Raw genomic sequence first — 56,394 nt, 5'->3', positions numbered from 1 at the left:
AGGCCGCAGCCCAGGTATCGTTGGGTGGTCCGGGATCAGCCAGCGCGCAGCAGGAGCAAGACAGGTTGCGCCGGCTGGAAGATTCGCGTTGGCCCGGTTTGGACCGTGCCATTGATCCAACCGAAACCGCTTTGGGTCGATTTCGGGAAAACACCGGATTGGCGCTCAGCTTTGATTACCAAGCGCTATACCAACGCAGTTCTCACAGCCTGACCGGGCAGGACGAATCTGCATCCGGTCAGCTCAGGATGATTGGGACGTGGGAATTGGCAAACCGGGGTGGTGAAAACCCGGGTAGCCTTGTCTTTATTCTGGAGAACCGACACCGGTTGGGCCAGTCCATTGCACCCTCAGCACTGCCTGCGCAAATTGGATATCAAGGGGCAACTGCGGTCACGTTTGGGGACACGAACACGACCTTGTCGGTAGCTTACTGGCAACAAGCCTTCGCAAACGGACGAGGAGGAGTGGTGGCGGGTCGGATCGATCCGGGCGACTACTCTGACATTCTGGGTTACGTGAACCCAAGGACGACCTTTTCGAACTATTCAATCCTGTTTAGCCCGGTGCTGCCAATCCCCGATCCCGGTTTTGGTGTCACGGTCGGCGGCTACCTGACGGATCAAATTTATGCGTTAGGGGTGGTCAGCGATGCCAATGGGTCTCTCACAGACATTGAGTGGTTTTCCGGGGGTAGCGAATTCTACAAATACGCCGAGATCGGCTGGACGCCCGAAAAATCAAAACGATTTCTGACAAACGTTCATCTGGGGATGTTTCACACGGATGCGCGCCAACAAGTTGGCGTACCGGAAACATATGGAGCCACACTTTCTGCCAACCATACATTCGACAACCAACTGATGATCTTCGGACGGCTGGGATGGTCCAATGGCGGCGGTGCGTTGGCCAAGCGTGCAGTCAACGCAGGCTTGATGTGGCGACCTGGCCCCTATGATGATCTCCTTGGCATAGCGGCCACTGTTGCCGACCTGACGACACCAGGATTGCCCAATCAAACGACACTTGAAGCTTTCTACCGTTTGGACTTGGCCGACAATCTGGCACTGACGGCAGACGTGCAATACCTGAAAAATCCCGGATCAAACTCGAACGACCCGCTGGTCTTGGGACTGAGACTGAGGGTCAATCTTTGATGAATGCCGGGTAGCAGTTTCCGTTCGGGCTTCATTTTGGCCGGAACGGGCGGGGGCGGCAAGTGAGTGGGTCGCCCCCAACTATTTTTAATGGCAGACCTTTTCGGTCTCCTTATGATCTCTTCAGTCTTTATGTGGGAGCTTTAGTGTCATGGCGCGATACATTTACGGTTTGGTTGTTTTGCTCTTTGCTGCGGCGGTTTCGACGTCAAACGCTGTTCCAGCGTATGCACAGAACGCGGCGAGTGAACAGGAACCTGCTGAGGTACAGCAAGAAGATCTCTTAACTCAGGTTGCCGACAAATCAATTTCTGCCGGTGACCTGGAGATACTGCTTGTTCCGCTGACGACTGATGAGCTTTCAGAAATTGCTGTTGCCTGGCAAGACCATGTTCGCAACCAACTTGAAGAAATTGCCCGTATCAATCTTAGCCTTCAGGACGGAAACGAAGCGCAAGAAGATGACCTGAGATCACAGCTTTCTTTGATAAACGACACTGGCACTGTAATTTTGGATAATTACACACTGGTCTTGAACGAATGGGCCCTAAAGGGTGCCGCCGAAGAAGACCTGAAACCGCATACCGATTATCTTTTAGCGCTCAAAACTGGCGTGCTTAAAACAACGGATTTACAGACTTTATTTCACAACGCTCTCCAATGGTTGGTTTCCTGGGAGGGAGGTGCTGGTCTTCTATTGGCTGGGTTGGGTGTTTTGGCTGCTGTTTGGGTTATGATGTTTGTAGCCAAAATGGTGCGTCGTTTAACTGAGCGCGGTCTTGAAAAGATACCAACAATATCGCGGATGCTTAAGAAATTCATTGCGACCGCAGTGTTTTGGGCGGTCTTTATTCTCGGCATTCTGGTTGTACTTGCCTTGTTCGGTGTGAACGTCACTCCTTTGTTTGCAATATTTGGTGGTTTGTCTTTCATTCTTGGCTTTGCGCTTCAGGAAACGCTAGGCAATCTCGCCAGCGGTCTGATGATCATGGTTTTGAAGCCATTCGATACCGGAGACTATATTCAGGTTGGCGGGTCATCTGGTTTTGTTGACGAGATGTCGGTCGTTTCGACAAAAATCCGAACCTTCGACAACCAGATCATCATTGTGCCGAATAGTAAGATCTGGGGTGACGTAATCACAAATGTCAGCGCATCTGATGAGCGTCGCGTCGATCTGGTTTTTGGGATCGCGTATTCAGACAACGCTGCTCACGCAATCGATGTTCTGAAGGAATTGGTCGCAAGACATGAACTATGCCTGAAGTCGCCTGATCCAGAAATATTTGTTGGTGAACTTGGCGACAATTCAGTCAATATCTTTTGTCGACCGTGGTCCAAGTCTGACGACTATTGGACTGTCTATTGGGACCTCACAGGACAAGCCAAGGAGCGGTTTGACCAAGAGGGAATATCAATACCGTTCCCGCAGCGCGATGTTCACCTGATCCCAGTGGAAGGAGTAAAGACATGAGAGCATTAGTAATATGGATGATGTCCTTTCTGCTTCTTTGCAGTGTAGCCTCGGCCCAGTCAGAAGAAATACTGCTGCCGCAGCAAGAGCGAGAAGATCCCGAATTCATAGCACCGGTCATTGTCGACGGGGATGAGCTTTTTGTCGTCCGCGGATCCAGCGCATTGCCCGCAACGGACAGGGCCGCAAAGATTGAAGAAAGAATTGCTCAAGTCGCGGATAGATCAGAGAGCAAAACGGTCGACATCCAAATCTCCCGGGCTGAATTTGGACAACTCGTACGCGTCGACGGCCATATGGTCACTATTACCACTCAGGCTGACGCCGACCACGAACAGATGGACATTGAAGTTCTGGCCGGGCTGCAAGCAGAGGCCATCGAAAATGCCATTTTAAAGTACCGGGAAGCGCGATCCAGCGAAGGCCGCGTTGACAGCGCCTTGGCCGCTGTCGCTTGGACGGCGTTGTTTGCACTGGTGTCATACTTCTTCTTTGCCAAACGGAAGAAGTTTCTGGGCTACGTCAGAAACAACTTGGAAAAGAGAGCGGAAAGCGTCGAGGAAGCTACAAAGTCAATCCTACGAAGCAGGGCAATCGCGTCTATCATCGTTTATTCAATTCATGCTTTGATGTGGGTGCTGTTTCTGTTTTTTCTTTATTACTACCTGTCCTTGGTTTTGCTGTCTTTCGCGGAAACTCAGGCCATCGCTCAAGTTCTTCTAAAGTACGTCAGTGAGCCATTGATAAACGTTGTGCTGGCTGTCGTTGGGTACATCCCAAACCTGATCATGCTGGTGATTATTGCAGCCTTATGTCGATTTGCGATCCGCGGCCTCGATCTGTTCTTTGACAACCTGGAGAACGGTGCATTCGAAATCAAAGATTTCGAGGCGCACTGGATCGCGCCAACGAACATGCTGTTCAGGGCTTTGATCATTGTGATCGCACTGGTGTTCGCCTACCCATACATTCCGGGCTCAGGTTCCCGGGCGTTTCAAGGCCTGACAATTCTTGCCGGTATCATGGTCTCGTTGGGATCTAACACAGTTGTATCGAACATGATGGCAGGTCTGTTTGTCATCTATCGGCGCAGCACGAATGTTGGTGATCGAATAATGGTTGGCGACAAGATAGGGGACGTAACCGAAATCAAGCTTATGGAAACACTTATCAAATCCATCAAAAACGAAATGATCAGTATTCCAAACGCTCAGTTGTTGAACTCAGAAGTCGTGAATTATTCGCGCAAAGTCGATGGTCGAGGCCTTCTCGTTCACACAACGGTCGGGATCGGGTACGAGGAGCCGCCAAAAAAAATCACGGCAATGTTGATAGAGGCGGCTCATCGCACACAGGGTTTGAAGAAAAACCCGGAGCCTTTTGTACTTTGGACACAGTTGGCTGACTATGCCATCAATTACGAAATCAACGCGTACACGTCTCGGGGATCGAGTTTGCCTAAGATTCTGTCTGATCTACACCAAAACATCGTGGAAGTGTTCAACGAGAACAGTACGCAAATTATGACACCGTCCTACATGGCTGACCCGCAAAGTCCTAAGATTCCCACTGAGGAATGGGATGGAAAGCTTGCTCATATAGCGGAGTAAAAGAATACCAAGCCCACTCTGGGTCCACAAAACCCCGCCCTTGCAGGTTGTCGGATTAGTTTGATTGATCCAGAGCTATGGGTAGGATTAATGCAATAGTTTTCAGAACGTTTTGGGGTTCCAGATGATCAATTGGACATTTACCGCAATAGTAACGCTTCTCGCGAGTGGCGCTGTTGCCGCTGGTATGGAGCCGTGGGGTGAGTCCGGCGACTGGAAAATTTTGATCGACCCCGAGAAAGGAAATGGCTGCCTCGCGTGGAAGCCCTTCGAAGACGACATGACAGTTGAAATTGGCGTCGCACCCAATCAGGCTGGCGGTTTCTTTGCCGCCTACAATCCGGCCTGGGTTCAGATTGAGGACGGATCAACCGGCATCGTGAACTTCGATTTTGGTGACGCAAAGTTTGAAGGCGAAGCCATAGGTGTTTTTAAAAATGGCGTCCCCGGGGGTTACGCCTTTTTCGACAACCCTGCGTTTGTAACCGAATTCGGCAAGCGCCAAAGCGTCACGATTATTGGTGAAAGTGGAGCCGAAGTAGAACTTGATCTAAGTGGGTCCTCAAAAGCCATCGAGGCCGTTTTGGCATGCCAGGCAGAACAGCCTGAACCACTAAAGAACTAGGTCGTGACCGACTATTGAAGCTGATTCATGTCTGGCACGCACGGTTGCCTGTCTGCTGGCATCGCATCAGCACCTTCCGGAGCCTTGTTTCTGGATCCACCTACATCCAACTTGAACTTCGGTGACGAAAGTTGGCCAGTCACGTCAAACGGCCACGCGCTACGGGATAGCGGTTTGCCAACTCGACGAGGTTCTGCCCTGATCGCAATAGTATCTTTGACCCAATCCACTTGGCCCTTGGCCACCAATTGAACAGAACCCGTTTCAACCACGATGGAGTCTGAGCTTACCCGGCCGGCTTCGATGCTAATTGGTGCCACAACGCATGTTATGTCCGTGTAACCTTGACGGAGTTCCTCTGAAAACAGCCATGGGAAAATACCAAGCCCTGCCAACTCCAGAAGGCTGGTGCTGACATAGCCTTGTGACATCGATAAAGAAGCAGTGCCGCGCATGGAATTCACAAACGCATTGCCAGACGCAGTGCTGCCTGAAACGTTGAACTCACCACTCAATCGCCCATATGCATCTATCCCGATACCCAGTTCATCGAGAATCTCTCCGAATTCCCATCCTGAGGTTGACCCCGACAAGGAGAGCCAATCAGGTGAGTCAATCAGATCCATCACTGCCCGTAGGCTGAAGTTTCCACCGCCATATGCCAATTGGAGCGGCCCAAAATCTACGGTCCCTTCTTTTGCAGACAATTGGCTGGAAACAGAAGTTACGCCTTGTTGGCCAACAATCTTCTTAAAGTCGATTTGTACCTCGACGTCAGCCTCTCTCAGTACGCGCTGCACATCCAGAAGATCGGCTGGCTTTCCTTTCTCCTTTGGTAAAACCAGGGGCTGTACGTTGGTTTCCTTCGGTAGAACCAAGGGCTGTACGTCGGCTTCAGGATCTTTTGAAGCGTCGCCTACCAAGCTTTTAAGCTGGTCCAAAGTGGTGGTCAGGTTTTTTAGATCGTTCAAATCGAGCCTTTTACTCGCAACGTTTCCGCGAATTACAGAAGCGCCCTCGGGAAATTTTGCATCCAAAGCGGCCAGAAGGTGTGACGAACCGGCTTCAAACTCGATTGAGGCGGTGAAGTCCTCGCCCTGCTTCGACGTCACTGCATCGACGGCAAGTGCGCCAATCTCGACAGGTTGCAATTTGAGCGCAGTCAGAAAACTAGCTCCGTCGCTGACATCCAGTTCCACGTCAAAATCAAGGCCTGACAGCCCTTTCAATTCGCTGACCGATAGCGCGAGGTCAAGCGCCCAAAGATCTGTGCCATAGGTGGTTGCATTAAACCTGTTGAGCGAAACAGGCCCTCCTTCATTGGACAAGCTGAAGTCGGCATTTATGCCACCGAGCTGATTGACAAAATCTTCATCCATATTTGGCAAAATCAACTTGGCCGGCCCGTTGAGTGTGCCATCGAAGGTCACGTCCTGAAGCTGAAGCAGGTCGAGAATTTCGCCGTCGGCCTTTAGAATTGGGTCCTCGACGGGTCCAGCCTGTAAGGCGATGCCCAGCATCGCAAGCCGACCATCAGGCATGCGGCGAATGCGTTCAATAGAGGCTGGCCCGATCACGTCCAGGCCTTGGTCAAATGCGTTAGTTTGGAACAGAAGCTTCTCGAACTCGAAAGACGCAAGGGATCCCACCATGTGCATTTCAAAGGCTGTGAACTTCAGCTCCTGGAAACTCTTTGCTGCGTTCGGCGGCTGCCCCTCAGGATATAGCCGCGCGTCGAATAACAGATCAACGCCCCGAGCTGTGTAGAGGTCTTCTATCGATCCTTCAGCAGTAAGTTGCTGTCCGTCCTCAAGGTTTACGGTGGTCGTAAAGGTCTCGATTTTCAGAGCATCCTGAGAAACAAGCTCTGCTTGCAACTGGCCATTCCCTTCCAGAACTCGCTCCAGCCCAATGACTTCAAGAAAGTCACCGAATTCACCAGTGTCCATCTGCAAGACAGCACGATAGCCGCCTCCCTCGTTTTCCGAAAACGGTTCGCCGTCATAGCTCACCGTCATTTCGCCAAAATTGGCGCGCGTCGTAAACGGTGCACTATGAGGATAGTCACCCTCGATTTCGAAACTTTGGCCGTTGACGGAGCCTGTCCCCGAGACTTTTGTTCTTTGCCCTTTGTCTACCTGTTCCAGAGCGAGAGACTGGAGGTCAAACACGAACGAAAAGCCAGAGGTTTGATCATCAATGTTCAACCCAATGGATGTGAAAGTTACATTCTTGTCGCTCAGGAATGAGAGGATCCCGCTACCTTCTGGGTCGCCCTCATTGGACCCGCCTGTCTCAGCTATAGCCTCTTGATTGTCCTCTTCCGTGGCGTTTACGGGTTCAGGTTTTGGCGTCGGTCGGCCTTTTCGCCAACTTGTAGTGCCGTCAGCAGCTGTAAGGAAATTCGCCTGGAGACCGTCAACGACGAGGTTGTCAAAGTGCAGACGTCGATTGGCCAAAGCGGCAACATCCAATTCCAGTTCCAGAAGGTTCAATTCTGCAAGAGATGTTTCCGGCATTGTTTGGCTCGGGATAATCACACCACCGACGTAAATGCGGGTAATGCGTCCAAGCGCGACACTTACATCGTCGTTGACTACAATCGGTTGTCCGATTTGTTCAGAAAGGACTTTTTCGACTAGGTCACGTCGCATCTCCGAGAATAGCGGCGCAGCAAGTAGCAACCAAACAAATCCGATTGTTGCAAACACAAGTAGTACGACAATCCCAATTGATCTAAACAGCCAAGTCCTCATGCATCCCCCTGTCGTCGCCTACGCCGTTTTGTCTATCTTCAATTCGGCGTTCGCCAATCTGCTGGACTAGATGGGCACATAATTCGGTTCGCGCGCGCCGCGCATTTCGTGCTCATCGGTCCAAAGCCGCCAGGATACGAGCATCCCGCTCGTATGGGTCCTCGCGGAAATGAACGACCCCGTCTTCGACCCACGCTGTCCAGTATGTCAAAAGAACCGGCATTGGCTCAGGTAGATCAACGCGCGTTGTCTTTCCGCTATCCAAAATAGACTGCATCTTCTGTCGGCTCCAATCTGGCTCTCCCTCCATCAGAAGGCTCGCGAACTCGAACGGATACTCAAGGCGAACGCAGCCGGAACTGAGATTTCTCTCGTTTCGGTCAAAAAGGGTTTTGTCGTTTGTGTCGTGCAAGTATACAGCGTATTTGTTTGGAAACATGAACTTAACCAAACCCAGCGCATTGTCTGGGCCCGGCTGCTGAACCAGGGTCACGCCGGGGTTCTTCGCCCCCCAGTTTACAGCGTTTGCTGGGATTGTCTGGCCATCCTTGTTCCGAACGACATAATTGTTGCGTGTCAGATAGGCTGGATCCTTGCGGATGCGCGAAAGTTTGTCTTTACGAAAAATCGAGGCGGGAACGGTCCAGGTGGGATTGAATTCAATGTACTTGATTTCGTCTCGGAACACTGGGGTCTTTCGATAGGCTGACCCTGTGATTGATCTAGTGGTCCAAAGCGTGCCATCCGATGTGACCAAATATGTGCGGGCTCCTGCAATGTTCACCAGCACGAATTCGTCGTCGACTTCCCGCATAAGCCAGCGGCCACGTTCCAAGCTGAGACGCAGCTTGTTAATGCGATCTTCCACCGGTTTGTTTAGCGATGCGAACGTCTTACCGCCAATGACCCCATCGGCTTCTAATCCATGCCGACTCTGAAAAGATTTGACTAATTTCAACAATTTATCGTCGTAAACCCAAGCTGGATTTATGCCGTTTTCGCCATCTTCAGAAGATCTGCTTGTTTCAACGTAGCCTTCTGTCGCCAGCCTTACACGCAGCTCAGCGACGGCAGGGTCCACCATCTCTGGTTTAAGAACGGTTTCATCCGAAACATTGGTCCAACCGCCCTGTAAAGCAATGGCCCTATACTTACTCAGTGCTTCGACAAGCATCATATACTGCGCATTGTCGATATCGATGCGCTCGATTAACGCGCTAAAACCTTCACCTTGAAGAAACTGATTTAGGACAACGGCTGGGTCTTGTTGAATTACCGGTTTTGAGAAGTTCCAATCGTCGTCCAGTGCATTTGGGTCGACTTTCCCAAACACCAAATGATGAACCAGTTTCACCGCAGCGTCCGTTGCCAGAATATCGAACAATGCTTGATTAGAAACATCGCCAGTTTGGGCGGCCTTAAATGCGGCTTGAAGCTCCGCTAAGTCAAAATCTTCCGGTCTGAAGCCCTGTTCTATAGCGCCATCCAACTCCTCCAAGAGTTCGTCTGCCAATGCATCGCGTGTCCACGCAGGAGTGAAGCCCCTCTCTTCGTAGAAACGCGGCACTAGGATTTCAGCATCCAAGCTCTTTCTGTCAGGTAGCGTGCTACTCACGTCCAACTTGGCACCGAGTAGAGAAGCAATCTGCTCTGATATCTCGTTTGCGACACTTGGGTTGGGGAATATTGTTACCAATGCAGTTAGCGAAATCGCGACTAACGACTTAACGTGACCCACCAATACCTCCTGCGGCTTCGCGCTATATGCTGTCTCTATGTGGGAGGATACTCATACATAATGTATAATCAAATCGTAATTTATGATTTTAGTATGGCCATTTGATTGGAGGGTTTGAGTGCTGTGTGTATATGCAGGGGATTGACGCTGAACGTCCAAACGATCCTGTGGACGAGGCGGCCCTGTTGAATCTACTGTCATTGCAGTATCGACGGAGTTGGGCGGGTTATGGCGACATTTGTATTGGTCCACGGAGCGTGGCAAGGGGGATGGTGTTGGGCTCGCGTAGCCGCCCTTCTGCGCAGGGACGGCCACGACGTTTTCACCCCGACACTGACAGGGTTGGGTGAACGTGCTCACCTCGTTAGTGACGAAACCGATCTGGCCATGCATATCGAGGATGTCCTAGGGGTAATCACGTGCGAAGAACTCTCTGACATTGTTTTGTGCGGTCATAGCTATGGCGGCATGGTTGTCACCGGAGTGGCGGATAGAGCGCCCGACCACATTCGCTCACTTGTGTACCTCGATGCGCTCGTACCGGGCGATGGGCAGGCGGCCTTGGATGTTTTGCCTGCGGATATCGCGGCAGGGCTTCGTGATAGTGCCGCCGATGGTAAAGTCGCGCCGGGCCCAGCGGAGGCTTTTTCGGTGAATGGAGCAGACTGTGCGTGGGTGGACCGCCGAAATGTCGCGCAACCACTCAAGACATTTGAGCAACCGATGCAACTGGTGAGCGGCGGAGCCGAGGTGGTAAAGCGGACCTACATCTATGCCACCGGCTGGGTCCCTGGGCTTGGCCAACCGTTTTTTGAGCGATACCAGTATCAGTCGGGGTGGACGGCGATTTCGGTGCCATTCGGGCACTACGTGATGATCGATAGGCCTGACGACTTGGCCCGAATGCTAATGTCTGCGATTTGAATTTGGCCGCCGGATCCTGCACGAGCGCGCGGACAGCGAAATCGCCCGCATAGGAATAGTTATTGCTTCTATCCCGATTGTCCTACTTCAATCAGCGCTTCGGGCGAGATGCGCCGTAGCTCTGCAAGTGAATCCGCGTCTCGACTGATCAGCTGGCATTGATCTCAAACCGAAGCTTCAGCTTCAATGGCAGGCAACCGATCTCGGCGCCGTCACTTTCGGATGCTCGATAATGAGTATGCGGTACTAGCTAGGAAAATAAGATCGGCTCAGACAAGGCGCTCGACGTTATCTTGGCCAACAAGTCTCTCACAATTGCCTTAGAACTGTTTCCCACTGACTAGGGTTGAATTTTTTCGACCAGAGTGCACTCTTGATTGTGGATGAGCGTCTAAAGTCGATTGAGCTGAGAGAGGACTACTATAAATTGAACGAATTCTACGCACCGCGCAAACTTATGGGCAAAAAATGCAAACTTATGCGCAAATCTCGCGCAAGGTTATGGGCGTAGAATCCGTAATTTTCTGAATGTAATCAGTGTTGGGCGCGCAGCGATATGCGCGCGCCTACAGATATTGTGGAAGTTCGATATCGGGTTCATCTGCCTTGGAATCGTTATGATCTAAGGTGGTAAAATCTGGTTTGTAGATCGAATGGTCTGGGTCTGGCGCGACTTCCAAAAAAGTGGCGGGTCGTTGAGTGATCTTGAAACTGAGCGCTGAGGAATTGCCCTCTTGGAACAGTTCGCGGCTGCCTGTTCCCGTTTGGGTCAGATCGCACCCATTTTCCGGCGTAGATACTGCGCGAACTCCGCCACTCGGCGAGGTTGGGCTCGGCCGGGTGGAAACATCATTTGTAGCGGCTTGGGTGGTGGGAGGAATTCGCCTAACAGGGCCACAAGCTTTCCGGCTCTGACATCATCGCCAACATCCAGTTCCGATTTCAACACGATGCCATGGCCTGCCAGAGCCCAACTGCGGATAAGCGAGCCATCATTTACAATTCGGTTTCCCTTGACTGGGACAAGCTGGCGCTCTCGGCCTGCGACAAACTCCCAAACGTTGTCGAGCGAACCACCGAAACGCATAACCAGGCAGTTATGATTTGCGAGGTCTTCGGGCAGTTCTGGTGCTCCATATGTCGCCAGATAGCTGGGTGCTGCGCAGACGAAACGCTGGTAGCTTCCAAGGTTGCGTATTCGGAGTGAGCTGTCGGTGATGTCCCCAAACCGAACAGCCAAGTCAAAACCCTGACCCACGAGATCGACATAGCCATCGGATAGCGACAGTTCTATTGACACAGCCGGGTTCTCTTCGGTGAATTCAGAGATCACGTCAGAGACAACACCACGACCTAAATCAATAGGCGCACTGACGCGGATCAGGCCAGAAAGGGTTTCGGCGCCGAGGCGAATGCGGGTGTCGAGGTCGGTGACTTCACTGAGAACGCTCTTGGCGCCATCGATCAGGACCCGACCCTCTTCGGTCAAACTGATTGAGCGTGTCGTTCGGTTGAACAATACCACACCGTAGTGTGATTCCAGCGCAGCGAGCCGTTCGGAGACAGTTGTGCTCGATAAACCTGTCTCTCGGGCCGCCGCGACAAGGCTGCCTTTCTCGGCGATGGTCAGGAAGAGGCGGAGGTTGTCGAGCAGCATTAGTCGATATTTCCGGATTATATTTCCGATGAATGACTGTTTATCCCGTTTTGGCGGCGGCGTAAATCTACGACACCAACGTAACAGCAAAGGAACGACCTGATGGCCAAGCTGACCATTGTCGCCAACATCAAAGCCAACCCCGGCAAGATCGACCTTGTCAAAGCAGAGCTCACCAAGCTCATCGACATAACGCGTGCCGAAGAGGGTTGCATTAACTATGACCTGCACCAGGACAACGACAACCCGGCACATTTTGTGTTCTACGAAAATTGGGAAAGCCGAGAGCTTTGGCAAAGCCACATGGGTGCTCAGCACCTTGCGGCTTACCTGGAGGCGACAGAGGGCGCCGTTGCAGAGTTCACGTTGAATGAGATGACAGTCATCGGTTGATACAGAACCGGACAAAGGAGCACGTTATGAAAGCCGTGGGATACCGTGAGGCAGGGTCGATTGATCGGGCGGATGCCTTAATCGACTTCGATACCGACAGACCGACGCCGAAGGGGCACGACTTGTTGGTCAAGGTGCAGGCCGTGTCAGTGAACCCAGTCGATACGAAAATTCGTCAAAAACGAGCTCCTGCAGGTGCAGCACCGGATATTCTGGGGTGGGACGCAGTAGGGATCGTCGAAGCAGTTGGCGAAACGGTTGAGACTTTCAGTCCGGGAGATACAGTTTGGTATGCCGGGGCGATAAACAGATTGGGAACCAATGCTGAGTTTCATCTGGTTGATGAACGTATTGTCGGAGCCGCGCCAAAATCCATACCTGCAAAAGCAGCTGCGGCGATGCCGCTAACGACGCTTACTGCCTTTGAGATGCTGTTCGACCGCTTGCGAGTCCAAGATGCCGTTCCCGGCGGGACAAAAACGTTGCTGGTTATAGGTGGCGCAGGCGGTGTCGGATCAATCACCATTCAATTGGCACGGGCTCTCACTGAATTGACAGTGATAGCGACAGCGTCCCGACCCGAGACACAAGACTGGGTTCGAGAGCTGGGCGCACACCATGTCATCAACCATGCGGAACCTTTTGGCGCACAACTCGGGGCTCTCGGTATCGAAAGCGTGGATTTCATCTATTCAACGAACCATTCCCAGCTTTATGCGTCTCAAGCCGGAGAGGTGATGACACCTCAAGGTCGCTTTGGGTTGATCGATGATCCTGAGACCTTTGACATCGCGCCATTCAAACCCAAATCGATCTCATTGCATTGGGAGTTCATGTACACTCGGTCGCTTTTTGGGACTGGAGATATGAACCGTCAAAGCGAAATCCTGAATCAGGTCGCCGGGTTGATAGACGATGGAAAGATCAGATCCACAGCAACCGATACACTTGGTACAATCAATGCTGCAAACTTAATGAAAGCGCATGCTATCCTCGAAAGTGGCAAGGCCAAAGGAAAGCTCGTGCTTGAGGGTTTTTAGATGAGAATTGAGCGGCTAGATCATGTGAACATCGTAACAACTAAGTTGTCTGAAATGGCTACTTGGTATGAAGAGGTCTTGGGTTTGAAACCTGGGGCCCGCCCTGATTTTCCGTTTCCCGGGGCTTGGTTGTATGCGGGTGATCACGCCGTGGTTCACCTTGTGGGTCACGAAGGCACGCCAAACGTTGGCTCCGAAGTGAAGTTAAAGCTCGAGCATTTTGCGCTCTCAGCCACTGGTTTGAGCGCATTCGAAGAAAAACTGACCTCATGTCAGATCCAGTACCGAAAAACTGACGTCCCGGGGGCTCGAATGGTCCAAATTCACGTGGCGGATCCTGATGGGAATCATATTCATATTGACTTCGAAGAATCCGAGTAAGCGGCTAACCCGTGAAATAGATGGAACGCAAAATCAAGCTCGTAACTTCTTGTCGATTAGGGATTGAGATCCTTGTCGGGGTTGCTTCCTAGAACTACGCAGGTCAACATTTTCGGGAGGTGCAAACGTCGACTTGGAGATTAGCATGCCGGACCTCGAAACAAACAAGAAAAACGTCATCGCTTTCTACGAAATGATGTTCAACGAGTGTCGACCTGCCGAGGCCATAGCGACCTTTGTTGGTGAAACCTATACGCAGCACAACCCGCATGTTGGCGACGGCAAGCAAGCCTTTGTCGAGTATTTTGAGCGCATGGCTGCCGAATACCCGGGAAAGCGCGTGGACATCGAACGCGCGTTTGCTGAAGACGACCACGTTATTCTGCATTGCCACCAAATCTGGCCCGATGGTCTCGAGTACGCAGGGATTGATATATTTCGCCTGGATGCTGAAGGTAAGGTTGTCGAGCACTGGGATGTTCTTCAGGAAATTCCAGCAAACAGCGAGAATGACAATGGCATGTTTTAACTTAACCGTTCTGACTACGGTGCATGGAACTTTGAAGACTCCTGTCGGCTGAACCACGATAGTCAAAGGGCGTAAGTCTGATCCAAGAATCCCGCCGAAGCGTATCTATCAAGAACCTTTTAGAAAGGAGATAAATATGCTCTCGAAGAGTATTCTTGCCGCGACCCTTGGATTGTTTGCAGCTACTTCGCCTCAAGCTGGTGTACAAATTCGGTTCATAGAGGGCGCACCCAAGGACCGTTTTGTTCTGACAAATGTCGGAGCGTGCGAAGTAAATGCCTCGACTCTCAAAATCGACTTGTCGCAATCTGCCGGACGATTGATCTTCGACGTTACCGAAAAAGGTGCGGGCGTAGAGGTCTTTCAACCTCTCGAATTCGTTGAGGGTGTGGATGCTCTGCGGCAATTTCCAGTGGTCGTGGATGGGCAAGATTCAATTGAACTTGAGATAGCCTCCCTTGCAGCCGGGGACAAACTCGCCTTTACCATCGATGTAGATGACACCATCGGGCAACGCGAAATCACCGTAACAGGGTCCGAGATCGAAGGCGCCACGGTGTCTTACTCCGATGCGGATAAGACCAGAACTGCAACCTTCTCTTCCGAAGCGCTTGTCAACGTGACGACCAAGGATTGCTGAAAGCAGTTCCGCAATATCGAACTTGTTGATCCGCATAGCATTTCTTGCGCTCATGTTGGGAGGCGGTGTCCTGATCGGGACACTGACTGCACCGGGCGATTGGTATGCGCAGCTTTCTAAACCTGCTTTCAATCCACCAAATTGGATATTTGGCCCGGTTTGGACGGTGCTTTATGTGTTGATCGCCATGGCGGGTTGGCGCCAGTGCGAAACAGACCGAAGCTCGGCTGCGATGAAGCTGTGGTGGACGCAGATGGGTCTGAACTTTTTGTGGTCCCCAACCTTTTTCGTTCTGCAAATGCCGTGGTTGGCCCTTGTGGTCATTGTAGCATTGCTGGCTGTCATCGTCGTGTTCATCGCTGAAGTCAGGCACACTGATCGAGTCTCTGCACTGGCCTTCCTGCCGTATTTAGCATGGGTCGCATTTGCCACGGCACTTAACCTTTCCATTGCGATACTGAACTGAGAAGGAACAATATGCGTGGCAACTTCGTTGGGCTTGTTTCAGGTCTATTTATCATCGGATCTACAATGGCACAGGCTGATGGAAATCTTACTGAGGACTTCTCCGAGTCTCCGGAGACGCGTTGGGACTACGTTGCGGACACTGTCATGGGAGGGGTCTCATCAGGGCAGGTGCAGTTTCGTTCGGATGGTGATGTTGCATTCGCGAGGCTGACCGGATCCGTCAGTACAGAAAACAACGGTGGATTCATCCAATTCAGACGCAAGTTGCTTGATCGGCCAGATGCGAGTGTATCGGGCGTCAGGCTGTTGGTACGGGGGAATGGCGAGCAATACTTCGTCCACCTCAGGACACGTGGCACGGTGCTTCCGTGGCAATACTATCAGGCCGAGTTCGCAACTTCTGACAAATGGACCGAAGTCTCTTTACCTCTGTCAGGCTTTAAGGCTTCAGGTGCCATGTTGCGCGCTATTCCCGTTGCTAACGAAATCACCTCTGTTGGAGTTGTAGCCTACGGGCGCGATCACGAGGCCAGCGTAGATGTCAGCGAGATTGGATTCTACTGAAGGTCTCTCAAACGAGGGCTGTGTTCTTCAAATAGGTCCGCAACGCCGGTATTTCTTCTTCTGTCAGTTCCTGAATGCGGATGTGCTGTTTCTTCTTTTTAGATGCTGAACCTGTCTTTTCTGAGCGAACATTCAGAGTGTGCTGCTTTCTGAAGAGACAACTCGACTGGCAGTCCCAAGTTAAAAATACTTAATCAAAGCAAAGTACTTTTAGCAAAAAACAACTCCCACATGACGCTTATCTAAAGGAGTGAGTATCATGAAGAGGATTGCAGCATTGGGCCTTGTTGCCCTGACCCTATCATTTGTTGGCACTGGTGCGTTTGCGGAGTGCTACTTTGGGAACGATGAGGTAACCGGGGCGGAAACGATCATCTGTGAGACAGAGAGTGGCTTTTCCAGCTGGGGCATAATGATCGCTGAAGCTTGAGCGTTTCGGGGCACAACACCAGGCTTTCTGTGAGTTAGGGTAAATCAGATCGAACTCTGCAATTGGTAACACCAAAGCTGAGGAACACGCAGCGCCGAGAGTGGTGAGGCGACGGACTCTTCCATAGTTGTTGCACGACGCGGAACCTTGGGTTTCGCTGCGATTCAAGAAGCTGCTCCAGTTCTTCACCTTGGTTTGCATCGCCGGAAATTTCAAACTCACGCAACATTGCGCCAATTCTTGGCGTTCTCCGTCTCTCTGGCCAGGCATTGTGATGGCCTCTGTTGTCAGGAGTTCTATTGTTCTTTGTATTGACCCGTCACGACACCGCCCCACCTTTCTAACTCAGTTTTAGGAGCATCCTGAGTGTTTGTGAGGACCACCGCCTTATTCACTTTTGCTGTGTCTACCCCGGCCATGGCACTGCAGCTTCGCGAAACAGGGCGTTATGAGCTCAATCAACCCGCAAGTCTTCCCCCGGGGTCGAGATTGCATAATGTTCTAAGAATTTGGCTTCACATTCTGGCTAACACCAGTTTTTGCCTAGTCCCGTTCGCTGTCCAAAGCTTCGCGTATGAGCGTCAGATTCGGCAGCGAATTGTGAAATGGACTTGCCCCGAGTTCGGACAAAATTGGAGCCAGAGATTCCGACATCCGCTCCATACAAGTTTTCAGGAACTCTGCGCCTTGCGGCGTTGACCGGGCAATTTTCGAACGCTTGTCCTTTGGGTTTGTCTCAAGAGTGATCAAGTTATGATTTTCAAGGCTGGCGAGCATATGCGTCATCGAAGTCTTGGGCACCTGAAACGCGTTTGAGAGTTGCAGTGGGGTTTCACCTTCGGGCCGCCGTACCAGATGGCCCAAAATTCCAAATTGAGTCGCCGTCATTCGACCAGGTAAGAACGCTTCAAGCTTGGTCGAGATCAACTGATTGATGATCCCGACCTCGGTGAAGAACCGGTAGACTTCGTTGGTCTCATCTTCAGGCTTCATTCAGAATTCGTTTCTCCAGCGGCCAGCGCGGTGTGGCGATTGGCTCGGGTCCATGCCCCAAACGCAGCAACATTTGCACTGTGTGGCCCGGTGACGCAAGAAGCTCATGAGCCAGCGCGTATTCGTCAGCCATCTCAGGATATTCCTGAAGGGCCTGACTGACCGGATGAACGCCCAGGCCCATTTCGGTTGTCTTCAAATAAAAACGCATCAATTGACGTCCGGCATCGAGTTGATCGCTTCGCGTATTTGTGGCTGTCGTAAGGACTGCGTATTGCGGCGTCGCGTCTAGCATCGCGAAGTAGTCTCGCATGTGTGACTGAGTGCCTGGGTGGTCAACGTTCATCAGGGTCTCATTGTCCAATAGGCCGGTAAGTCGCAGCGTTTCCAGCATGGGATCGCGCAATTCAATCCCGTCCGGGTTGGCGTTGATTTCTGCTTTCCCGATCCGCATCAGGTCGACGGATTCTTTCAGGGTCTGCGGCGTTCGCATTTCGATTTCAAAAGCGCGTTTCGTAAGATCTTGAATACGGGTCACCAAATCTTCGTCGGTAATCAAAGTTGCATATTCGCCAAGCGTAGCCACTTGATCGGCAGAGAGGCGCTGTTCAGTGTATGGTTCTTTGTTCGAATGCCGTTTGAGGATTTGATCTGATAGTGGATCGGATGCCCCGCCCGGCACAAACACTGCTTCTGCGACGGGTCCGTCATCCCCATCAGGCAGTAACTTGACCTCGGTATCAAACCCCTGTGCACCTGCCGCCAGGACCATAGTCTCAACAAATGCACCGAGGCCAATATAGAGCTGGCGGTGGTAAGGATCGGTTTCCGGAAGCTCGCGATCAGGATCACGGTGGATGCGCACCTTGTCTTGTCCAGCCAACTCAACCAGCCAAGGTTGCAAGTTGTGCGGATTGGGGGCGAGAATTGCGTAGGATAAAGCGGCTTTACGTGGGTCGTCATACGGTTTTGGCGTCCACGGAGCCAGCGCGTCATGCGGCGTGCGTGTAGCGAGGAACGCAACCGCGCCCGTTGCCGCCAGTATTGTGCCTCCGCCTAGAATCTTGAGAAAACGTCTTCGGTTTGGCATGTTGACTCTCCAGTAGTGCGATATCGGACTAATTTAATACGAATTCGTACTACATCAACCCCAATCGATGCAGTGATTGGCTGAGTGATTTATAAAAAGAAAATCAGAACAGCCGGGCTCAACTGCGGACTGCCTTGGCAGACAATTATTCGGAGCGCTTTTAGTGCCGAAAATAAGCAGTTATTTTAGCCGATTAAGGATTGGAAACGAGAAGATCAGAGGCTGTTGAGCCGATGCTTTTCAAGTATCCCGCAAAGCATGGCCTGAGCTTGCAGCCTGTGTTCTCGATGACGTTCGCGGGCGGCATCTGGACGACCTTCACTAATCGCTTGAAAAACAACCCGGTGATCTTCATTGGATTTGACGGGCAGGGGTCTGATAAACAATGTCGTTGCGCGCGCGCGACGCACTTGATCGCTCATCATGGCGACAATCGCTTCGACTCGTTTGTTGCCGCCCAACCGAACGAGCTCCTGATGAAACAACTCGTCGGCCTCGGCCCAGGCTTCAAGGTCTTCGGCTTCGATGGCTTGGTCCATCTTTGCAATTGATCCGGCAAGTACTGCCAGTTCATCTTCTGAATAGCCCGCTTCGGCAGCGCGCTGTGCTGCGAGACTCTCGAGTTCCGTCAGTATGTCGTAAATTTCACGCATATCATCTGATGAAACAGGCAGTATCCGAACGCCCTTTCGGGGCCGCATTTCCAGCAAGCCCTTACTTTCCAACATCAGCGCAGCTTCCCGTATCGGGGTGCGGGACATGCCAAGGGTCTCGGCGAGTTCCGACTCCAGATGGTCAGTTCCGGCTGCAAGTTCGCCGGACAGGATCATCTTTCGCAAATCCCTGACAGCGCGTTGCGTATTGGAAAGAGTTTTTGCGTCCTGATCCTTCACGGCGTCTCCAGGTTGATCTTTCGTCCCTCCGCGGCCGAGAGATAGATGTTCTCTTCGATGCGGATCACGTCCAAATAGTCGCGAGCCGTGTTTTCCAACGGCGTGCCCCGTAGAAGGCCTGAAACGACGTGACTTTGCAAGGCGTGGACACAGTCTCCTCCAAATCCATCGTGATCGCTTGGAGGTAGAATCTGCTGTCGCTTCTGTTTTCCAAAAGCGCGGAGCTCGACTGAACCGTCGCCGTTAAGAACCAGTGATCCTTCCGTTCCTTCGATGAGCGCTTCGCCCATGGTCTGACGCAGGTTTTCGGCGCTGTGGTCAAGGCATCTGTTGCCATCGAACAGAGCTCTTAAACCGTTGGCGTGGTCAAACAGGATGTAACCTGCGTCCTCGCCTGCGATAACTGGGTTAACTTGGCGCAAGTCCGCATAAACTGCGCTGGGCGCATCGAATAGAAACCGGAACGTGTCTACCCAGTGAACCGCTGTTTCATGAACCAGGAAACGCGGCATGTCCTGAAAGTACGGCTGCCGGTCTAGGTAGGCTCGTGGTCCCTGTCCGTCGCCGGGCCGAAGCCGGAAAGTAGCTTGGAGAGGTGTACCAATTCGACCCTCGGTCATCGCCTCTTTGATTGCGCGATACCAAGGCTGGAAGCGGAAGTTCTCGTGTACAACAATAGTTGCTCCAACCGCTTCAGCCTCTGAAACAATCTTCTCAGCTTCATCCAGAGATAAGCAAAATGGCTTTTGGCAGATCAGCCACTTGATACCAAATCGCAGTGCCGAGCGGATTGCCTCGGCCTGCGCCACAGGCGGAAGGATAATGTCTACGAGATCCGGTTCTTCCGCCTCCAGCATTTTTGACAGATCATCGTAAGCGGCCAGTCCTGTTTCTTTCGCCTTGTTGATATCACGGTTGCAGGATGCAATCGGAACCGCTCCGGGCATTCGGGACCAGCTTTCGTAGTGGAACCTGCTGAAATACCCCGCACCCACGCACGCGACCCTGATGGCTTGTTGAGTATTCATGCCCGCATTGCTTCCAATACCGATGCCGCGGCACCCTGCGTTCCGGCCGTTCCACCTAGGTCACGGGTCAGGTTCTGTCCGTTCGCCGTCACCTTTTCCACGGCTTCACGCAATCGTTCGCCGTCGCTGGACAGGTCTGGATGATCATGGGTGAACCCCAACCATTCAAGCATCATTGCTGCGGACAAGATCATCGCAAACGGGTTGGCAATACCCTGTCCCGCAATGTCCGGGGCGGAACCATGGCAGGGTTGGAATACAGCGTGGTTCAACCCGATATCCGCTGATGGCGCCAGTCCTAGACCACCCATGAGACCCGCACCAAGGTCGGAGAGAATGTCTCCGAACATGTTCTCAGTGACCAAAACGTCAAATTCCCAAGGCTTTTGAACCATCCACAGAGCGGTAGCATCAACATAAGCATGGTCTGCCTGTAATTCGGGATGGTGGGCGGCTTCTGCATCAAACATCGATCTGAAGAATGCAAAGGCGCGGAATACATTGGCTTTGTCGACACATGTAACTCGACCCGGACCGCGCCCGGTTCTTTTGCGGTTCTGGGCGAGTTCAAACGCGAACCGGAACAGTTTTTCGGACACCTCACGAGTGATCAGCAGAGTTTCACGTGCTTCGTCATCGGTAACTTCGCCAGCGCCTTGGGTGAAGAACAGCCCTTCTGTGCTTTCGCGTATTAAGACAAAGTCGATCTCTTTTTCGGGAGGCAGCGCCAAAGGGGTCATTTGTCCGCTGCTTACCTTTACTGGCCGCACACCAGCAAAAAGTCCCAGTTTCTTTCGCAGATCGATCTGCGGTGAAATCTCGGTTCCGTCAGGGTAACGAACATCCGGCAAGCCCATTGCAGACAGCAGAATTGCGTCCGCATTGCGTGCGGTTTCGAGTGATCCAGCCGGAAACGATTCTCCAGTTTTGGCGTAGTGGCCTGCGCCTGCCGGAGCGTCTGTAAACACCAGTTCGTAGGAAGGACTGCCGCGCGAGAGCTGACGCAGGATTCCAAGCGTAGGGGCCATAATTTCAGGGCCGATTCCGTCCCCGTGGAACACTGCCACATCATAACTTTTTTTCATCTTAGCCCGCTTCCTTCCCGTTTCGCATTCATAGCGCGATAGCAGCTTTCACTACAGTCCGTTGACAATGCATTCTTTAATGTATACGCAAATAAATGCAATAATAAACGCAAAGTTGTTTGGGAGGACTTGGAAATGAAACTAAAGCTAGGGCGGTTGGCGGCCGCAGCCGTGATGGCGACCGGGATTACAGGGGCAGCTGCTGCGCAGGATTATCCCTATCGTGATATCACCACAGCTGTGGTCTGGGGGGCCGGTGGTGGCACGGACACGATCAACCGAATGATCATGGCCGAGATGGAAAAACACCTTCCGGTTTCGATCAATGTGATCAATCAAACAGGTGGCGTCGCAGGCTCCAACGGGATGGTCTATGTCATGAACCAACCAGACGATGGTTATACATTGGTTGGTCTGTCAGAGTCCAACGTCACCGCTGCTGTGCAAGGTGGTTGGGATAAGAAATTTGATTTTTGGTATCCGTTTATTGTTGGCGGATCACCTGATCTGATCTCGGTTCCGGCGGACAGCCCTTACAATACGCTGGAAGAACTGGTTGATGCTGCAAAAGCTGCTCCTGGCACTATTCCAGCGGCGGCCTCCGGCGCGGGTTCGATCCACCACTTGAATCTTCTGGCCATCGAAAAAGGGGCCGGTGCAGAATTCAAGTTTGTTCCATACAAAGGCTCAGCGCCCGGGCAGGAAGCAGCGATAGCGGGTGAAGTTGCGTTGGTTGTGACGTCACTGGCTGAACAGGCTCCGTTGATTGAAGGCGGTCAACTTAAACCGCTCGCGATGTTGACGCCCGAAGATGCGCAGATTGCAGGGGCAACGGTGCCTTCTGCCTTTGGCATTTATGACGGTCTCGATCAGTATTTACCACTCAAACAGGCCATCGGGTTTGCAGTCCACAGTTCAGCCGGGGACGACGTAAAGGCCGCGCTTGGTGATGCCTTCGAGCAAGCTATTGCCTCCGACACCGTCGCCGAATGGGCCGCGGCAAACAATTACGATGTCGGTGGTCAACACGGTGAAGAAGCTCAAGAACTGTTTGCGAACCTCGAGGCTACTTTTGCCTATACCTTGCAAGACCTTGGCGCTGCCACAGTGGATCCGGCCTCGCTGGGTATCGCGCAACCCTAATCCGATCAATTTTGAAAGGGCGCGCTTGATCGCGCCCTTTCCCTCAGGAGGCAGGCAATGGACAAACCTGACGAAACACTGGTCATGCGGTCGCGCGACTTTTGGGCAGCAATTGTTCTTATAACAGTGTCCGTCTTTTTTCTTTGGAAGACGTCGGACATTCCACTTTGGGGCGAAAACCGCGCAGGTGTAAGTGGATCGGATTGGTACAACTCGGCTGCAATTGTACCGCTGTTCATCTTCGGGGGATTGCTTGGCTTGTCCTTCGTTTTGCTGGCTATTTCAATCCGCTCAGGTGGTGCCCAAAACGCGCTCAGTGCTTTGGGCATCGGATGGGATAAGTCGGAAGCCTATCGAGCTTCTACAATAGGCCTGATCCTTCTTGCATATGTCGTGGGGCTCGTTCCCAGAGTGGACTTCATTCTGTGTTCTGGGTTGCTGATTACAGCTTTGACTTACGGCTACTACGGAGGTCATGCGCGGCGTGCTTTGGTGGCCTGTAGCGCGGTTGTCTCTGCCGGGCTATTTGCGTTTGCTGTATTTCCCGCGCAGGCGGACTGGAACGCACACAGTGATGATTGGTTTACACTGGCCTTATGGGTCTCGCTCACACTTGTGGTGTTGAGCAAGGCGGTTTCCGAACGCGTTTTGCGGTTCGTTCCTTTGGTGGCAATACTTGCCCCGCTCATCCTCGTTTGTGCGATGGCCTTTGTTTTCCGGCAGAACGTGCCCGCGCGCGGCGGGTTGATCTTCAAGCAAATCGAATACCACTACTACGTGACGCTTCGTCCGTTATGGAAAGATTGACCGGATGGACTTTATCCTTTCGCAACTGGCTGGATTTGGGACCGCATTCGTGGGCCTGGCAGTAGACCCGCTGACCTATCTGTATTTGATCGCATCCGTGTTCCTGGGCATCACCTTCGGCGCATTGCCCGGCCTGACCGCAACGCTGGCAGTGACGATCCTGACGGGTTTCTTCGGCAACAAGATCCCATTGGACTATTCGCTTATCGCTTTGCTCGGGGCATATGTCGGCGCGATTTACGGCGGCTCTTACCCGTCTATTTTGCTGAACATTCCGGGCACGGCAGCCAGCGCGGCGACGGCCATGGATGGCTACCCTCTGGCCAAAGCGGGTCGAGGGGGTGAAGCACTTGGGCTGACCACGACGGCCAGTTTCATTGGCACGGTTATCGGGACCATCACGCTTTTGATCTTTGTCTGGGCGCTGCTTTTGGTTTCAAAGAACATCGCAAGCCCGGAGAAAGCCTTGCTGGCCCTTTTCGGCATTCTGCTTTCTGGCACTTTGATGAGCGAAGACCTGGTGATCAAGGGATGGATCGCCGGTCTGATCGGGCTTGCGATGTCCATGGTGGGGCTTGACCCTCTGTTGTCTGAACCGCGCTATACCTTCGGCTGGTCTTACTTGATGAGCGGGTTTCAGGTCGTGCCGGTTTTGATGGGGGCATTTGCCATTCCCCAAATCATCGACGGTTTAAGGCACGTTGAGGCCGGGAAAGTTCTGGCCCTGAAAGGTCGCATCTTTCCGAACCTACGCTCCATCCGACGCTACCTGCCCACCATTGGCCGGTCAGGAGTGATCGGGACCGGGGTAGGAGCGCTTCCCGGCGTGGGCGAAGATGTCGCCGGTTGGGTCAGTTACGGTGTCGGCAAGACCGTATCTGCCGAGGGCGACAAGTTTGGAAAAGGCTCTTTGGAAGGTCTGCTGTGCTCTGAAACGGCAAACAACGCCTGCATTGGGGGCGCGCTAATCCCGCTTTTGGTTTTGGGCATTCCCGGTTCACCACCCGCCGCGGCTTTGATGGGGGCTTTCAAGATCAACAACGTGATCCCGGGCCCCACGATAGACCCCGAGATCATTCTGCGCGTAGTCGCAATCCTGGTGTTGGCATCCCTGACTATGTTCTTGATGGGCCTGTTCACTGCTCGGGTCTTTATCAAAATACTCGCCATACCGCAGACCATCTTCTTGCCCGTCGTTATGGTTCTGACAACAATTGGGTCTTTCAGCGTTGGTGGTGGCATCAATGATCTTTACCTGATGCTTGGCGTCGGCGCCGTTGCCTATTTCATGAACCTGATGAAATACCCAATCGCGCCGTTGGTGATCGGGGTTATTCTAGGCAGCCTGTTTGACGAAACCTTCCGCCGGTCGCTGTTCTTGTCGGACGGGGATCTTTCGGTCTTCTTTTCACGACCCGGTGCGGCCATTCTGCTGGTGCTCAACATTGGTCTGATCCTCAGCCAGCTGCCCGTTGCAAAGCGCGCTTTCTCACGTCTGAAAGGACTTTCTGTCTGATGTTTGTAGTCACTGTCACTTTCACTCTCAAACCCGGTACGAGAGACACTTTTTTACCGCTGATGGTCGCAAACGCTTCAACCTCTTTGCGTGACGAAGCCGGATGCCAGCAGTTTGACGTTTGCCTCGGCGACGATCCCGAGACAGTTTTTCTCTATGAGGTTTATGATGACAGCGCGGCCTTCTCTGTACACCTAGAAAGTGCGCATTTTCGGTCCTTCGATACGGCTGTGGCTGATATGATCGCCACCAAGGTGGTTCACCAGTATTCCGAGGTCATCCGATGAACGATTGGGAAATCCACGCCGTGAAATACGCGGATCGCAATGCCCGGACGCGAGCTGATAGTTTCATCATCGATGATAATCACAGCGCGCCTCACGCGATGGATTACTTCGTTTGGGTGCTCAAACGCGGTAACAAAGTCATTATGGTCGATACCGGCTACGACTCCGATGAGGCCGCCGCTCGTGGTCGTCCCATCGCGATGGACCCTCACGAGGCTCTGCGACCCTTAGGCATTTCGCCGGAAGCGGTGACCGAGGTTATCGTGACCCATCTTCATTATGACCACGCGGGTGGGCTGCATATGTTCCCGAACGCGAAGTTGCATATGCAATCGGCGGAGATGGCCTTCGCCACAGGCCCCTGCATGTGCCACGACCATCTGCGCGCGCCTTTCACGGCCGGTCATGTCTGCGAGGTCGTAAAGCGTCTCTATTCAGGGAAGGTCGTGTTCTACGATGGAGAAGCCGAGATTGCAGATGGGGTCACGGTGCACTGCATAGGTGGGCATTCGCGCGGGTTGCAATGCGTTCGCGTGAGAACGGCAGTCGGGTGGATGGTACTCGCGTCTGATGCCTCGCATTACTATGAGAATTTCATGGCGCGCAAAGCCTTTCCCATCGTCGTCGACCTGCAGGATATGATGGATGGTTTCGAGACACTCGAGAAGTTAGCCTCGCATCCTCGACTCATCGTGCCCGGCCATGATCCACTTGTGCGTGAGGTTTTTCCCGTCGGAGCGGCACCGCATATCCATAGGCTGGATTTCGGGCCAACCAGGGACATCAAATTATGAAGATCGGCGTCATAGCGGACGACTTTACCGGTGCGAGTGATATCGCGAACACCTTGGCAAAGGGCGTTGAGCCGGAAGGTGGATTAAGAACCGCGCAGTTTCCAGGTATTCCGGATCTCCCAGCCGACGAGGAGATCGAAGCGGGTGTCGTATCGCTCAAGAGCCGCACTGCACCGGTCGAGGAAGCTGTTGCAGACAGTCTGAGTGCCTTGCGGTGGCTCGTAGACCAAGGATGCCAGCAGTTCATCTTCAAATATTGTTCGACCTTTGATTCCACGACGGAGGGAAACATCGGTCCCGTTGCGGAAGCGCTGGCCAACGAACTGGGCGCGGAAAAAGTGATTTTCTGTCCGGCCTTTCCGACAACGGGGCGTACTATCTGTTACGGTCATCTCTTTGTGCTTGGTAAGCTGTTGCACGAGTCTGGGATGGAAAATCACCCCCTTACTCCGATGACGGATGCCAATATCAGGCGATGGTTGCAGCATCAAACCGACGAAGCGGTTGGGTTGGTGCCAATTGACACTGTGAAGCAAGGTTCAAAGGCGATCGCTGATGCTTTGCAGAAGGCCGACGAACGATTTGTGATTGGCGATGCGATTTCGGATGAAGATTTGTTGGCCTGGGGCGAAGCTCTAAAGGATGCCAAGCTCATTACTGGGGGATCGGGTATAGCGATGGGTCTACCAAGAAACTTCCTGAGAGAGACTTCATCCAAAAGTGCTGGCACTGTGTTCACTGGTATCGCAGGGCCTGCCGCGATCCTTGCGGGTTCTTGTTCAGGTGCGACCCGCAGGCAGATTGATGTTCATGCGGAATCCCATCCGACTTTCGCAATTGATGTTCCGGGCGTCATGTTCGGGGATGTGACGACGCAAACGCTTCTGGATTTCTTTGAAGCGCATTCGGGTCAGGCGCCGCTCGCGTATTCATCGGGGAACCCGGATGATGTGCGTGCGATCCAAGGTCAGTTTGGTCAGGAAGCCGTGGCGGAAAAGCTGGACAATCTCTTTGCAGATACCGCGCGAGAACTTGTCCAAAAGGGCTACAAGCGGTTGGTTGTAGCTGGAGGTGAGACTTCGGGAGCTGTCGCCCAGGCTGTCTCTGAGGCATTGGGATCACCGGCCATGTCAATTGGGACAGAGATTGACCCAGGCGTACCTGTCCTGAGCGTTGGAAAAACTGAACCCATTGCGATGGCTTTGAAATCCGGAAACTTTGGCGCTCCGGATTTTTTCGCGAAAGCGCTGAGAATGATGGAGTCGGGCAAATGAGCTCTGAAGAAATGGCGCTGCGGCAGCAGATGTCGGAGCTGTGTGCCTCGCTGTTTGTGCGTGGCTTTTCCGTTGGCACTGCAGGCAATGTCTCTGCGCGTTTATCGGACGGGATTCTCATGACGCCAACGAATTCGACTTTGGGCAATATCGACCCCGAGCGCATCGCCAAGATTGATTTGGATGGGAACCACGTCTCCGGAGACAAGCCGACCAAGGAGGTCTTTCTGCACCAAGCCTTCTATGAGACGCGGCCGGAAGCTGGTGCAGTGGTGCATCTGCATTCGACCTGGGCCACCGCACTGTCGTGTCTGGAAGACACCGATCCCAATGACTGTATTCCGCCGCTTACACCATACGTGGTCATGCGCGTAGGCACGGTTAAACTGGTTCGATACGTAAAGCCGGGTGATCCAAAATCCGGTGATTTGATCCGCGAACTGGGCGGCAAGTATAGTGCTGTTCTGTTGGCCAATCACGGTCCCGTCGTATCAGGAAAGAATCTCTTTTCAGCGGTCTGCGCAGCGGAAGAGTTGGAAGAAACAGCCAAGCTGCTCGTGGCACTGCGGGGAATGCCAACCCGGATGTTGGATGCAGAACAAGTCGCAGAACTCAAAGAGACTTTCGGAAGGATGTAGTTGGAAACCGATAGGGGGAGTGTGCAAACTTTTGGCTAAATCGTGCAAAATTATGCGCAAATACCACGCAATGTTATGGGCAAGAACATCTGAATTTAATGATTGAAATCAATAGCAGAAGCGCAGCGTTATGCGCGTCCCTACAGATTTTGTAGGATCACCCATAATCGTTCGCGACGCCCTTAAACGTTCGCGAACGACCCCAACCGTTTGTTTAGGAGAATTTGACGGAATTCCAAGACTCGCGATATATGTCACCGCTAGATAAAATACCACTTTCCGAAGAAGCGGACATAAGAAGAGCCGTCAAGCATCTTTCTGTAGGGCTCACTTCCCACCGCTCTTAAGTTCACTATTGTGTTGAATGTGGCTGTTGGTCTTGATCTCAAAACCCTTCCAACTGGTTCGTAGTCGCTTAATGATGTGGAGATGCATGAAGTAGCACCGCTTTTGCCAAGTGTAGGTGAAACGAATAACGACGTATTTCTCTCAAGTGTCTCAAAGTTATTCGGCGAACTATTTCCAGCAAAGTTCAAAACTTGATCCGAAAACTGGCGCCTTGCTTTGGGGTCATTGTTTCAATCGCTACACCTGCCTGTTTCAAAACAGCGGTAACAATGGATAGGCCCAAACCAGTGCCGCCTTGGTCCCGTCTGGTTGTGAAGAATGGTTCTGTGATGCGTGCACTGTTTCGCGGGCAAATGCCCGAACCATTGTCGGAAACGATCAGGCTGTTTGAAGCCGCGTCAAAACTTATGTCGACACGTGTTGCGCCGTGTTGAAACGCGTTTTGAAGAAGGTGATGCAGAACGATATGGCCCTGATCTTTGGACAAAGGCAGGTACGTTTCTGGCGGCGCCTGCAACTCGACAACCTTTTCTGAAAACGCGGCTGACGCCGCCTGGACCATATCCGCCAGTGACGTTGGGGTAGGGTCAGTTCGAATACTGGCCCGTGCCAGTTCGCGAAGACGGCTCAGCAAGGCGTTCATACGCAGACCTTCTTGCTGAATGTTATGAACCAGTTTCTGGTTGCGATCACCGGATACCGCTGACGGCCCATCAGACAACAGCTCTGCCGCACCCAAAATTGCCGTGACCGGCGATTTCAACTCATGGGTTACGTGGCTCGTGTAAGTCTCGATCGCAGTCGACCGCTCTGACAAGGTTGCAGCCATCGAAACGACGTTGTTACCCAGTTCCGCCAGTTCCTTCACGCCATAGTGCTGCACGGGATCGGGGATCGGTTTCAATCCGCTGGCGACATCCTGGCTTTGACAGCTGAGATCGCGAATTGGCTTCGAGATCAGCCGCCACATCATCCAACCGACCACAGCTGCAGACACCAGCATGAACACCACGACAGAGCCAAGCGTGAACCGTTCCTGAAACAGGAATTTCCGAAGGTCCATTGGCGTGCGCGACAGGTAAACGGCCCCGATGACCCTGTCATTCAACACCACCGGGTGGGCGACAAACACGCGGTATGAGGTATCGCGACTGATCGAGTTCAGCAGGTGCCGATTGGACGTGTCATCGCGCTGTCGCAGCAATGAAACGGTTTCACCCTCCAACGCTTGCGACACTTCGGGTACATGCAGAAAAGACCCGCTGGCTGATCCACTGCTGGCGATGATCCGCCCAGAGTGATCCATGAAAACATACCCCGACAGAGTGGTTTTCTTAGCCGACCTCGCCAGCTGTGACAGTGATTGAGAGATCTCCGAATACGGCGCGTCCAGCGGTTCATCACTTGAAACCGGGTCGGGGCGCGGCGGCGAGACCTGACCGCGAAACAGATCCAAACTGGCTGGGATGGGATGAAAGTCCTGAGTAAGGCGTTCCATCTGCTCAGTGGACAAACTGTGGCCGACATCGGGTGCGGCCTGGATCTCAGAAAAGGCCGTGGCATAGATTTCGCCAAAGATAACGGCCTGAGACAAAAGACTGCGTTCGGTTTCGCGTGCGAACTGGTTGCTGGACAGGCGGGCACCCAAAACACCAATGATCGGAAGGGTCACAAGGGCGATGCAGACCAGCGAAATCACCAGCGCAAGCGGCGGTCGCCATTTTTGCGTTACGGTCAGCACTGGCAAACGCCCAGCTTCACCCCAACCCCGTGCACGGTTTGAATCAAATCTGGATATCCCAAAGTGCGCGCCTTCTGACGGATATTACGGATATGGCTATCCACCGTGCGACCAGACAGATAGGTGTTGTGGCCGTAAACCAGCTCGATCAAGTGCGCGCGCGCATAGACGCGGCTTGGTGTTTTGGCCAGGATCGACAGGACCGCGAATTCGATCCCGGTCAGCTGGACCTCGGCCTCGGCAAGGGTGCAGCGATGCGCGCTATGATCCAGTTGCAGATCCTGAAAGACCGTCACGTCGTCCGGCGATTTAATGCCGGCCGAGCGGGCAAGGATGGCCTTGATCCGCAGCACCAGTTCACGCGGACTGAAGGGTTTGGTGACATAGTCATCGCCACCAAGCTGAAACCCCAGAATGCGGTCAATCTCATCATCTCGTGCCGTCAGAAACAGGATCGGCACGGTTGAGCTTTTGCGCAATTCCCGGCAGGCCTCCAACCCATCCATTTCGGGCATTCCGATATCCAGCACGACCAGATCGGCCGGGGTATTGCTAAAAACCTCCAATGCGTCCTGACCAGTGGATGCTTCGGTTGTTCGAAAGCCGGATTCTTCCAGCGCAAAGCGTACGACATCGCGAATACGGGCATCATCATCTACGATCAGGATGTTGTTCACTGTATGCGTCCGCCGTCGAAATATTACCGAAGTCACGATCAGAGATCATACTGCCATTGTCCGGGTCAAGTGGAGCTTGCACCTGTTGTCTGCGCCAGGTGAAATCATCCCCCAGCCACCAGGCATCGGTGCGCAGTTTGTAGGGTAACGCTCTCATGCCGAAACCCTCTGGCCTCGGCTCAGGCGCAGCGCGCCCAAAGCCATCAGCATTATCAGTCCGAAAATCGTTTGCGGCTCGGGTGTCGAAGACCCGCTGAACGCTGTTTTGGGATATGCTGCTGGGCCAACGCTCGCCACCTGCGGCAAGGCCACCGGCTTGGCATCTGCTGGCGCGTCGTCGGGGTTTACGACCATTTTTGAAACCGCAACAAAAGAGGTGAACTGCGTCTGAAGGTTGAATTTCAGCCCAAGATCGGTGATTTGCGCTTCAATCTTTCTGGGATCGCCAGCCTGCACCGCCATGGCGCGGTCAAGATCCGCGATTTTGGAACGTGCCCAGGTCAGTGGGATCGCAGTGCCCTGATGCGTATCACTTTCTGGACCGGATTCTGTTGGCAGGACTGTCGAGAGTGGCATCTGTGCTTTTCTACCTTGCACCAGGCCATTGATCGTGATGTCCGCAGGCCCGCCACCTTCGTACCGAGCCAAAACCCGAATTGAGCCGCCATCGAACAGGTCGGGAATATGTTGTGGCACCACTTCGGTGACATTCAACCCGCCCCAATCAATGGATACATCCGTCAGCACCGGCGATTTCAGATCCCGGGCCAGTGTGTCTGCGACATCCGAGGCGTGCTGGGTCGGATCAACGTAGCGGGCATAACCGCGCCCTTCTTCGGCCATCGCGTCCAACAGATAGCGATTTACTGCAGTACCCACGCCAAAGGCATAGATACGCGCATCGCCGATCTGTTGCCGGATTGTGCGCAACACGCGGGATTCCTGCCCAATATACCCATCGCTAAGGAAGACGACGATGCGCAAAGTGTCGGCAGGTTGCCGCGTTGCAAAGGCATGACGGATTGCGTTGTCGATTTCTGTACCACCCCCGGCGCGCAGACTGTGCACGTAGCGGAAACCGGACTGGATGTTACCGCGTGTGGCAGGAACGGCTTGGGACGCGAACTCGGACGCGCTCGAGGAAAACCGGATCACGCGGAAATAATCCTCGGGGCGCAGGCCTTTCAACGCGGCCTCCATAAACCGCTTGCTGGCATCCAAAGGCGCGCCGCCCATAGATCCCGAGGTGTCCAGCACAAAGACCAGCTCTCGTGCAGATATCTGATCCGACTGCGGGATTTTTGGCGGCTCAACCAGCACCGATACAAAGCCACCCCGGTCATCATGGTGGGCCAGCACTCCGGCTGTCGTCTCATCACCACCAAGTGTGTAGCGCAGAACAAGATCGCGGTTGTCGATCACCCGCCCGTGCTTAAAAGAGGCGCTGATTACCCCCTCCGACTCCTGGACTTGTAGATCATGCGTGGCGCTTGTCAGATTGGAAACGGGAACTGCACCGCGCAGATTGAGGTTCAGCGAGACCCGCGCGGGTTCAATTGTATCGGGGTTCGTCAGGCGCGGAACCAGAGGGTATTGCGGTAGCTCGGAAACCGTCCAGCCATCGACTTCGGTTACGGTAGAAGTGACCTGTTCTTCACTATGGAAATCAGCCAACTCAACGCCCTGAGACGTTTGGTCAAAATTCACCGCCCCTTGATATCGCGGCCCGACGATCAGAGGGAGTACCAGCTCATAAGCTTCGTCTATCTTAGGGACGGCCTGCACATAACTCAGCGTCACGGTAATCGGCTGCCCCGGCATCAGATTGGCGACGTTCTGCGTGAACATGTTGGGACGATGCTGGGTCAAAAGAGCAGCGGCTTTGCCCTCTTGCTTTGCTGTCTCAAAGGTTTGTTCGGCCTCGTGCTTTTGTTGGATCTGCGCCTCAATCACTTCGTCGCCCACCTGCATCTGCATCGCGTAGACGGCGGCTTTTTGGTTGAGGGGGAACAGATACTCCGCCGACATCGGATCGTCCGAAGGGTTTATGAACACCTGCCGCACCTGAACGGTTGCCATATCGCCCTGAATATCAACGGAAAGGTCCGATTTCAGCAAGGGCAGATCCAATGGACCAGCCACTCCGCTGCCGATCAATCGACCCGCGATGTCGTCTTTCGGCTGGGTGTACGCAGCCGCGGGGAATAGCAGAAAAATAAAAGCAAAATACCGTATCATATGTCCGTTCCTTTGATGGTGTGAATGTCGAGCGCAGCAATCGCAGCAGCGTCGAGTTGGGCGCGCAAGCTCGTGTCCAAGGCCCATGGGGTGATCCTTTGCACGCTGCTCCAGGTGCCGCCGGACCCGTTCAGCCAGCGCCAGATCGCTTCGCCCACGCTGGGTGTGACTTGCCCGTTTTGTGCGACGTAGCTGACCGCAACCAGCCATTGGTCCCCGTCCGGGCCGGTGGCACGGTAGTAGGCGCTGGGCACGCCGTCATAGCGTGTGCCCAGAAACCGAACCTTGTAGCCAAGACCCCGCAGGCAGATTTCAGGGGCGTGCAGATGTCGCAGCGGCGCGCGCGTGCTGACCACATTCAGCCCCAGTGGACCGAATTGAGCCTTTTGCGCGTGTCCGCCATAGGCTTCGAAATAATAAGCTTCCATCTGTGTCAGGGGCACTTTCTGCCCCAGATATCCTTGGATTTGTGCGGGCAGATTCGGGGTTACGACACTGCCTGAAACATCCACTGGGTTTGCCTTGAGAGACACGATCGCAATGCTGCCGATCAGGCATGCAAACCCTGCCAGTGCCCTGATGGGTTTGGGCAGAATGAACTGCTTGGGATGTGCGCGGCTTTTGTGCGTGTTTCTGCTGCGGGGCCGATAAAACAAGGCAAAAGGCGCAACTGTCAGGCTAAGGGTCACCAGCCCGATAAGGCTGTGCCAAGGCTCGGCCATAACATCCAGACCACGTGCAAGCCCAATCGCCAGCAGCGAAATGCGCAGGCTATTGCCCAAGGTGGCGCATCCGATCACGGCCAACAGGCTAAGGCCACCGACATGCCATCGCGGGCGCATAACTGCGTTTTGCGTAACCACGAAGGCCAGCGACAGCAAAAGCCCCGAGGCTCCGGAACACGGCAAATCCACCAGAATGTCTCTCTGTTCCAAGGTGATGCGTACGCCGTCGCAGACAACATTCGAGAACAGTGCACTGAGCATGTGGCAGGACAGTTCCGCGGAAACCATCTGCAACGGGAACCCAAGTGTGCGTTGCAAGACCATTTCGGTCGGTAAGGAAAACAAGAACAGCGTGGCCATCCAAAACGGCGACAGCGCAAAAGGGCGCCGATTCAGCTGCAGCAACCCGACCAGCGCAAAAACATCCAAAGCAAGCGCAAGAGCGCTGAGAATATTGATCGCCAAAACCTGCCCCAGAAACCGGATCAAAGCCGCCAAGAGCAACAAGGCAATCGCTGGAACGTCAGAGCCTGCCTCTTTCCGGCGGCCGCTTAGCAAGCTCATCCCGGCCAGGCCCAAAATCAGTAGGACATAGACATACCCAAAAGACCCATAAGCCGGGCTAAGCCAGCTTCGAACAAGCCATTGCAAAGGTTGCGCGGCCAGAATTGCAGAGGCAATCGCGAAGGCGCCCCATGCCAGCGTATCTGCGGTCAAGTGTTTCATGCCGCCAGAAGTGACGGGTGAATGCGCAGTTCCCCTGCCCAAGATGTGCAGATTTTGATGAGGTCCTCTTAGCTGAGGTCCTTGCCGCGATTGTTATCTAGGCTGAAATACAAGGTTGCGGACCAGCCTATTAGCCAATGCGTCAAATCTTGAATTAAGTGAACTGTATGGCGTATCGCAAAACGCCACTATTTGCCGTTTTTGATTCGAGTTCAGGTTCTTTCAAGGTGCTGCTGTGTTTAGGCGCTGCCTGTCCGAATTGACTGAGCGTTTGCTCTGTTGCACGTCGCCTCTTGGGTCAGTTGTGCTTTGATCCATCAGGTCGACGATCTCAGTACGAATTTCCAGATCTGCCATAACGCCTTCAACCAGGGGCCTTGTCAGCTCTGCCAGGCAGGGTCGCGCACCAGCATTCACGTTGTCATGTTCTCGCAGGATCGCGCGGCACATGACACCGGGAACAAAAGGACCGTGCCCCTTTTCCGCGATCAGCTTCCATTTTCGGGTCAGGCTCTGCCCGGCGCGCTTGCCGGAAACACTTACCTGCATACCGCCTCGGTCACTCCCGAAGGGATAAAGCGCTTTTGAAAGAACGTAGAGCGCAGAATAGGCAATGTCCGGTAATTCAAAGTGCCCGTACTGCCTGAGTTTAGCCAGCAGATGTAATGCCCAGTTCATCAACGGAAGTTCCAGACCTGCACGAAACATGACGCTCTTCGCGCCTGTCTTTTCCGGCAGCAGTGCGATGTCGGGAACTTCGACGCTGTATCCGGCGCGCCTCATACCCGGTTCCAACTCATACAACTTGCGATCTGTCCATCCGCTAGTTGTTTGCCAGGCACCATTGCGCCACACCTGATGCCGCCGTCCGACACCGCTGACAATACTCTTGATAACGGACATGCCTCGCGGTGCCCGGTTACCTGGCAGGATAGCGATGTCGATAACATCAACTTCATCCAGATCTTCGATCAAATCTTCGACGATACAGGAAGACAGACCGGGTACGCTGGATGCACCGGAAAGGGCAAAAACACCTGCGGTTGTTGCTTCGGTGTTCAAAGCAGCAATACCCTTCGTGAACGTGGCGCTGTCCGACAGATCAAGATAGTGGCAGCCATGAGCGATACAGAGTTTCGGGACTTTATACGGATCATCACCATAGTGTTGGAACGGTCCTGCCGCATCAATCACAACGTCTGGCTTAACCTTGAAAACAGCCTCTGGTGCTTTGCCAATGTCCAACTTTAGGGTTTGCGCCCCGAGGTTCTGAGCCAGAGAGCGGCCCTTTTCAGGGCGTCGCCCGGCCAGCCAAAGCTGATGCCCATCACGTGCCAGCAATCGGGCAGTCAGGGATCCGAAAACACCGTATCCGCCGATAATCACGACCTTCATGACGGGACACTCCCGATAACCTCAGCATCATGAAAGGTCGCGTCCTGCCAGATCAGCTGACCAAAAAGCGGATGCACCAGTTCCAAAGTGAACCGGAACTGCCCACCCCCAAGTTCTTCGTGGCCGACCACAAGCCCCCCAGGACAGACCCACCGTGGCAGAGGCAGTCGGTTTTGCCCCAGTTTCAGGAAGTAACGGTCGCTGACGAAATAGAGACCGTTCGCTGTGCTTTCGAGCTTTAGCGAGATGCCGATCCCAAAGCCGATATATTCTTCCAATCCGGTTGGCCCGGCAAAGCGTTTTGAGCTGCCGACCATCTGTGGAAACCCGGCCGCCCGACCATATTGCCGGATCCAAAATTGCCCGCCCGTTGCCGCATCTTCGGTGACGGTGACCACGGCGGATCGACCGACCGAGGTGCGATCAAACGGCAGCGGTGCCCCGATCACGCGCAAGGCAAAGGCCAGCGCGCGCCCTGCGGGGTTCATCCGCATTTGGGTCACGCGGCCCTGATAGGCAAGGCTGGCATCACCCAGCAGACGCTTGCTGAACCGGCGCTGAATTGCTTTGGGCAGGCGAGACCATGCCGAAGCCCCCAGCAAGTTCTTGAACCGATCATCCAGACTGCTGACCGCATCGGGTTGCGGTTGAGCCGGCTTCGGGCCTGGCGGCGCTATCTTTTTGCTAATTTCGATCATTCTGTTTTTTCCGTCAAAAGGGAAATTACGGGACAAATTTTTAGCTGCTTTTTTTGCCTCCGGTGAAGCTGAGCAGGGAAACGACTTTGGTTCCCATTTTCATCAACATTACCAGTTTCGGACGGGGCACCGTAAGCATATCGCTGAACCACGTATCGGCGGTGGCCAGAAATTCTTGCATGTCCTGCATGCGCCGCAACGCTGTTGGGTCAAGACTGCTTTCGGTTTCAGCCTGGGCCACGCACGCGCGCAGGGCTTGTGTCGCCGGATCAATCTCGCGTTCCTTGCGCCCTTGGGCGATGCGGATCCCCATTTCCCAGACATCCACTTCGGCCTCATAATGCTCGCGCCGGTCGCCTGGCACCGGAATGCGGCGAATGAGGCGCCAGCTCACCAATTCTTTGAGCGAGTTGGACACGTTGGATCGCGCAATACCCAACGACTCGGCGATCTGCTCGGCATTAAGGGGTTTGGAGCTAAGGTAAAGCAGCGCGTGAATCTGCGCCACAGAGCGATTGACGCCCCATTGATTGCCCATATCACCCCAATAAAGAATGAACTGGCTTGCAGCGTCTGATTTCGTTATGTCATAAATTTCTGTCATGACAGAAATATCAGATAAGATAGAGCGAAAATCAAGACCTTTGTTGATTCAATGACACCTAATTTCGTGCTGACGCGATGGCCCAATGTCCAAAGGCGATCGAACAGCTGATTTAATGAGATTTCTCCTCATAGCATTCATGCAGCCGTTCAGCGTTAAAACCTGCGCCGGTAAATCTCAGGAATATGTATCGCAGCCATCAACAAGAAATGACACGGAAAGCAACCGACATGGGCGTCGAAGAGCTGCATCAAGTGATCTTGAACGATAGGGTCAGCCGAGCAAAAAAATAACATGTGCATGCACCAGAACGCTCGCCTGATCAGATCGACCGGCTAGGAGCACACGCGGGTGACACGCTATCTGTGCAAGATTTGACGCGTTTCAAAACAGCCAGCCGACAGTAGTCTTGGGTGCAAGGCACACAACTTGATCTGACATTTTCGCCCTTCTGGTGCGCAAGCAAGGCGAGGCGATCAATGACAAGCGTTCTGGAAAAGACCATCGATCCGAAACTCGGGTTGCTGGAATTGGTCGGGCAGGCCAGCAGTGTTTCGCAGACCTATGAAGTAATGGGATACCGCCGGGAAATTTTTTATCCGGTTCAAGGCGCTCCCAATGCTCAAATTGTACTTTGTCAGGGTAGCGAGGTTTGAGCGCGACGCGACAATAGAGGATGACATTCGGGCGTTCGGCTTTGGCAGAAATATCCCCGCCGACTTCCTTTGCTATCCTGGGGTACAAGCGGCGGATATGTCGACCACCTTGCTGACGGCGGAAAGAGAAGTTGGTTGGACGCTGGCGGAATTCAGGATGTGCACCGAAATGAAAAAACCTGTTGATGACGAAGCGATGCGACTGCAGGCAAAACTGATCTCAAACATTGGCTTTACCGAAACATAGTTCGGATCCGGAGTTGAGCAGCCATACCCGGAAATCGCCAGGTCGAAACGGTACCGTCCGACGGTGAATATTCCGCCTTGGGTTTCGTATACGGCCTCGGATCGCCCAAGTTACTCGAGCTGAATTATGACGGCTTCAAAATCCTGATCGCTTGTGACCCTGGTGTGGTGACCCTTTCCCACCTTGTCTTCCATGTGCCACACGTCGCCGGGGCCGATGTCACGATAGTTTCCATCGCTTGCAGTGACGCGGATTGTGCCTGCAAGGCATATCAGCCTTTGCGCCACCGGGGTCGGATGGATAGGCTCGTTCCAACCGGATCGAAGCCGCAGGAACATTGTCTGTTTGACACGCTCTGGCTCGGATACCTCGATGGCCTGCGCGGGCGGGGCGAAACTCCGTTCCTCGAGGTTGACGTCAATGTCATCCCAATGGCTTTCGCCAGCAGCATCGGCATAAAGCTTGCAATACTTCACGGTGAACGTCCTTTCAGCTTTTCGCAGCGGTAAACCTAAGAATGATCGGTCGCGTTAGTCGTTACTTGCGGGCTTAAAGCTGTGACCCGATCGGTAAAATACTCAGAAAACCAGAGACGATGTGATCCCAGACCGACCCCGTGGGCTCGGAATCGTATTCCAGTCTTTCCCCGTCCGCTCCTCGTGTTCTCCATTTAAGCTGGCCTGCGCGTTCCAACGTCACCTGGTAGGTGTAGGCGGGCAGGGCCGCGTCCAATGCACCCATCGTTTGAACGGCCATCGCGGGAGAGTCGATCAGAATGCCCATTTCGGTATTGATGTTCACAGACCGCGGGTCCCAATTGAATGAGCCAACAAAGAGGTAACGGTCGTCGATGGCAAAAGCCTTGGAATGCAGGCCGGATCGGGATTGTGCCCAGTTGATACCGCGACGCTGAACCTGATAGGCGTCTGGCCGCAATTCATAAAGCTCAACCCCACCGCGCAGCAACGCCCTGCGTTTCTTGGCGTAATGCGCATAGACCGGCACGACGTCGTTCGACCCTAAGGAATTGGTCACGACCTTGACGTCCACACCGCGATTTTCCAACTCGGTCATCCATCGGACGCCATTGTTGCGCGGCACGAAATAGGCCGAGATGATATTTACCTCGCTGCGGGCAATTTCAAAATACGGCAGCAATTGCGATGCAAGAATGGGGTCGGACGTTTCAACGCCCGCAGCTTTTGAAGGCGGGTCCGCATACAAACGCGCGGGGACCCAATTCAGCCGCAGCGCGCCGTCGGCAAAATTCTCTTGCGCGGATTTCCTGAGCGCAGCGCCGTACTGGGTCTGTTTTGCTTCCTCCACCAGCTCATTCAGCCTTGCGCGCGCATCGTTCAGGTCAAACGAATCCGGTTGTCCAACAACCACGCGTGCGGGAACGGCAAATTCACTGTTCCAATAAGAGTCAAAGCTCTGGGAAACTTCAGTCACGACTGGGCCTGCCGCCAGCACGTCCAGATCGGCATAGTTCATTTCTTCCCGGGCCAGGAAATATTCGGCCCCAATGTTGCGCCCCCCGACGATCGTGAAGATGTTGTCTGCGGTCATGGATTTATTGTGCATCCGGCGATTGATGCGTTTGAAGTCTGTCAGACCCGCAATCAGCAGGCTTTGATCCCGCCAAAAGGGATTGAACAGCCGGATCTCGATATTCTCGTGATAGTCCAGCGCTGCGGTCATAGCGTCGTAGCTGGACGTGTCCATGTCATCCAAAAGCAGCCGGACACGAACGCCCCTGTCTGCCGCCTGCAAAAGGCTGGCCGCAAACAGGTGGCCCGTGGGGTCATTGTGCAAAAGGTAGTACTGCGCGTCGATGGTATGCTCGGCCGCAGCGGCCAGCAAAAGCCTTGAAACCAGCGCTTGTTCCCCATCACTGATCAGTTTTACCCCGGACCGCCCATCCTTGGGATCGCCAAGCCGGTTGGCCGCGCGCACCAGGGCGCTGTTTGCGGGGGTCGCAAAGGACGACGAAACAGATTTTTCATAGCTGCGCGTTTTGGGGGCGCATGCAGCAAGAGCCAGCGTACTGCACAGACAAACCACGATAGCCCATGGCTTCATCGACATTCTCCCCCCCCGTTCCATCTCAGGTGACTACGCTTGTAGGGGTGATTGCAAGTTTGTTTCCGGATTCGCCGGGCCGTTTCCCAAGCCTGTGTTGTTTGGGCGAGACCCTAGAAGGTCCGGGCAGCGGTGTTCGCTGACCGCGTCGTTTTCAATTGAGGACGGAGTCTCGGATACCAAAGCTGGAGGAGTGTCGCGGGTTCTTGCAGGTCCGATAGGCCCCCTATTCTGATCATAAAGCACCTAACTGAGACATGGAACCGTCCCACAGATGGGCGACAAGCATCAGGTTCGGGGTTTGCGGCTCAGCAACCCGTATTTCATGGCCCAGGATCGGAATGAACGACGTTTGCGTTTTTCTGATTTCACTGCGCGCGTGGACTGTGCGCCGCCTTGCCGATTGAATTCGAACACATCAATCACCCTCTCGGCACAGCCGCAGGCTTCACCCATGCCAACTTTGGCAAAGTAGAACTTCTCGAAACTTTCCGGGTTTTTCATGACAAATCTCCTGACACGATTGAACCCGTTTCGGGGTAAAATACCAAATCACATTCGGGATGGTCGCTGAAAACGTCATCGCGACCGAGTGTTTCCAAAATACAAGTCCTCAGAATTCATGGCCGCGAATTCGTTGTTTTAGTTTTTCGTAAACAAAGACTGGGTTACGATCTGTCAAACGCATTGCGCGTCGATAACGATGTGCTTGGCAGTCGACAAAAACCGACAGGCGAACCCGCGATTGAAAAGACTTGTTGCGTACACATCGTTTTTGATCTGGAGTTTCGCCCAGCCTGCCACCGCGCAAAACCTTGATCCAGACGCCTCTGAAGCCGCCGCCCGCGCCGCGCTTGCGGTGCTGAGCGTCGCGGCCACACCGAACGAAACACTATCGTCCCTGTCCTTTCTGAGCGCATCTGGTGACGCGAGAAATCTGCGGTCCACGCAGCTGCGCGGCGGATTCAAACCGTTGGGCAATGGCCTTTATCTGGAAGGACAGTTTGCCTATCAGAACTATAACCCGCTGGTGATTTTTCCCGAGATTGGGTCTGATACCGAGCTGGATGTTACATGGTCAAGTATCGCCGCGACCCTTGGCGTCGGGTGGGAGCTTCCGCTTACCAATAACTGGTACATCCGGCCAGTTGCGCATCTGTCGCTTGGCCATGTCACCACGGATGCGGTGTTTTCCAATTTTCCGCTGTTTCCGTCCCGTTCGAACGGGGCAGGCGCAGTGGACGGTAACCTTAACGCCTTTGGTGTCGGGGCGTCCCTGAGCGTCTTTCGCGAGGCACAATTCGGCCGTTGGGAGGCCGAGTACAGGTTACGTCAGACGTTTTTAGAGTTCTATCCGATAAACGAACCGCAAGCGGGGGATGCCCGCGCAAATTCGAACCAGACGACGTTGTTTTCGCGCTACCGTTATCCACTTGATAAGGTCAAGCTGCTGGGCCGTCCGTCCAAGTTGGTTTTGGATGGGGGCGTTGTGCTTTACCACGGCGACAGCGCGATGGTGTTGGATACGGATTGGCTGGCGACGGTCGGTGTCGGAATTGAGGTCGATACCACAAAGATTGGGCTGCCCGCCGTCGAGGGCGCGCGCGTCATGCTGAACGGCGTTATCGCCGATTCATTTTCCGGGTTTTCAGTTGGGTTTGGGGTGCGGTTCTGAACCAGCCACCAAAGGAAAAGGGCGCAGAAAACCTGCGCCCTTCATACTGCTCTGGTTCTTGCCTGGATTATTTCCAGCCGGCTTCGTTAAAGATCTTTTGTGCTGTCGGCAGGTTTTCGGCGACGTCGGACAGGACGACCTCATCCGCTTTGAACTCACCCAGCGATTTCACCGAGTCCGCCAGTGCGACGCCTTCAACCGCGGGGAATTCGTCATTCCCGGCGGAAAAATATTGCTGGGCGCTGTCGCTTGCCAAATATTCGAGGAAGAGAACGGCATTCTCTTTGTTCGGTGCATTTGCGGCAACACCTGCACCGGACAGGTTCATATGCGCGCCATAGCTGTCCTGGTTCGGGAAGACCCAACCGATTGCGTCGATATCGGCCGAAACACCTTTGACATCTTTGCGGATTGCACGGGCAAAGTAATAGGTGTTTGAAACCGCGATGTCGCATTCGCCGGATACGATACCCCGCAGCTGATCGGTGTCACCGCCCTGTGGTTCACGGGCCATGTTGGCCACGATGCCTTCGGCCCATGCCTTGGCGGCCTCTGGGCCTTCATGGGTGACGATCGAAGCCAACAGGGTCTGGTTATACGTATTGCTGGACGACCGGATGCAGACCTGACCCTTGTATTCGGGCTTGGCAAGATCGGCATATGTCGCCGGCGGGTTGGCGACGTTTTCCTTGTCGAAGAAAATAATGCGGCCACGCTGCGAGAAGCCGAACCATTCATTGTCGCTATCCTGAAGGTTGTTCGGGATGCGCTCTTCCAGAACGGCGCTTTCGATCGGTTGCAAAATGCCTGCATTCTTGGCCCGTGAAAGGCGCGAGGTGTCGACGGTCAGCAAAATGTCCGCGGGCGAGTTCGCGCCTTCGGCTTCCATCCGCGCGATCAGCTCATCGGCTTTGCCTTCGATGCGGTTGATGGTGATGCCGGTGGCCTTTTCGAAATCACTGTACAGGTTTTCGTCGGTGTCATAGTGGCGCGAGGAATAGAGGTTCAACTCACCCTCAGCAGCGGCAGAAGTGGCGATCATGGCCGACAATGCGGCGGCGAAGCAGGTAGAGGATTTGAGCATCATAACTCCCAACATTGAAATGTGCGGCGTAGTAATCCGACTGAAATTGTCAATTAAACGATTCCCAAGGGGATGCAAGGAAATCCGACAAAATTAGTTGGTCAACTGGTCGCTGTTTTGTTCCGCGTATTTTCAGGTTGCCCTGATGTGGCATCATATCTATTGACAAAATGTAATAACATAACGATAATTTGTACGCGGTATCAGAGGTTTTTCGCCCAAATGATGCGCCTTTTCACCTGAGTCCTTCAAATAGGTAGACACCCAATGACCGACACCCGCCTTCCCGTAACTGTTCTGTCCGGATTTCTTGGCGCAGGCAAAACGACATTGTTGAACCGCGTTCTGAACAACCGGGACGGCCGTCGCGTTGCCGTGATCGTCAACGATATGTCCGAAGTGAACATCGACGCTGACTTGGTGCGCGCCGACACTGAACTATCCCGCACGGATGAGACGCTGGTTGAGATGTCAAATGGCTGCATCTGCTGTACCCTTCGCGACGATCTGCTGGACGAAGTTCGGCGATTGGCCGGCGAAGGTCGCTTTGACTATCTGCTAATCGAGTCCACCGGGATTTCTGAGCCATTGCCTGTCGCCGCGACGTTTGATTTCCGGGATGAGGCCGGCGCAAGCCTGTCGGATGTCTCGCGCTTGGACACAATGGTCACGGTGGTCGATGCGGTTAACCTGTTGGAAGACTTCTCTAGCCACGATTTTCTGGCCGATCGCGGAGAAACGCTCGGAGAAGAGGATGTACGCACGCTGGTCCATCTGCTGACCGATCAGATCGAATTTGCTGACGTGGTTATTCTCAACAAGATCGCGGATGCCGGAGCAGAAAGAGTAGACGCCGCGCGGAAAATCATTCGAAGCTTGAACGCTGACGCAAGGATTATCGAAACGAACCACTCGGACGTGGCAGCCGATGAAATCCTGGATACCGGCCTGTTCGATTTCGAAAAGGCGCATGAACATCCGATGTGGGCCAAAGAACTGCATGGTTTCGCGGATCATGTGCCCGAAACTGAAGAGTATGGCGTTACCAGCTATGTATACCGCGCGCGACAACCCTTTGTGCCAGAGAAAATTCTGACGATCCTGAATGGCGATCTGCCGGGCGTCATCCGTGCAAAGGGGCATTTCTGGATCGCGACGCGCCCCGATTGGGTTGCCGAATTCTCATTGGCCGGTGCGCTGTCCTCGGTACAGCCACTTGGTACCTGGTGGGCGACAGTACCCGAAGAACGCAGACCAGATCACGAAAGCGCGCGGGCCTATATGCAAGCGCATTGGCAAGAGCCTTGGGGTGACCGCCGGCAAGAGATCGTTTTCATTGGCAGCGGAATAGATTGGCCCGTGCTCAAAGCCCGGCTGGATTCGGCGTTGGTTCCGGCCGCAGCCACGGGACGCCTAGAAGATCTTCCCGATCTGCCCGACCCATTCCCAGTTTGGCGTCGGTCAGAGGCTGCAGCATGAATTTGGTGCGTGAAGTCGTCAAAGATGCCGCAATAGGTGCCGGCATAGCAGAAACGCCCGAGGACTTGTCGGTCATTCACAACCCCGGTTGCGCCGCAGCTATTTGGCGGCGCGACCCCTTGCCAGGCTTTCAGAGCTGGATCAACAAGTTGGATCCCGCACGCCTGCCCAAAGCGCGCGTGATCCTGCGCCCCGAGACAGTGCGCAGCGCGATGGTTGAGCTGGGCGAGGCGCATGGTACGCCCGAAGGTCTGGAACGTGACTTGTTGTTGGATGACGTTGCCGCGATGGCAACTTTGTTTGCTGGTCTTATGGAATCAAAATGGCTTCGCCTGCGTTTGGATGTGGTAACCACAAATGCCTGCCGCAGGTTTCACATCGACGCAGTCACGTCGCGTTTGGTCTGCACCTATCGAGGGACTGGAACACAATACGGTATTTCGAACGATGGTAACGAGCCGAAACGTGTTTTCACTGTACCAACAGGTGCGCCTATACTGTTGCGCGGAACGCTTTGGCCGGAGAGTCCGAAGTCCGGGCTTTTGCATCGTTCGCCACCAATCGAGGGAACAGGTGAAACACGGCTGGTGCTTGTTCTTGATCCTGTGGCGGACCCGGATAATGAACCCGACCATCTGTTCGCCCACTGATTTACGGGTTTGCCTTTGACCGTTCCGGTCTTTTTTGCGCATCAATCGTTCGAACAAAAAAAACCGCGCTGAGAAGCGCGGTTTTTCTTTAACGGTATGTGCAGTTCTTAGCCCTGGCGAGCTTTGAACTTGCGCTGCGTCTTGTTGATCACGTAGACGCGGCCTTTGCGACGCACAACACGGCAATCACGGTGCCGGTTCTTGAGCGAGCGGAGCGAGTTCTTGACCTTCATGGGTCTGTCTCCAATCTGCGGCGCCTTCATCAAGGACGTGGCCAGCGCCTGGGTTTGCGGGTGTCCCGGGTCAGACCCGAAACAGTGAATAGATGGTGGGCGGTACAAGGATCGAACTTGTGACCCCTTCGATGTCAACGAAGTGCTCTACCGCTGAGCTAACCGCCCACTTAACCTTTGCGGTGCCCTGCCCCATAACGAAATGGGGCGCGGAACCCCGCGCCGGTAGCGGGGTCTATAAAAGGAGTCGCAAAGGGGTTCAAGGGGTTTGGTAGAACTATTTTCCGGTCTATGTTCAATGCGAACAAGGAGTCACCATGAAGAACGCTGCTTACGTATTGGATATGCCCGTCAAGCGCACGTCTTGCGTTGTTTTTTCTTCTCCTCACAGTGGCCGGAACTACCCTGAAGCGATGCTGAACCGGACGGTTCTGAGCCAGAATGTGATTCGATCTTCGGAAGATGCATTCGTGGATCAGTTGTTTTCCGCAGCGACTGACCATGGTGCGCCTCTAATATCCGCAACAAAATCAAGGGCCTATCTGGATCTTAACCGCAGTGCTGAGGAGCTGGACCCGGCTTTAATCCAGGGCGCGCGCCGCCACGGCCATAACCCGCGTGTCGCTTCGGGGCTGGGCGTGATTCCCAGGGTCGTCGCCAATGGGCGCGCAATCTATCGCGGGAAGCTGACGATGGATGAGGCGCGTCTGCGCATCGACACCTGCTGGCGTCCTTATCATGCGCGTCTCAAGTCGCTGCTGGCCGAATCGCACGCGGCTTTTGGTCAGGCCATTTTGATTGATTGCCATTCGATGCCGCATGAAGCGGTTTCGATGGCCAGTACGACCACGTCCCAGCGCCCGCAGATCGTGTTGGGTGACAGATTTGGCGCTTCGGCTTCGACCGAGATTGTGGACCGGATCGAATCCGCGTTTGCCTCGGCGGGTCTGATCGTGGCGCGCAACGCGCCCTTCGCCGGCGCATACGTTACGCAGACCTACGGGCGGCCAGGGCGCAATCAGCACGCTATCCAGATTGAGATCGACCGATCTCTGTATATGGATGAGGTCAAAATCGCGCCGAACGGCAATTTCGCAGCGTTTCAGGACATGTTGCGGCAGGTCATACGGGAAATCTCGGGTATTGGCCGCGATCCGTTGCGTCTGGCCGCCGAGTAACCTCAGCGCAAAGCCCGGCCTTTGACAATCGCATCCGTTCCGAATCTGCGCCGGATTTCATCCGTTGCGCGTTCCGCCTGAGACCGCCTTGATGCGTCGGGATCCAAAAGGTCCCCCGAGATGTCCGCCTGATCTTCGGGGCACAGATCGGATATTCCGCAACCCAACAGACGATATGGCCCTTTGTCGCCGACCTGATCGAATAGCCCACGTGCGGTGCGGTAGATGCGGTCTGCGATCTGCGTGGCGTCCCGCAACGAGACACGTCGGGTGATGACCTTGTGGTTTGCTTGTTTAAGTTTCAGGGTTACGACCCGTCCGGCCAGCCCTTTGGCTTTGGCGCGATCCGCAACTTTTTCGGACATGCGCCACAGATGCCCATCAAGGATGTCCAGGCTGGCTGTATCCTCGAAAAACGTGGTTTCGTTGCTGATCGACTTCATTGGCTCGTGCGAAGACACGCGCCGTTTGTCCTGACCGCGCGCCAGATGCCATAGCCGATACCCCATAGATCCGAAGCGGGCTGTCAGTGCCTCCTGATCCCAGCGTAATAAATCCGAGAAGGCGCGGATGCCGGCACGATCCAGCGATTCCTGTGCCGCCGGGCCGATACCCCAGATCAGGCGCACCGGTTTGTCATACAGAAACTCGGCGGTCTCAGCTTCTCCAATAACTGAAAACCCACGCGGCTTGTCCAGATCTGAGGCGACTTTGGCTAGAAACTTGTTGTGCGACAGACCGATCGAGCCTGTTACACCTAGTTCGTCTTTCATCCGCTTAACCAGCCTTGCCAGCATGGCCGCAGGTGGCGCGCCATGCAGTCGCTGCGTACCGGACAGATCCATGAATGCTTCGTCCAGTGACAGCGGTTCGATCACAGGGGTCAATTCGTCCATCATGGCTCTGATCTGGCGTGACACCTCGGCGTAGACCGACATGCGAGGCTTGATGACAACGGCGTCCGGGCACAGTTGCAAGGCTTTGAACATTGGCATCGCAGAGCGGACGCCGCGAATACGCGCCACATAACAAGCGGTCGAGACGACACCGCGTTTGCCGCCTCCGATGATCACCGGTTTGTCGGCCAGATCGGGATTGTCCCGCTTTTCAACCGAGGCATAGAATGCGTCGCAATCCATATGCGCGATGGACAGATCGAACAGCTCGGGGTGCGTCTTGATCCGCGGGCTGCCGCAGGAAGGGCAGCGCGCTTCCTGTTCCAGAATCGAAAAGCAGTCGCGGCATAAAGCGGGCATTACATTTACATCTCAGTTTTATGCGCTTTGTCATATCAGGCGTTACTGGCTAAAATTTATCTGGTCGGGCAGCAAAGAGAAAGCGCTCATGCAATTCACGGGGGCGAAGGTCGCACTGTTTCTTGGATCGGACCTGTTGGTGATTCAACGGGACGACAAGAAGGACATTCCATTCCCGGGCTATTTCGACTTTCCCGGCGGTGGGCGCGAAGGGGCAGAAACGCCGCTGCAATGTGTCAGGCGCGAAACACTGGAAGAAGTCGGTCTGCACCTCGCCAAGGCTGATTTTGTCTGGTCGCGCATGTATGGGCAAAACTGGTTCTTCGCAGCACACCGGCCACCTAGCGACGTCAACCTGATTAGGTTTGGCGATGAGGGGCAGGGATGGTGTTTGATGTCGCCGGACATTTACCTTGAGAATGCATTGGCGGTGCCGAATTTCGCGATCCGCCTACGTGACTACTTGGTCCAAGGTAGGCCGTCTTTTGACATGTGAGGTTTTCAGAAGAAGACCCCCCGCGATTGGCGGGGGGAGGTGACGGACCTCAGGAAGAGATGGTCCGCGGGGAGTATCACGTCTCCAGAATCGCGCAAATTCCGGGATTTAGATAGGATCCAGATCACACAGCGAAAACTCGCATATCTCATGTGTGTTTTGGGGCACAGGGACGATTTGGCGCGGAAATGGCAAAAAGTGACGTAAGGTCAACTGCTTGAGTCGCAGAAATCGACAGTAATTGCCTGCGCGGACGCGGCCATCCGGCATCAAACCCTAAAAATTTTAACCTGCAAGGCGTCGAGAATTAAGCCCTGTTCGGTGCTTTTGCCTGCGATGAGGCCAATTCGGCAAGGATTGCCTCGGCAGCAGCTTTAGGGTCGTCAGCCTGATAGACAGGTCGGCCCACGACGATGTGGTCCACGCCATCTGCGACGGCATTTGCGGGTGTAGCAACGCGTTTCTGATCGCCAAGCGCGGCACCTGCGGGGCGGACGCCAGGGGTCACGATCAGACGACCTTCGGCCTGGGGCAGGGCACGGATTAGCGCGGCTTCTTGCGGGCTGGCGATGACGCCGTCGGCACCAGCCTCAAGCGCGCGTGCAGCGCGTTCGACAACCAGATCCTGAACGTCGCCCTCTTTCAGAAGGCTGGCATCCAGGTCGTCGCGGTTCAGCGAGGTCAGGATGGTAACGGCCAAAATCTTGAGGTCTTTGCCAGCGGCCCCTTCTTTCGCGGCCTGAACCACATGCGGATCACCATGCACCGTCAGGAAATCCAGATCGAATTGCGCCAGCCCGCGAACGGCGTTTTCGACGGTGTTGCCGATATCGAACAGCTTCATGTCTAGAAAGATGCGCTTGCCGTGTTCCTGTTTCAGTTCATTGGCCAATGCCAGCCCGCCACCGGTCAGCATGCCCAGCCCGATCTTGTAGAAGGAAACGCTGTCGCCCAGTTGTTCGGCCATGGCCAGCCCCTGCAGAGCGTTGGGAACATCTAGGGCTACGATCAGGCGATCATCGGACATGGGGCAGGCTCCTTTTTGGCAAACGTCTGCGTCCTAGCGGTTTCGGGCGGCTGTGTCCATGCAGGGCGCGCGGGTGATCGAGATCACGCAGCTTTGGACCAACTGTGATATGGTGCCCACCATCCACAAGAATTTTCGATGGGGGAACTATGAAACAGGTTTTTGGAGTTGGGATTATTCTGATCTTGGTGGGATGTCAGGATATGCCACTAGAAAATGAGGCGGCAGATACGGTCATCAAATCTCCGACCAATGAAAATTTGCGGTTGGTGGGGGGGTACCGTTCGACCGACGATGACTGCCAATTGACGGGTGAGACGTCGTTTACGGTCAATTTTCTGGATGATGCAGCAGACCTTGTTTCCTGCCCGACGGGCAGCGACGCCGCGGAATCGCTGGTGGACATGTACGCCGCGCGCGAGGTTGCGCAGACCGGAGGCTACACCGTCTATTCCATACCTCGACGATAAGTCTGAAATTGCGCGCCAGCCTCTTGAATGAACAAAGATATTTCCCAGATTGAATGTGAGGCCCAGACCGACGCGTGCCGCCAAGCGGGCGCATCACATTCAGGGCGCTTAGGAAAAGGAGAATACTATGGACTTGAACAAGTTCACCGAGCGGGCACGGGGATTCGTGCAGGCGGCGCAGACGATTGCGCTGCGCGAGGGGCACCAGCGACTGATGCCCGAACATCTTTTGAAAGCATTGATGGATGACGATCAGGGGCTGGCCAGCAACCTGATCACGCGCGCCGGCGGCGCGCCGACCCGCGTGGTCGAAGCGCTGGACGCCGCGCTGTTTAAGATTCCGAAGGTCAGCGGTGATGCGAGCCAGATTTACATGGATGGCCAGACCGCCAAGGTTTTTGCAGAAGCCGAGAAAATCGCGACCAAAGCAAGCGACAGCTTTGTGCCCGTCGAGCGCGTGTTGATGGCGCTATGCATGGTGAAATCCAAAGCCAAGGATGCTTTGGACGCTGGTGCCGTATCCGCTCAGAAACTGAACGAAGCGATCAACGACATCCGCAAGGGTCGCACCGCTGACACCGCATCGGCGGAAGAAGGCTATGACGCGCTCAAGAAATACGCGCGTGACCTGACCGAAGCCGCAGCTGAGGGCAAGATCGATCCGATCATCGGGCGCGATGAAGAAATCCGCCGCTCGATGCAGGTTCTGTCGCGTCGCACCAAGAACAACCCGGTTCTGATCGGGGAGCCCGGCGTGGGTAAAACCGCGATTGCCGAGGGCATGGCCCTTCGCATCATCAACGGTGACGTGCCGGAGTCGTTGAAAGATAAAAAGCTGCTTGCGCTCGATATGGGTGCGCTGATCGCCGGTGCGAAATATCGCGGTGAGTTCGAAGAACGCCTCAAGGCCGTTCTAACCGAGGTCACCGAGGCGGCCGGTGAAATCATCCTGTTCATCGACGAGATGCACACGCTGGTCGGTGCCGGGAAGTCCGATGGCGCGATGGACGCTGCGAACTTGATCAAGCCCGCGCTTGCGCGAGGTGAGCTGCATTGCATCGGCGCGACCACGCTGGATGAGTATCGCAAATACGTGGAAAAAGACGCGGCCCTTGCGCGCCGGTTCCAGCCGGTTGTGGTACAGGAGCCGACTGTCGAGGACACGATCAGCATCCTGCGCGGCATCAAGGAAAAGTACGAGCTACACCACGGTGTGCGCATCTCGGACTCGGCGTTGGTATCTGCAGCGACCCTGTCGCATCGCTACATCACTGATCGCTTTCTGCCCGACAAGGCAATCGACCTAGTCGATGAAGCGTCGGCTCGCTTGCGGATGGAAGTGGACAGTAAGCCCGAGGAACTCGATCAACTGGATCGCCAGATTCTGCAGATGCAGATCGAGGAACAGGCGCTGAAGCTCGAAGATGATGCGGCCTCAAAGGACCGTCTGGAAACCTTGCAAAAGGATCTGGCCGATCTGCAGGAGAAATCTGCCGAGATGACCGCCCAGTGGCAGGCTGAACGCGACAAGCTTGCTGGCGCGCGCGATCTGAAAGAGCAGCTCGACAAGGCACGCGCTGATCTGGAGATCGCCAAGCGTGAAGGCAACCTCGCCAAAGCGGGTGAGCTGTCCTATGGCGTCATCCCCGAGCTTGAGAAAAAGCTGACCGAGGCCGAGAACGCTGAAAGCAGCCAGATGATGGCCGAGGAAACGGTGCGTCCGGAACAGATCGCTTCGGTGGTCGAACGCTGGACTGGTATCCCGACCTCGAAGATGCTGGAAGGCGAGCGCGAGAAGCTGCTGCGGATGGAAGACGATCTGCATTCCCGTGTGATCGGTCAGGATGCGGCGGTCACCGCTGTGGCCAATGCTGTACGTCGTGCGCGTGCGGGCCTGAACGACGAAGGTCGGCCGCTTGGCTCGTTCCTGTTCCTCGGGCCGACCGGCGTGGGCAAAACCGAATTGACCAAGGCCGTGGCGAACTTCCTTTTCGACGATGACAACGCGATGGTCCGCATCGACATGTCTGAGTTCATGGAAAAACACGCGGTCGCTCGTTTGATCGGTGCCCCTCCGGGCTATGTTGGCTATGACGAAGGCGGAGTGCTGACCGAAGCCGTGCGGCGCAGGCCCTATCAGGTCGTGCTGTTCGATGAGGTCGAAAAGGCGCACCCGGATGTGTTCAACGTGCTGTTGCAGGTTCTGGATGATGGCGTTCTGACCGATGGTCAGGGCCGTACCGTGGACTTCAAGCAGACGTTGATCATCCTGACGTCGAACCTCGGCTCTCAGGCGCTGAGCCAGTTGCCCGAAGGTGCGGACAGCGCGCAAGCCAAGCGTGATGTGATGGACGCGGTCCGGGCGCATTTCCGGCCCGAGTTCCTGAACCGTCTGGACGAGACGATCATCTTTGACCGGCTTAAGCGGGAAGACATGGATGGCATTGTCGATATTCAGATGGCGCGTTTGCAGAAACGCTTGGCCGCCCGCAAGATCGAGCTGGTCTTGGATGGCGCCGCCAAGGAATGGCTTGCCGACGAGGGCTATGACCCGGTCTTCGGTGCCCGTCCGCTCAAGCGGGTGATCCAGCGCGCCTTGCAAAACCCGCTGGCCGAGGCGTTGCTTGCTGGTGAGATCAAGGACGGAGAAACCGTCCCTGTAACCGCCGGACCCGATGGCCTGATCATTGGCGATCGGCTGGGCACGTCCGAGCGTCCGCGCCCAGATGATGCCGTGGTGCACTAAACCGAACAAAGGCCCGCTTAATTGGCGGGCCTTTTTTTATTTGCGATTGTAGCCCTAAAACTATGCTGTTCAGGCAGGTCGCAACCGAACCAGAGAAAATGAGGAGGCGTCCAGAGCGTTCATCGGAAAATCCATTGTCTCTGGACCCAACCCCAGCTCGGCCAGATAGCTTTCGGTCCCTTTGCGCCCAAATATATGCTCAAGCACAGAAAACCCTTGTTGGGTCGCGTAGGTGCCAACCTCATCTGGCGAGATGTTGAAACGAAATGGTTCACCGACCCCGGCCACGGCCTTCCCAATACTATCGACTTCTTGTTGTGCCTGCGACGCTGCCGCGGTAGAAGCGTAGGTCGTCAGAAATCGCGTTTCCTTCGCGCCATTTGACCGGATCATTGCGTATACGTCTGCAACTTCGGGCGGCGCTACATATTCCAGCGAAACCTCGGCAATAAAGACTGTGCCCATTTCGTGATCGTAGCCGAGGGACTGCAACTTATCGAGAGTTGCCTCACGGGAGAAATCAACTGCGGTGTATTGAACGTTCGGCGGTACGCCAAAATTGGCACTGACCAACGACCGCTTGGCTTCGATGGTTTCGGGGCGGTCGACCTCGAACACCGGAATGTGTCTGTGACTGTTGGACAGCCTCAGACCCAGCGTATCGAGGCCCGCGCCAAGCACAACGATCTGACGTGCACCATTCTTGATCGCAGTAAGCGCGCGGCTTTGCATGAACGTCTTGCGCCACAGGACCGACGCGACAAGGCGACGAGCCACCGAGCGATCATCGGCGAATTTAAGCACGGCGTCCCAATCGGTTGCCTGGTCCAGGACCTCGGGCCCTTCCACTGACCCGTTTCGAAATAGCTGTTCGGCAAATGGGTCGTAGAATACGCGTCGGTATGTCGGGTTACGGTTTACCAATGCGCAAAAGGCGCAAACCCCAAGGGCGGTGCGGCTTAGTCCGGGAATTGAGCTTTGCGGAACATAAAACATATGAAACTCACCGTGGTTGCATTCACAGGAACAGAGTTTGAATACCCTGACAACCAGCAGAGTTCAGATCACCCCGTCAATGTAGCCGGCTTTCGGGAAATTGAGCCCGCCAGGCAGGCGGGCCACTTCATTAAATCATCGCGAAAATACGCGCAGGTCCTCCGGTGCCACCGGCGTGTTTCGGGGCACCAATCACAATCGTCGCGCCAGCGGCCGGCACACGATCCAAGCCTGCGATATTCTCAATTCCGAAACGGCCCGTGGGCAGCCATGCATAGTGAGTTGCGAAGTCGGTTGAGATGCCGTGGTCGAGGGACAGCGTGTCTGATGCAATAGAGCGCGCGCCGGTCTCTTCGATCAACATCATTGCGGCTTCGGGGTGGAAGCCGGGGTAATGTTGTGCCTGACCGTCGAAACCGCGATAGGCGTCGCTGTCGGCTTTGGCGGCCCAACCGGAATACAAGGCCACGCAAGCGCCATCAGGAATATCGCCGTTGGCAGACATCCACGCCTTCAGATCATCCGGGGTTAGCAGCGTATCAGCATCCTCGGCGGCCCGGGCCGCGATGTCGACGACGCATAGCGGCGCGACAAGATCAGAGACCGGGATTTCATCCACCGAGGCACCGTCCGCCGAAAAGTGCAGTGGCGCGTCGATATGGGTGCCCGTGTGTTCATTGACCGTCAGGCGCTGTAGGTTAAAGCCGTGTTCGCCGAAATTGAAAACCTGTTCGGACGCATACCCCGGCTCACCAAAAAAAGTTGGGAAATCGGCGCTGAGCGTGTGGGTCATGTCCTCAACTTTGCCCACGCCAGCGGCCAGGGCAATTGGTGCACTGGCTCCAGTGGCGGCAACGGCCACACCAGTGGCGGCGGCGGCTTTGAAGAACCCTCTTCTAGACAGCATACGGTCTTTGACCGCGTTCATCACGCAGATGTCACACATTCGTCTTCTCCCTTTAGTCTTGCCCGACAATCGGGTGGACAGCGGATCTAAGGGCCTGTTGGCCAATCCTGGCAACAAGACTGCAAGTTGCGTGAAGCAGTTGTAAAGATTGAAGGTCCGGGTATTCCGCCTGAATTGGGCGTTGCGAGTTCAACTTGGCGTGACAGGTGCTAACGGTTTTGGCGCAATTCACCCTCGAGGATGTCTGAGGTGGTTTGGTATGGACTTGGCGTGAATCGTTACAGTCTCGTCTCCCAATCGTGACGCATGTTGCCTTGGTGGTGTGGTATCAGCGGATTATCTGGAATCTCAGGCTAGCTTACCAAGGAGACTTAAATGGCGCATCGCTGGACCAATACACTGACACATGCCGACGTCACGCCACAGGCGGCGTTTTTGAATCGGCGGCAGGTGATGGCCGGCCTGGCGGGTGTAGGATTGGCGGGGCTGGCCAGACCGGCAGCGGCGCAGGAAGCACTTGAATCTAACACCTGGGAAGAGATCACCTCGTACAATAACTACTACGAATTCGGGACCCGCAAGGAAGATCCCGCAAGATATGCGCATACCCTGGTGACCGAACCCTGGAGCGTCACGATCGACGGTCTGGTCGACAAACCGGGTGAATATGACTTCAAGGACATCATGTCCGAAATGACGGTCGAAGAGCGTATCTACAGATTCCGCTGTGTCGAGGCCTGGTCGATGGTCGTCCCGTGGAATGGCTTTGAACTGGCGGACCTTCTGAATATGGCTGGCGTACAAGAAGGTGCCAAGTATGTGGCCTTTGAAACGGCATACCGACCCGATGAGATGCCGGGCGTTCAGTTCCCGATCCTCGAATGGCCATACCGGGAAGGCTTGCGCCTGGATGAGGCGATGCACCCGCTGACTATTATGGCGACTGGTATCTACGACAAACCTATCCCGAACCAAAATGGCGCGCCGCTGCGTCTGGTGGTGCCGTGGAAGTACGGTTTCAAGTCTATCAAGTCTATTGTTCGCATCACCGTTTCGGATGTCGAGCCGCCCACCAGTTGGAACATGTCTGCCCCGCGCGAGTATGGCTTCTATAGTAACGTGAACCCCAACGTGGATCATCCGCGCTGGTCGCAGGCCTCGGAACGTCAGATTGGCGGCGGTCTCTTTGCCAAGCGTATCCCGACGCTGATGTTCAACGGTTACGAAGAAGAGGTCAGCGGACTTTACGACGGTATGGATCTGAAGGAATTCTACTAAGACCATGCAGACGCTGAATCAGATATTGCGCCGCATTCCGGTGTGGCTGGTCTACTTGCTGGGGGCGCTTCCAGCGCCCTGGCTGTTTTACCAGGGGCTGACCGGCGGTCTGGGCGTGGATCCGATTGAGGCGTTGGAGCACCGGTACGGCGAACTCGCACTTCAGCTGTTGATCGTCGTATTGGCAATATCGCCGCTGCGGCGGTTTTTTGGGCTGAACCTGCTCAAGTTCCGCCGGGCGCTGGGCGTGCTGACCTTTGCCTATGTCAGCCTGCATCTTTTGGTGTGGCTGGTGTTGGACGTGCAGCTTCCCAGCCAGATCTGGGCGGATATCTTGAAGCGTCCCTATATTACCGTCGGCATGGCAGCGTTTATCCTGATGATCCCGCTGGCGGTAACATCAAACAACCTGTCCCTGCGCAAATTGGGGGCCCGTTGGCGCATCCTGCAGCGGCTTGTCTTTCCCGCCGCGATTCTGGGCGGGCTGCACTATGTCATGCTTGCCAAGGGATTTCAGATCGAACCGCTGGTCTACCTGTCTCTGATCGTTAGCCTGATCATGCTGCGTATTCCGGTTTCCGGCCTGCTGACTCGGTTCCGCGCGGCCGATTCCGCCTGACTCGGTACCGAGTCTGTGGGTAACTCTGTCTAATACTCCAGATTCGCTGCCAGCCACTCTGTCGATCGCTTTGTTTGGAATGGTCGTCGCTTGATAATATATTGTTTTTATGCAATAAATTAAGAAAATTCGGTTTTTTGTAAGTTTGTCTAATTTTCTGCTTGCGGACTTATGCGGTTATACTTAGAACCCCCTTCACCGGCGCTGCTGAGGCGCTTGGGACACACTG

General features: G+C 54.5%; 55 protein-coding genes and 1 tRNA gene (1 of these 56 only partly in view). 31 read left to right on the top strand and 25 right to left on the bottom strand.

Annotated elements, in window-relative coordinates:
- The 4 genes from AC2FJE_RS21420 to AC2FJE_RS21405 all read left to right on the top strand — a co-directional run.
- Positions 1-1,157, top strand: partial view of a carbohydrate porin gene (locus AC2FJE_RS21420; protein WP_058271383.1) — the 3' portion only. The gene continues 67 nt to the left of window position 1, outside the view; the window shows 1,157 of its 1,224 coding nt (coding positions 68-1,224); its start codon lies beyond the left edge, outside the window; its stop codon occupies positions 1,155-1,157.
- A 151-nt stretch (positions 1,158-1,308) separates the two neighbouring features.
- A complete protein-coding gene (locus AC2FJE_RS21415; protein ID WP_496758156.1) occupies positions 1,309-2,631 on the top strand; it encodes a mechanosensitive ion channel family protein in 1,323 nt (440 codons plus the stop codon).
- A gap of 17 nt (positions 2,632-2,648) precedes the next feature.
- Entirely contained in the window at positions 2,649-4,241 is a 1,593-nt protein-coding gene (locus AC2FJE_RS21410) for a mechanosensitive ion channel family protein (RefSeq protein ID WP_496761473.1), read from the top strand.
- Positions 4,242-4,365: 124 nt separating this feature from the next.
- A complete protein-coding gene (locus tag AC2FJE_RS21405; protein ID WP_496758158.1) occupies positions 4,366-4,866 on the top strand; it encodes a hypothetical protein in 501 nt (166 codons plus the stop codon).
- A gap of 11 nt (positions 4,867-4,877) precedes the next feature.
- Here the strand turns inward: AC2FJE_RS21405 and AC2FJE_RS21400 are convergent, their stop codons facing one another.
- Positions 4,878-7,622 carry an AsmA family protein gene (locus AC2FJE_RS21400; RefSeq protein WP_496758160.1) on the bottom strand — a complete coding sequence of 915 codons (2,745 nt, stop codon included), beginning with the start codon at positions 7,620-7,622 and terminating at the stop codon, positions 4,878-4,880.
- Between the two features lie 112 nt (positions 7,623-7,734).
- Positions 7,735-9,360, bottom strand: a complete 1,626-nt coding sequence (locus AC2FJE_RS21395; protein ID WP_496758163.1) for a L,D-transpeptidase family protein — start codon at positions 9,358-9,360, stop codon at positions 7,735-7,737.
- Positions 9,361-9,588: 228 nt separating this feature from the next.
- Between AC2FJE_RS21395 and AC2FJE_RS21390 the strand changes: the two genes are divergently transcribed.
- A complete protein-coding gene (locus AC2FJE_RS21390; RefSeq protein ID WP_496686348.1) occupies positions 9,589-10,284 on the top strand; it encodes an alpha/beta fold hydrolase in 696 nt (231 codons plus the stop codon).
- Between the two features lie 769 nt (positions 10,285-11,053).
- Here AC2FJE_RS21390 and AC2FJE_RS21385 read toward each other — a convergent pair.
- Positions 11,054-11,941 carry a LysR family transcriptional regulator gene (locus AC2FJE_RS21385; RefSeq protein ID WP_282121335.1) on the bottom strand — a complete coding sequence of 296 codons (888 nt, stop codon included), beginning with the start codon at positions 11,939-11,941 and terminating at the stop codon, positions 11,054-11,056.
- 102 nt (positions 11,942-12,043) lie between these two features.
- On the opposite strand from AC2FJE_RS21385, the gene AC2FJE_RS21380 reads away from it, so the two are divergent.
- The 8 genes from AC2FJE_RS21380 to AC2FJE_RS21345 all read left to right on the top strand — a co-directional run bounded on the left by AC2FJE_RS21380 (position 12,044) and on the right by AC2FJE_RS21345 (position 16,386).
- Positions 12,044-12,334, top strand: a complete 291-nt coding sequence (locus tag AC2FJE_RS21380; RefSeq protein ID WP_282121334.1) for a putative quinol monooxygenase — start codon at positions 12,044-12,046, stop codon at positions 12,332-12,334.
- A gap of 26 nt (positions 12,335-12,360) precedes the next feature.
- Positions 12,361-13,374, top strand: a complete 1,014-nt coding sequence (locus AC2FJE_RS21375; protein WP_109310826.1) for a zinc-binding alcohol dehydrogenase family protein — start codon at positions 12,361-12,363, stop codon at positions 13,372-13,374.
- Positions 13,375-13,755 (top strand): VOC family protein, encoded by a 381-nt coding sequence (locus AC2FJE_RS21370; protein ID WP_496761472.1) that lies wholly within the window; start codon positions 13,375-13,377, stop codon positions 13,753-13,755. It abuts the gene before it with no gap.
- 145 nt (positions 13,756-13,900) lie between these two features.
- Positions 13,901-14,284: a nuclear transport factor 2 family protein gene (locus tag AC2FJE_RS21365; RefSeq protein ID WP_282121333.1), complete on the top strand. Its 384-nt coding sequence runs from the start codon at positions 13,901-13,903 to the stop codon at positions 14,282-14,284.
- A gap of 136 nt (positions 14,285-14,420) precedes the next feature.
- Positions 14,421-14,924, top strand: coding sequence for an aggregation factor core (locus AC2FJE_RS21360; protein WP_282171040.1), 504 nt, complete (start codon positions 14,421-14,423; stop codon positions 14,922-14,924).
- Between the two features lie 52 nt (positions 14,925-14,976).
- The gene (locus AC2FJE_RS21355; RefSeq protein ID WP_496761471.1) at positions 14,977-15,390 is read left to right on the top strand and encodes a TspO/MBR family protein; all 414 of its coding nucleotides are present in this window, start codon (positions 14,977-14,979) and stop codon (positions 15,388-15,390) included.
- 65 nt (positions 15,391-15,455) lie between these two features.
- On the top strand, positions 15,456-15,956 hold the full coding sequence (locus AC2FJE_RS21350; protein ID WP_496761470.1) for a CIA30 family protein: 501 nt from the start codon (positions 15,456-15,458) through the stop codon (positions 15,954-15,956).
- 259 nt (positions 15,957-16,215) lie between these two features.
- The gene (locus AC2FJE_RS21345; RefSeq protein ID WP_496758173.1) at positions 16,216-16,386 is read left to right on the top strand and encodes a hypothetical protein; all 171 of its coding nucleotides are present in this window, start codon (positions 16,216-16,218) and stop codon (positions 16,384-16,386) included.
- A gap of 543 nt (positions 16,387-16,929) precedes the next feature.
- Here the strand turns inward: AC2FJE_RS21345 and AC2FJE_RS21340 are convergent.
- The 5 genes from AC2FJE_RS21340 to AC2FJE_RS21320 form a co-directional block, all read right to left on the bottom strand.
- Positions 16,930-17,379 (bottom strand): MarR family winged helix-turn-helix transcriptional regulator, encoded by a 450-nt coding sequence (locus AC2FJE_RS21340; protein ID WP_200833197.1) that lies wholly within the window; start codon positions 17,377-17,379, stop codon positions 16,930-16,932.
- Complete coding sequence (locus AC2FJE_RS21335; RefSeq protein ID WP_496758176.1) at positions 17,369-18,469, bottom strand: Acg family FMN-binding oxidoreductase; 1,101 nt, start codon at positions 18,467-18,469, stop codon at positions 17,369-17,371. The genes AC2FJE_RS21340 and AC2FJE_RS21335 overlap by 11 nt, the downstream gene beginning before the upstream one ends.
- A gap of 215 nt (positions 18,470-18,684) precedes the next feature.
- The gene (locus AC2FJE_RS21330) at positions 18,685-19,362 is read right to left on the bottom strand and encodes a GntR family transcriptional regulator (RefSeq protein ID WP_282121326.1); all 678 of its coding nucleotides are present in this window, start codon (positions 19,360-19,362) and stop codon (positions 18,685-18,687) included.
- The gene (locus AC2FJE_RS21325; RefSeq protein ID WP_496758179.1) at positions 19,359-20,390 is read right to left on the bottom strand and encodes a Gfo/Idh/MocA family protein; all 1,032 of its coding nucleotides are present in this window, start codon (positions 20,388-20,390) and stop codon (positions 19,359-19,361) included. The genes AC2FJE_RS21330 and AC2FJE_RS21325 overlap by 4 nt, the downstream gene beginning before the upstream one ends.
- Positions 20,387-21,475, bottom strand: coding sequence for an isocitrate/isopropylmalate dehydrogenase family protein (locus AC2FJE_RS21320; RefSeq protein WP_496761469.1), 1,089 nt, complete (start codon positions 21,473-21,475; stop codon positions 20,387-20,389). The genes AC2FJE_RS21325 and AC2FJE_RS21320 overlap by 4 nt, the downstream gene beginning before the upstream one ends.
- A 135-nt stretch (positions 21,476-21,610) precedes the next feature.
- Here AC2FJE_RS21320 and AC2FJE_RS21315 point away from each other — a divergent pair, with 135 nt between their 5' ends.
- Genes AC2FJE_RS21315 through otnC form a run of 7 tightly spaced genes read left to right on the top strand, consistent with a single transcriptional unit; the run spans position 21,611 to position 27,934 of the window.
- Positions 21,611-22,618 (top strand): Bug family tripartite tricarboxylate transporter substrate binding protein, encoded by a 1,008-nt coding sequence (locus AC2FJE_RS21315; RefSeq protein ID WP_496761468.1) that lies wholly within the window; start codon positions 21,611-21,613, stop codon positions 22,616-22,618.
- A gap of 57 nt (positions 22,619-22,675) precedes the next feature.
- On the top strand, positions 22,676-23,425 hold the full coding sequence (locus AC2FJE_RS21310; protein ID WP_496761467.1) for a hypothetical protein: 750 nt from the start codon (positions 22,676-22,678) through the stop codon (positions 23,423-23,425).
- Positions 23,426-23,429: 4 nt separating this feature from the next.
- Positions 23,430-24,941, top strand: a complete 1,512-nt coding sequence (locus tag AC2FJE_RS21305) for a tripartite tricarboxylate transporter permease (protein WP_496761466.1) — start codon at positions 23,430-23,432, stop codon at positions 24,939-24,941.
- Positions 24,941-25,228, top strand: a complete 288-nt coding sequence (locus AC2FJE_RS21300) for a putative quinol monooxygenase (protein ID WP_282121320.1) — start codon at positions 24,941-24,943, stop codon at positions 25,226-25,228. Before AC2FJE_RS21305 ends, AC2FJE_RS21300 begins: the two co-directional genes overlap by 1 nt.
- Complete coding sequence (locus tag AC2FJE_RS21295; RefSeq protein WP_496758194.1) at positions 25,225-26,022, top strand: N-acyl homoserine lactonase family protein; 798 nt, start codon at positions 25,225-25,227, stop codon at positions 26,020-26,022. The genes AC2FJE_RS21300 and AC2FJE_RS21295 overlap by 4 nt, the downstream gene beginning before the upstream one ends.
- Positions 26,019-27,296: a 3-oxo-tetronate kinase gene (gene otnK, locus AC2FJE_RS21290; RefSeq protein WP_496758197.1), complete on the top strand. Its 1,278-nt coding sequence runs from the start codon at positions 26,019-26,021 to the stop codon at positions 27,294-27,296. The genes AC2FJE_RS21295 and otnK overlap by 4 nt, the downstream gene beginning before the upstream one ends.
- A complete protein-coding gene (gene otnC, locus AC2FJE_RS21285; protein ID WP_496705747.1) occupies positions 27,293-27,934 on the top strand; it encodes a 3-oxo-tetronate 4-phosphate decarboxylase in 642 nt (213 codons plus the stop codon). The genes otnK and otnC overlap by 4 nt, the downstream gene beginning before the upstream one ends.
- Positions 27,935-28,466: 532 nt before the next feature.
- On the opposite strand, the gene AC2FJE_RS21280 is transcribed toward otnC, so the two are convergent.
- The 7 genes from AC2FJE_RS21280 to AC2FJE_RS21250 all read right to left on the bottom strand — a co-directional run bounded on the left by AC2FJE_RS21280 (position 28,467) and on the right by AC2FJE_RS21250 (position 37,086).
- Positions 28,467-30,023 carry an ATP-binding protein gene (locus AC2FJE_RS21280; protein ID WP_282121316.1) on the bottom strand — a complete coding sequence of 519 codons (1,557 nt, stop codon included), beginning with the start codon at positions 30,021-30,023 and terminating at the stop codon, positions 28,467-28,469.
- The gene (locus AC2FJE_RS21275) at positions 30,017-30,700 is read right to left on the bottom strand and encodes a response regulator transcription factor (RefSeq protein WP_496761465.1); all 684 of its coding nucleotides are present in this window, start codon (positions 30,698-30,700) and stop codon (positions 30,017-30,019) included. The genes AC2FJE_RS21280 and AC2FJE_RS21275 overlap by 7 nt, the downstream gene beginning before the upstream one ends.
- A 153-nt stretch (positions 30,701-30,853) precedes the next feature.
- Positions 30,854-32,938 carry a VIT and vWA domain-containing protein gene (locus AC2FJE_RS21270; RefSeq protein ID WP_496761464.1) on the bottom strand — a complete coding sequence of 695 codons (2,085 nt, stop codon included), beginning with the start codon at positions 32,936-32,938 and terminating at the stop codon, positions 30,854-30,856.
- Positions 32,935-34,389, bottom strand: a complete 1,455-nt coding sequence (xrtT, locus tag AC2FJE_RS21265; RefSeq protein ID WP_496761463.1) for an exosortase T — start codon at positions 34,387-34,389, stop codon at positions 32,935-32,937. Before xrtT ends, AC2FJE_RS21270 begins: the two co-directional genes overlap by 4 nt.
- 222 nt (positions 34,390-34,611) lie before the next feature.
- A complete protein-coding gene (locus tag AC2FJE_RS21260) occupies positions 34,612-35,784 on the bottom strand; it encodes a saccharopine dehydrogenase family protein (RefSeq protein ID WP_496758209.1) in 1,173 nt (390 codons plus the stop codon).
- A complete protein-coding gene (locus AC2FJE_RS21255; RefSeq protein ID WP_282171022.1) occupies positions 35,781-36,482 on the bottom strand; it encodes a DUF4166 domain-containing protein in 702 nt (233 codons plus the stop codon). Before AC2FJE_RS21255 ends, AC2FJE_RS21260 begins: the two co-directional genes overlap by 4 nt.
- Before the next feature lie 40 nt (positions 36,483-36,522).
- Positions 36,523-37,086: a GbsR/MarR family transcriptional regulator gene (locus AC2FJE_RS21250; RefSeq protein ID WP_113790432.1), complete on the bottom strand. Its 564-nt coding sequence runs from the start codon at positions 37,084-37,086 to the stop codon at positions 36,523-36,525.
- 479 nt (positions 37,087-37,565) lie between these two features.
- On the opposite strand from AC2FJE_RS21250, the gene AC2FJE_RS21245 reads away from it, so the two are divergent.
- Both AC2FJE_RS21245 and AC2FJE_RS21240 read left to right on the top strand, forming a co-directional pair.
- Positions 37,566-37,742 carry a hypothetical protein gene (locus tag AC2FJE_RS21245; RefSeq protein ID WP_282171021.1) on the top strand — a complete coding sequence of 59 codons (177 nt, stop codon included), beginning with the start codon at positions 37,566-37,568 and terminating at the stop codon, positions 37,740-37,742.
- A gap of 97 nt (positions 37,743-37,839) precedes the next feature.
- Positions 37,840-37,989 carry a hypothetical protein gene (locus AC2FJE_RS21240; RefSeq protein ID WP_282171020.1) on the top strand — a complete coding sequence of 50 codons (150 nt, stop codon included), beginning with the start codon at positions 37,840-37,842 and terminating at the stop codon, positions 37,987-37,989.
- Between the two features lie 110 nt (positions 37,990-38,099).
- On the opposite strand, the gene AC2FJE_RS21235 is transcribed toward AC2FJE_RS21240, so the two are convergent.
- The 3 genes from AC2FJE_RS21235 to AC2FJE_RS21225 all read right to left on the bottom strand — a co-directional run bounded on the left by AC2FJE_RS21235 (position 38,100) and on the right by AC2FJE_RS21225 (position 40,575).
- The gene (locus tag AC2FJE_RS21235; protein WP_282171019.1) at positions 38,100-38,465 is read right to left on the bottom strand and encodes a cupin domain-containing protein; all 366 of its coding nucleotides are present in this window, start codon (positions 38,463-38,465) and stop codon (positions 38,100-38,102) included.
- 73 nt (positions 38,466-38,538) lie between these two features.
- Positions 38,539-40,071, bottom strand: a complete 1,533-nt coding sequence (locus AC2FJE_RS21230) for a phospholipase D family protein (RefSeq protein ID WP_496758239.1) — start codon at positions 40,069-40,071, stop codon at positions 38,539-38,541.
- Positions 40,072-40,359: 288 nt separating this feature from the next.
- Complete coding sequence (locus AC2FJE_RS21225) at positions 40,360-40,575, bottom strand: hypothetical protein (RefSeq protein ID WP_108861834.1); 216 nt, start codon at positions 40,573-40,575, stop codon at positions 40,360-40,362.
- Positions 40,576-40,816: 241 nt separating this feature from the next.
- Here AC2FJE_RS21225 and AC2FJE_RS21220 point away from each other — a divergent pair, with 241 nt between their 5' ends.
- Positions 40,817-41,746, top strand: coding sequence for an autotransporter domain-containing protein (locus AC2FJE_RS21220; RefSeq protein ID WP_222424386.1), 930 nt, complete (start codon positions 40,817-40,819; stop codon positions 41,744-41,746).
- A 67-nt stretch (positions 41,747-41,813) separates the two neighbouring features.
- On the opposite strand, the gene AC2FJE_RS21215 is transcribed toward AC2FJE_RS21220, so the two are convergent.
- Positions 41,814-42,830 carry a Fe(3+) ABC transporter substrate-binding protein gene (locus tag AC2FJE_RS21215; protein WP_496758241.1) on the bottom strand — a complete coding sequence of 339 codons (1,017 nt, stop codon included), beginning with the start codon at positions 42,828-42,830 and terminating at the stop codon, positions 41,814-41,816.
- 267 nt (positions 42,831-43,097) lie between these two features.
- Here AC2FJE_RS21215 and AC2FJE_RS21210 point away from each other — a divergent pair, with 267 nt between their 5' ends.
- Complete coding sequence (locus AC2FJE_RS21210) at positions 43,098-44,309, top strand: GTP-binding protein (protein ID WP_496761462.1); 1,212 nt, start codon at positions 43,098-43,100, stop codon at positions 44,307-44,309.
- Positions 44,306-44,959: a DUF1826 domain-containing protein gene (locus tag AC2FJE_RS21205; protein ID WP_496758245.1), complete on the top strand. Its 654-nt coding sequence runs from the start codon at positions 44,306-44,308 to the stop codon at positions 44,957-44,959. The genes AC2FJE_RS21210 and AC2FJE_RS21205 overlap by 4 nt, the downstream gene beginning before the upstream one ends.
- 107 nt (positions 44,960-45,066) lie before the next feature.
- Here the strand turns inward: AC2FJE_RS21205 and ykgO are convergent, their stop codons facing one another.
- Both ykgO and AC2FJE_RS21195 read right to left on the bottom strand, forming a co-directional pair.
- Positions 45,067-45,192 carry a type B 50S ribosomal protein L36 gene (gene ykgO / locus AC2FJE_RS21200; RefSeq protein ID WP_005648635.1) on the bottom strand — a complete coding sequence of 42 codons (126 nt, stop codon included), beginning with the start codon at positions 45,190-45,192 and terminating at the stop codon, positions 45,067-45,069.
- Between the two features lie 93 nt (positions 45,193-45,285).
- Positions 45,286-45,360, bottom strand: a tRNA-Val gene (locus AC2FJE_RS21195).
- Between the two features lie 149 nt (positions 45,361-45,509).
- Between AC2FJE_RS21195 and AC2FJE_RS21190 the strand changes: the two genes are divergently transcribed.
- On the top strand, positions 45,510-46,370 hold the full coding sequence (locus AC2FJE_RS21190; protein WP_496699870.1) for an N-formylglutamate amidohydrolase: 861 nt from the start codon (positions 45,510-45,512) through the stop codon (positions 46,368-46,370).
- Between the two features lie 2 nt (positions 46,371-46,372).
- Here AC2FJE_RS21190 and AC2FJE_RS21185 read toward each other — a convergent pair whose 3' ends face one another.
- The gene (locus AC2FJE_RS21185; RefSeq protein WP_496705722.1) at positions 46,373-47,626 is read right to left on the bottom strand and encodes a DNA polymerase IV; all 1,254 of its coding nucleotides are present in this window, start codon (positions 47,624-47,626) and stop codon (positions 46,373-46,375) included.
- Positions 47,627-47,714: 88 nt separating this feature from the next.
- On the opposite strand from AC2FJE_RS21185, the gene AC2FJE_RS21180 reads away from it, so the two are divergent.
- Complete coding sequence (locus AC2FJE_RS21180) at positions 47,715-48,122, top strand: NUDIX domain-containing protein (protein ID WP_058271371.1); 408 nt, start codon at positions 47,715-47,717, stop codon at positions 48,120-48,122.
- Between the two features lie 307 nt (positions 48,123-48,429).
- Here the strand turns inward: AC2FJE_RS21180 and pyrF are convergent, their stop codons facing one another.
- Positions 48,430-49,149, bottom strand: a complete 720-nt coding sequence (pyrF, locus tag AC2FJE_RS21175; RefSeq protein ID WP_496699867.1) for an orotidine-5'-phosphate decarboxylase — start codon at positions 49,147-49,149, stop codon at positions 48,430-48,432.
- Positions 49,150-49,298: 149 nt separating this feature from the next.
- Between pyrF and AC2FJE_RS21170 the strand changes: the two genes are divergently transcribed.
- Positions 49,299-49,619 (top strand): hypothetical protein, encoded by a 321-nt coding sequence (locus tag AC2FJE_RS21170; protein ID WP_058278562.1) that lies wholly within the window; start codon positions 49,299-49,301, stop codon positions 49,617-49,619.
- A gap of 127 nt (positions 49,620-49,746) precedes the next feature.
- Positions 49,747-52,365: an ATP-dependent chaperone ClpB gene (clpB, locus tag AC2FJE_RS21165; protein ID WP_496758249.1), complete on the top strand. Its 2,619-nt coding sequence runs from the start codon at positions 49,747-49,749 to the stop codon at positions 52,363-52,365.
- Between the two features lie 69 nt (positions 52,366-52,434).
- On the opposite strand, the gene AC2FJE_RS21160 is transcribed toward clpB, so the two are convergent.
- Together AC2FJE_RS21160 and AC2FJE_RS21155 are read right to left on the bottom strand one after the other, a co-directional pair.
- Positions 52,435-53,361 carry a class I SAM-dependent methyltransferase gene (locus AC2FJE_RS21160; protein ID WP_496758251.1) on the bottom strand — a complete coding sequence of 309 codons (927 nt, stop codon included), beginning with the start codon at positions 53,359-53,361 and terminating at the stop codon, positions 52,435-52,437.
- A 130-nt stretch (positions 53,362-53,491) separates the two neighbouring features.
- The gene (locus tag AC2FJE_RS21155) at positions 53,492-54,307 is read right to left on the bottom strand and encodes a cyclase family protein (RefSeq protein ID WP_058278565.1); all 816 of its coding nucleotides are present in this window, start codon (positions 54,305-54,307) and stop codon (positions 53,492-53,494) included.
- 336 nt (positions 54,308-54,643) lie between these two features.
- Here AC2FJE_RS21155 and msrP point away from each other — a divergent pair, with 336 nt between their 5' ends.
- Entirely contained in the window at positions 54,644-55,546 is a 903-nt protein-coding gene (gene msrP / locus AC2FJE_RS21150; protein ID WP_058278566.1) for a protein-methionine-sulfoxide reductase catalytic subunit MsrP, read from the top strand.
- 4 nt (positions 55,547-55,550) lie between these two features.
- On the top strand, positions 55,551-56,165 hold the full coding sequence (gene msrQ / locus AC2FJE_RS21145; protein ID WP_496758258.1) for a protein-methionine-sulfoxide reductase heme-binding subunit MsrQ: 615 nt from the start codon (positions 55,551-55,553) through the stop codon (positions 56,163-56,165).
- Positions 56,166-56,394: the final 229 nt, after the last annotated feature.

It is taken from the genome of Ruegeria sp. CDSC002 (assembly GCF_059610905.1).
The sequence above is the reverse complement of the archived record's forward strand: the minus strand, read 5'-3'. Positions and strand labels throughout refer to the sequence as shown.

Coding starts and splice junctions, on each gene's coding strand:
- AC2FJE_RS21415 (WP_496758156.1), top strand. CDS start 1,309: ATGGCGCGATACATTTACGGTTTGGTTGTTTTGCTCTTTGCTGCGGCG.
- AC2FJE_RS21410 (WP_496761473.1), top strand. CDS start 2,649: ATGATGTCCTTTCTGCTTCTTTGCAGTGTAGCCTCGGCCCAGTCAGAA.
- AC2FJE_RS21405 (WP_496758158.1), top strand. CDS start 4,366: ATGATCAATTGGACATTTACCGCAATAGTAACGCTTCTCGCGAGTGGC.
- AC2FJE_RS21400 (WP_496758160.1), bottom strand. CDS start 7,622: ATGAGGACTTGGCTGTTTAGATCAATTGGGATTGTCGTACTACTTGTG.
- AC2FJE_RS21390 (WP_496686348.1), top strand. CDS start 9,589: ATGGCGACATTTGTATTGGTCCACGGAGCGTGGCAAGGGGGATGGTGT.
- AC2FJE_RS21385 (WP_282121335.1), bottom strand. CDS start 11,941: ATGCTGCTCGACAACCTCCGCCTCTTCCTGACCATCGCCGAGAAAGGC.
- AC2FJE_RS21380 (WP_282121334.1), top strand. CDS start 12,044: ATGGCCAAGCTGACCATTGTCGCCAACATCAAAGCCAACCCCGGCAAG.
- AC2FJE_RS21375 (WP_109310826.1), top strand. CDS start 12,361: ATGAAAGCCGTGGGATACCGTGAGGCAGGGTCGATTGATCGGGCGGAT.
- AC2FJE_RS21370 (WP_496761472.1), top strand. CDS start 13,375: ATGAGAATTGAGCGGCTAGATCATGTGAACATCGTAACAACTAAGTTG.
- AC2FJE_RS21365 (WP_282121333.1), top strand. CDS start 13,901: ATGCCGGACCTCGAAACAAACAAGAAAAACGTCATCGCTTTCTACGAA.
- AC2FJE_RS21360 (WP_282171040.1), top strand. CDS start 14,421: ATGCTCTCGAAGAGTATTCTTGCCGCGACCCTTGGATTGTTTGCAGCT.
- AC2FJE_RS21355 (WP_496761471.1), top strand. CDS start 14,977: ATGTTGGGAGGCGGTGTCCTGATCGGGACACTGACTGCACCGGGCGAT.
- AC2FJE_RS21350 (WP_496761470.1), top strand. CDS start 15,456: ATGGCACAGGCTGATGGAAATCTTACTGAGGACTTCTCCGAGTCTCCG.
- AC2FJE_RS21345 (WP_496758173.1), top strand. CDS start 16,216: ATGAAGAGGATTGCAGCATTGGGCCTTGTTGCCCTGACCCTATCATTT.
- AC2FJE_RS21340 (WP_200833197.1), bottom strand. CDS start 17,379: ATGAAGCCTGAAGATGAGACCAACGAAGTCTACCGGTTCTTCACCGAG.
- AC2FJE_RS21335 (WP_496758176.1), bottom strand. CDS start 18,469: ATGCCAAACCGAAGACGTTTTCTCAAGATTCTAGGCGGAGGCACAATA.
- AC2FJE_RS21325 (WP_496758179.1), bottom strand. CDS start 20,390: ATGAATACTCAACAAGCCATCAGGGTCGCGTGCGTGGGTGCGGGGTAT.
- AC2FJE_RS21320 (WP_496761469.1), bottom strand. CDS start 21,475: ATGAAAAAAAGTTATGATGTGGCAGTGTTCCACGGGGACGGAATCGGC.
- AC2FJE_RS21315 (WP_496761468.1), top strand. CDS start 21,611: ATGAAACTAAAGCTAGGGCGGTTGGCGGCCGCAGCCGTGATGGCGACC.
- AC2FJE_RS21310 (WP_496761467.1), top strand. CDS start 22,676: ATGGACAAACCTGACGAAACACTGGTCATGCGGTCGCGCGACTTTTGG.
- AC2FJE_RS21305 (WP_496761466.1), top strand. CDS start 23,430: ATGGACTTTATCCTTTCGCAACTGGCTGGATTTGGGACCGCATTCGTG.
- AC2FJE_RS21300 (WP_282121320.1), top strand. CDS start 24,941: ATGTTTGTAGTCACTGTCACTTTCACTCTCAAACCCGGTACGAGAGAC.
- AC2FJE_RS21295 (WP_496758194.1), top strand. CDS start 25,225: ATGAACGATTGGGAAATCCACGCCGTGAAATACGCGGATCGCAATGCC.
- otnK (WP_496758197.1), top strand. CDS start 26,019: ATGAAGATCGGCGTCATAGCGGACGACTTTACCGGTGCGAGTGATATC.
- otnC (WP_496705747.1), top strand. CDS start 27,293: ATGAGCTCTGAAGAAATGGCGCTGCGGCAGCAGATGTCGGAGCTGTGT.
- AC2FJE_RS21270 (WP_496761464.1), bottom strand. CDS start 32,938: ATGATACGGTATTTTGCTTTTATTTTTCTGCTATTCCCCGCGGCTGCG.
- xrtT (WP_496761463.1), bottom strand. CDS start 34,389: ATGAAACACTTGACCGCAGATACGCTGGCATGGGGCGCCTTCGCGATT.
- AC2FJE_RS21260 (WP_496758209.1), bottom strand. CDS start 35,784: ATGAAGGTCGTGATTATCGGCGGATACGGTGTTTTCGGATCCCTGACT.
- AC2FJE_RS21255 (WP_282171022.1), bottom strand. CDS start 36,482: ATGATCGAAATTAGCAAAAAGATAGCGCCGCCAGGCCCGAAGCCGGCT.
- AC2FJE_RS21250 (WP_113790432.1), bottom strand. CDS start 37,086: ATGACAGAAATTTATGACATAACGAAATCAGACGCTGCAAGCCAGTTC.
- AC2FJE_RS21245 (WP_282171021.1), top strand. CDS start 37,566: ATGACAAGCGTTCTGGAAAAGACCATCGATCCGAAACTCGGGTTGCTG.
- AC2FJE_RS21240 (WP_282171020.1), top strand. CDS start 37,840: ATGTCGACCACCTTGCTGACGGCGGAAAGAGAAGTTGGTTGGACGCTG.
- AC2FJE_RS21230 (WP_496758239.1), bottom strand. CDS start 40,071: ATGAAGCCATGGGCTATCGTGGTTTGTCTGTGCAGTACGCTGGCTCTT.
- AC2FJE_RS21225 (WP_108861834.1), bottom strand. CDS start 40,575: ATGAAAAACCCGGAAAGTTTCGAGAAGTTCTACTTTGCCAAAGTTGGC.
- AC2FJE_RS21215 (WP_496758241.1), bottom strand. CDS start 42,830: ATGCTCAAATCCTCTACCTGCTTCGCCGCCGCATTGTCGGCCATGATC.
- AC2FJE_RS21210 (WP_496761462.1), top strand. CDS start 43,098: ATGACCGACACCCGCCTTCCCGTAACTGTTCTGTCCGGATTTCTTGGC.
- AC2FJE_RS21205 (WP_496758245.1), top strand. CDS start 44,306: ATGAATTTGGTGCGTGAAGTCGTCAAAGATGCCGCAATAGGTGCCGGC.
- ykgO (WP_005648635.1), bottom strand. CDS start 45,192: ATGAAGGTCAAGAACTCGCTCCGCTCGCTCAAGAACCGGCACCGTGAT.
- AC2FJE_RS21190 (WP_496699870.1), top strand. CDS start 45,510: ATGAAGAACGCTGCTTACGTATTGGATATGCCCGTCAAGCGCACGTCT.
- AC2FJE_RS21185 (WP_496705722.1), bottom strand. CDS start 47,626: ATGCCCGCTTTATGCCGCGACTGCTTTTCGATTCTGGAACAGGAAGCG.
- AC2FJE_RS21180 (WP_058271371.1), top strand. CDS start 47,715: ATGCAATTCACGGGGGCGAAGGTCGCACTGTTTCTTGGATCGGACCTG.
- pyrF (WP_496699867.1), bottom strand. CDS start 49,149: ATGTCCGATGATCGCCTGATCGTAGCCCTAGATGTTCCCAACGCTCTG.
- AC2FJE_RS21170 (WP_058278562.1), top strand. CDS start 49,299: ATGAAACAGGTTTTTGGAGTTGGGATTATTCTGATCTTGGTGGGATGT.
- clpB (WP_496758249.1), top strand. CDS start 49,747: ATGGACTTGAACAAGTTCACCGAGCGGGCACGGGGATTCGTGCAGGCG.
- AC2FJE_RS21160 (WP_496758251.1), bottom strand. CDS start 53,361: ATGTTTTATGTTCCGCAAAGCTCAATTCCCGGACTAAGCCGCACCGCC.
- AC2FJE_RS21155 (WP_058278565.1), bottom strand. CDS start 54,307: ATGTGTGACATCTGCGTGATGAACGCGGTCAAAGACCGTATGCTGTCT.
- msrP (WP_058278566.1), top strand. CDS start 54,644: ATGGCGCATCGCTGGACCAATACACTGACACATGCCGACGTCACGCCA.
- msrQ (WP_496758258.1), top strand. CDS start 55,551: ATGCAGACGCTGAATCAGATATTGCGCCGCATTCCGGTGTGGCTGGTC.